The organism is Streptomyces sp. NPDC051452, from assembly GCF_044454765.1.
GTDB lineage: Bacteria > Actinomycetota > Actinomycetes > Streptomycetales > Streptomycetaceae > Streptomyces.
This window is the reverse complement of the sequence record NZ_JBITEB010000010.1, coordinates 1-56,267: the sequence shown is the minus strand read 5'-3', so window position 1 is coordinate 56,267 and position 56,267 is coordinate 1. Positions and strand designations below refer to the sequence as shown.

Below are 56,267 nucleotides of genomic sequence, written 5' to 3'. Positions count from 1 at the left end.
TCGTGAGCGAAAGCCTCGGCTTCGGCCACCTCGACACCGACGTGGCCCAGATGCTGCTCCTCTCCGCCCTGATCCTGCTGGCCGTCACGGTCCGGCACGTACGGACCCAGGCCCGGCGGGAGGTGACCGCCCAGCAGACGGTGACCGAGGTGGAGCGTTCCCGGCGCACGCTGCTGGAGGAGCGCACGACCATCGCCCGCGAGCTGCACGACGTGGTCGCCCACCACATGTCGGTGGTCGCCATCCAGGCGGAGGCCGCCCCCTACCGGGTGGAGAACCCGCCGCCGGAGCTGGAGAAGGCGTTCGCCACCATCCGGGAGAACGCGGTGGCGGCCCTGACCGAGCTGCGCCGGGTGCTCGGAGTCGTCCGCGCGGAGGACTACGAGGCGCCCGACGCCCCCCAGCCCACCCTGGCCGACCTGGACGGGCTGCTGGCCAATGTGCGGGAGGCCGGGCTGGAGGCGGAGAAGGCGGTGACCGGCGCGGTGCGCGAACTGCCGCAGGGGGTGGAGCTGTCGGCGTACCGGATCGTGCAGGAGGCGCTGAGCAACACGCTGCGGCACGCTCCCGGGGCGCGGGCGCGGGTGGAGATCGGGTACGTGCTCGGCGGCCTGGGCCTGCGCGTCGTCAACGGTCCGCCGCCGGCCCCGGCCCTGATCAAGCCGTCACCCGGCGCCGGGCACGGGATCACCGGGATGCGCGAGCGGGTCACGATGCTGAACGGCGAGATGACGGCGGGCCCGGCGCCCGACGGAGGCTACGAGGTGACGGTGTTCCTGCCGGTTCCGGCCCACACCGCGGTCGAGGACGCGGCATGACGATCCGGGTACTGATCGCGGACGACCAGATGATGGTCCGCGAGGGCTTCTCGGTCCTGCTGAACGCGATGCCGGACATCGAGGTCGTCGGCGAGGCGGTCAACGGCCGGGAGGCGGTCGACCGGGTCCGGGAGCTGGCTCCGGACGTGGTGCTGATGGACATCCGGATGCCGGAGCTGAACGGCATCGAGGCGACCCGGGAGATCGTCGCCGCCGACGCGGCGGCGAAGGTGCTGGTGCTGACGACGTTCGACCTGGACGAGTACGTCTACCAGGCGCTGCGGGCCGGAGCCTCCGGCTTCCTGCTCAAGGACGCCTCGGCCCGCCGGCTCGCCGACGGGGTGCGTGTGGTGGCGGCCGGCGAGGCCCTCCTCGCCCCCTCGGTGACCAAGCGGCTGATCACCGAGTTCTCCCGGCTGGCCGAGACGCCCCGCCTGACGCCGGCGGCCGCGCGGGCGGCGTACGGGGAACTGACCGAACGCGAGACGGAGGTGCTGGTCCTGATCGCGCAGGGCCTGTCCAACGCGGAGATCGCCGGGCGGCTGGTGGTGGCGGAGTCGACGATCAAGACCCACGTCAGCCGCATCCTGGTGAAGCTCGGCCTGCGGGACCGCACCCAGGCGGCGGTGTTCGCGTACGAGGCACGGCTGGTGACCCCCGGCTGACGGCACCGGCAGGCCGGCCGGCGGCGCCGCGGCGAAGTCGCGCACCCTGGTCAGACGCCGGTCCGGCACGCTAGCGTCCCGGCATGGCAGGCTCTGGCGACCTCGCTTTCGACCCCTGGGACCCGGCGTTCCTGGCGGACCCCTACCCGGCCTACGCCGAGCTGCGGGCGCGCGGCCGGGTGATCCGGTACGAGCCGACCGACCAGTGGCTGGTCCCGCACCACGCGGACGTGTCGGCCCTGTTGCGCGACCGGCGGCTGGGCCGGACGTACCGGCACCGGTTCTCACACGAGGACTTCGGCCGGAGCGCGCCCCCGCCGGAGCACGAGCCCTTCCACACCCTCAACGACCACGGGATGCTCGACCTGGAGCCGCCCGACCACACCCGGATCAGGCGCCTGGTGTCCAAGGCGTTCACCCCGCGCACGGTGGAGCGGCTGAAGCCGTATGTGCGCGATCTGGCCGACGAACTGGTGGCGAAGCTGGTCGGGGCGGGCGGCGGTGACCTGCTGACCGAGGTGGCGGAGCCGCTGCCGGTGGCGGTGATCGCGGAGATGCTGGGCATCCCGCAGGCGGACCGGGGCCGGCTGCGCCCCTGGTCGGCGGATATCTGCGGGATGTACGAGCTGAACCCGTCGCGGGAGACGGCGGCGCGGGCGGTGCGGGCGTCGCTGGAGTTCTCGGACTACCTGCGGGAGCTGATCGCGGCCCGCCGCGCGGAGCCGGGGGAGGACCTCGTCTCGGGGCTGATCGCGGCCCACGGCGAGGGGGACCGGCTGACGGAACAGGAGATGATCTCCACGATCGTCCTGCTGCTGAACGCCGGTCACGAGGCCACCGTCAACGCCACCGTGAACGGCTGGTGGGCCCTGTTCCGCGACCCTGCCCAGCTGGCGGCCCTGCGCGCCGACCACTCGCTGGTCCCCTCCGCGCTGGAGGAGCTGATGCGCTACGACACCCCGCTCCAGCTCTTCGAACGCTGGGTCCTCGACGACATCGAGATCGACGGCACCACCATCCCCCGGGGCGCGGAGGTCGCCCTGCTCTTCGGCTCCGCCAACCACGACCCGGCCGTCTTCGCCGACCCCGGCCGTCTGGACCTCACCCGCGCCGACAATCCGCACATCTCCTTCAGCGCGGGCATCCACTACTGCATCGGAGCCCCGCTGGCCCGCATCGAACTGGCCGCCTCGATGACGGCCCTGCTCCGGCAGGCGCCCACGCTGGCCCTGGTGGCCGAGCCGGCCCGCAAGCCCCAGTTCGTGATCCGGGGACTGAGCGGACTCGACGTCGAGGTGCGCTGACCCCTCCCGGGGCCCCGCTCAGCGTTCCTTCGTCTCCTCCAGCACCGTCCGGCCCAGCAGCGCGTAGCGCTCGGGGGAGCGCCGCTTGAGGTACTGGGCGCAGCCGACGCCGGTCGCCGCGACCAGCGCCACCAGCCACGGCGTCGCCTTCAGCACCAGCGAGCCGGACTCCGGGCCGGCCGCCGCCCCCATGTTGGACACCAGCAGCACGACCACCGCGAGCATCGCGACGCCGCCCAGCAGGGGCGCGGTGAAGGTGCGGAACCAGTGGCGGCTCTCGGGGTGGTGGGAGCGGAAGTACGCGAGGACCGCGAAGGAGCACACGGCCTGGACGACGAGGATCGCCATGGTGCCGAGGATGGCGAGCAGGACGTAGGTGCCGGTGTACGGGTCCTTGCCGGCGATCCAGAACCCGCCGACCAGCACCGCGCTCACCACGGTCTGCGCCAGGCCCGCGATGTGCGGGGAGCCGTGCCGGGCGTGGGTGCGGCCGACGGTGTTCTTCAGGGAGGTCAGCACGCCCTCCCGGCCCAGGGCGTACAGATAGCGGGCGGCGCAGTTGTGGAAGGCCATCCCGCAGGCCAGCGAGCCGGTGATCATCAGCCACTGCATGACGTCGACCGCCCAGTGACCGACGTAGCGCTCGGTGGGACCGAAGAACAGCGAGAGCGGGTCGGCGGACGAGGCGGCCTTGACGGCCTCCGCCTCGCCGTTGCCGGTGATGGCCATCCAGGAGACCAGGACGTAGAAGACGCCCACGCCGAGCACGCTGATCATCGTCGCCTTGGGGATGATCCGCTTCGGGTCGCGGGACTCCTCGCCGTACATGGCCGTCGACTCGAAGCCGACCCAGGACCAGAAGGCGAAGAACAGTCCGAGCCCGGCGGAGGTGCCCTTGAAGGCGTTGACGGGATCGACGGGCGCGAAGGTGAAGCCGTGCGGCCCGCCGCCGTGGAGGGCCACGGACACCGCCATGGCCGCCAGCACGGTGACCTCGGTCGCCAGCAGCACCACCAGCAGCTTCTCCGCGACGCTGACCCCGAACCAGGTGCCGGTGGCGTTGACGGCGAGCATCAGGGCCGCGAAGGCCCACCAGGGCACGTCCAGGCCCGTCTGGTCGCTCAGCGTGGTCGTCCCGAAGGTGGAGAAGATGCCGATCAACGCCGGCTCGAAGACCACGTAGGCGAAGGTGGCGAGCAGGCCGGAGGCCAGTCCCACGGTGCGTCCCAGGCCGTAGGAGATGAAGCCGTAGAAGGCGCCGGTGGACGTGATGTGCTTCGCCATCGAGGTGAAACCGACGGAAAAGATTGCCAGGACGACCATTGCCACGAGATAACTCGCCGGTGCCCCGACGCCGTTGCCGGAGGACACCATGAACGGCACGTTGCCGGTCATCGCCGTGATCGGCGCGGCGGTGGCGACCGCCATGAACACCACGCCGAGCAGGCCTACGGCGTTGGGTTTCAGTCGATGAACCGTTCCGTCGTCCGCGGTGCCCGTCGCCGGGGCGACGCCCTCGTCCACTGCCATCGGGTGGCCCCTTCCGTGTCCCGTCCGTGGGTCCTGATGGAGCAGGATGGTGGACGAAGTACCGGATCGGGAAGGGGTCGACGGTGTTAAATATTTGTCACCAGACCTTTAGGCGTGGACGTCGGGCAGGGTGAGCCCCCAGGCCTCCTCGCGCGCGGTCCACGTCCGCCTGCGCACGGGACCCGAGACCGCCGCGTCCGCCCGGTAGCGGAAGTCCGCGCCCGCGACCGTCACCGTGCGGCCGGAGACGAGCAGCGCGGTCGCCTCCGCGCCCACCGACAGGGGCCGCACCTCCACCGTGAACAACCCGCCCGAACCCGGGACGACCGAGATCGCCTCGACCGGCTGGTCCAGGTCCACGACCGTCTCGCCGTCGACCTCCACCCGCAGCCGGGCGGGGCCCGGCGAGGGGATGGCGGGCAGCCGGGCGGGGCGGGAGACGGCCAGGGTGCGCACCAGCGAGCGGTACGTCGTGCGCAGCCAGGGCCGCCCCGCGGAGACCCCCACCGGCTCGGCGGCGGCCACGGGCTCCCGCACCGGCGCCGGCGGGATGCCCAGCGCCCCCAGCACCACTCCGTCGCTGTCGTCGACCAGCAGGTCCAGGCGTCGCACGGCCCCGTCCAGCACCGCCCGCGCCGCGGCCACCGTGCCCGCCGGCACGCCGAGGGACTCGGCCAGCGCCGTCTCGCCCACCGGGACCACCGACAGCGCGCATCCGGCCAGCTCCCGCCGCCGGTGCAGCAAGGTCACCGCACGCACCAGAGCCCGGTCGTCGCCGATCAGCACCGGGCGCCTGGACCCCCTCCGGCCCAGTGCGCGGGCGAATTCCTCCGGCCCCTCGGGCAGACACAGCTTGGTCGCCGCACCCGCGCTGAGCACGTCTTTCGCGATCCTCACGGACTCCCCGTCCATCTGCCGGGCCGCCGAATCGATGATCACCAGCAGCTGATCGGACGTCGCGGAAGTCGCCACCTCGGTCCTGCCTCGCTTCCTCGGGTAGCATCTTTGTGCAAGAGCCCCTTGCGCTATTGCGCCAGGGGCTTCGTCTATTCCGGGGCATCCGGTCCGACGGTTGGTGCGACCGAAGACGGTCGCGGTGGTACGCGGCGGTGAACCTTACGCCGGGGCCCCCGACCTTGGACATGCCCCGCCCGGAAGGGGTGTACGCGCGTGCCCGCACTTGTGCTGCTCGGTGCTCAGTGGGGTGACGAAGGCAAGGGGAAGGCGACCGACCTACTCGGTGGCTCCGTGGACTATGTAGTGCGCTACCAGGGCGGCAACAATGCCGGCCACACGGTCGTCGTGGGCGACCAGAAGTACGCGCTCCACCTTCTCCCTTCCGGAATCCTCTCTCCCGGCTGTACGCCGGTCATCGGTAACGGTGTCGTCGTCGACCCGTCGGTCCTGCTCTCCGAGCTGAGCGGTCTGAACGAGCGTGGCGTCGACACGTCCAAGCTCCTGATCAGCGGTAACGCGCACATCATCACGCCGTACAACGTGACCGTCGACAAGGTGACGGAACGCTTCCTCGGCAAGCGCAAGATCGGCACGACCGGCCGCGGCATCGGCCCGACCTACGCGGACAAGATCAACCGCGTGGGCATCCGGGTCCAGGACCTCTACGACGAGTCGATCCTCACCCAGAAGGTGGAGGCGGCCCTCGACGTCAAGAACCAGATGCTGACCAAGCTCTACAACCGGCGCGCGATCGCCGTGGGCCAGGTCGTCGAGGAACTGCTGGGCTACGCCGAGCAGATCAAGACGTACGTCGCCGACACCGTCCTGGTCCTCAACCAGGCGCTGGAGGAGGACAAGGTCGTGCTGTTCGAGGGCGGCCAGGGCACGCTCCTCGACATCGACCACGGCACGTACCCCTTCGTCACCTCCTCCAACCCGACCGCGGGCGGCGCCTGCACCGGCGCCGGCGTGGGCCCGACGAAGATCAGCCGGGTGATCGGCATCCTCAAGGCCTACACGACCCGGGTGGGAGCCGGCCCGTTCCCCACGGAGCTGTTCGACGAGGACGGCGAGGCGCTGCGCCGCATCGGCGGCGAGCGGGGCGTGACCACCGGCCGCGACCGCCGCTGCGGCTGGTTCGACGCGGTCATCGCCCGTTACGCGACCCGCGTCAACGGCCTGACCGACTTCTTCCTCACCAAGCTGGACGTCCTGACCGGCTGGGAGCAGATCCCGGTCTGCGTGGCGTACGAGATCGACGGCAAGCGGGTCGAGGAGCTGCCGTACTCCCAGACCGACTTCCACCACGCGAAGCCGGTCTACGAGACCCTGCCGGGCTGGTCCGAGGACATCACCAAGGCGAAGTCCTTCTCCGACCTGCCGAAGAACGCCCAGAACTACGTCAAGGCGCTGGAGGAGATGTCCGGCGCCCCGATCTCCGCGATCGGCGTGGGCCCGGGCCGGGACGAGACGATCGAGATCAACTCGTTCATCTGAGCGTCCCTTCCCCGAGACCCGGGGATCCGATGGGACGGCCGGTGCGGTGAACCCGACCGGCCGTCCCCTCGTCCACCGCGCCGAACGGGACGGGAGTTCGTCGCGCCCGAGGGCGACGTGCTCCCTCATCAGACTCGGTGGACAATCGAGGTATGAGCGTCCACCGGGACCTGCGGTGCCGGGGGCCCTACGGCGGCGAGGGGGCCGATGCCGGGGGTACGGACTGCTCCGACCCCGCGGTCTTCGAGATCGCCCGGTACCGCCTGCCGCCGCTGCTCGTGTGCCCGGTCCACCTGGGGTCCTCGCTGCTGATGGCGAGCGGGGTGCTGTGGCCGCCGGAGATCCGGCTCATCGGGCGCCCCTGACGGCTCAGCTCACGCTCATCCCCCGCTCCGGCCATCGTGCCCGCTCGTCGTACACGGCATTGATCTTCCGGGATGCCTTGAGGAACGTGTAGTCGAGGTCGCCGTCGTCCGGCTGGGCAGTCCGGGTGTAGGTGTTCATCGTCAGCAGCCGCGTCATCGCCGCCGGGTCCTCACCGAAGGAGTAGCGGACGACCACGCCGTCCTCGGACTCCTTCTTGAAGTAGACGAGGGACGCCATCACCACTCACCTTCGAAGTCTTCTTCTCGTCGGCCGCTTGTGACACCTGCCGTTCGCCCGCTGTTCCCGACAACCGGCGACCTGACTCATCCTTGACCTGGACATGGCCATTTCCTGGTTCTCGGGGCTGGTGGGCGCGAGCAGCATCTACGCGGGTAGCCTCCGCACCGCACCGTACCGCCGCCGCTCACCGCCAACTCCAGCCGCAGGAGCCTTGAATGACCCTCAGTCCCATGAACCGCCGGGAGTTCGTGAAGAAGTCGGCCGTCACCGGTGCGGCGGTGGCCGCCGCCGGGAGCGTCGGCGCCGGCACCGCGCAGGCCGCCGAGGGCGGGCACCGCCGCGAAAAGGCGCCGCGCACCTGGTCGTTCTCCGTCCTCGGCACCACCGACCTGCACAGCCACGTCTTCGACTGGGACTACTACTCGGACAAGGCCTACAGCGACAAGGCCGGCAACTCCGTGGGCGTGGCCCGGGTCGCCACGCTCATCAAGCAGCAGCGCGCGGCCAAGGGCGAGCACCGGGTCCTGCTCGTCGACGCCGGCGACATCATCCAGGGCACCTCGCTCGCCTACTACTTCGCGCGCGTCGACCCGATCACCGGCACCGGCGGCAAGCACGGCCCCCGGCACCCGATGGCCGTCGCCATGAACCACATGCGCTACGACGCCGCCGCCCTCGGCAACCACGAGTTCAACTACGGCATCGAGGTGCTGCGCAAGTTCGAGGAGCAGTGCCACTTCCCGCTGCTCGGCGCGAACGCGCTGGACGCCAAGACGCTCCGGCCCGCCTTCCAGCCCTACACCGTCAAGCGGATCCGGGTGCCCGGCGCGCCCGACATCAAGGTCGGCATCCTCGGCCTGACCAACCCCGGCATCGCCCTGTGGGACAAGGACAACGTCAGCGGCAGGATGGTCTTCCCCGGCCTGGTGGAGCAGGCGAGGAAGTACGTGCCCCGGCTGCGCGCCCTCGGCTGCGATGTCGTCTTCCTGACCGACCACTCCGGCCTGGACGGCTCCTCCTCCTACGGCGACGAGCTGCCGTACGTGGAGAACGCCTCCAACCTCGTCGCCGAGCAGGTACCGGGGATCGACGCCATCCTGGTCGGCCACACCCACGTCGAGGTCCCCTCCTACACCGTGAAGAACGCCGAGACCGGCGAGGACGTCCTGCTCTCCGAGCCGTACTGCTGGGGCTACCGGCTGAGCGTCTTCGACTTCGACCTCGAACTCCACCACGGCCAGTGGAAGGTGACGGGCAAGAGGGCCCAGACCCTGAACCCGAACGGCGTGGCGGAGGACCCGGAGATCAAGGAGCTGTTGCGGGCCGACCACGACCTGGTCGTGAAGTACGTCAACACGGCCGTCGGCACCTGCACGGCCGACCTCTCGGCGGCGGAGTCCTGCTGGAAGGACGTGCCGATCATGGACTTCATCCACAAGGTCCAGGCGGACAGCGTGAAGTCGGGCCTGTCCGCGGCCGACGCGGCACTACCGCTGATCTCGGTCGCGGCGCCCTTCAGCCGCACGGCCGACATCCCCCAGGGCAGCGTCACCATCAAGGACATCGCCGGGCTCTACATCTACGACAACACCCTGTACGGCAAGAAGCTGACGGGCGCGCAGCTCAAGGACTACCTGGAGTACGCGGCGAAGTACTACCACCAGGTCCCGGCCGGCACGAAGGTGGACACCGCCACCCTCACGAACGCCAACAACTTCTGGGACTACATGTACGACACGGCGGCGGGTGTCTCGTACGACATCGACATCGCCCAGGCCGAGGGCTCCCGGATCAAGAACCTCACCTACGACGGGGCCCCGGTCGCCGACGACCAGGTCTTCGTCGTCGCCGTCAACAACTACCGGGCCAACGGTGGTTCGGGCTACCCGCACATCGCGGCGGCCGAGACCGCCTACAGCTCGACGAACGAGATCCGCCAGTTGATGATCGACTACGTCACCGCGAAGAAGTCCCTCGACCCGGCGGACTTCGCGGTCACGAACTGGAAGCTGACGCAGGACGGCACGCCGGTGTTCTGACGCCGGTGACGCGACGCACTAGGGCCGCCGGGGCGAACCCCGGCGGCCCTCGTGTCTCGCGGAGCAGGTGATCGGTTATCGACTGCGGGTCGATCCCGCGAGGGCCCGCGTGATGCTCGCGTGGTCGCCCGGGGGAGGGAGTGTTCAGCTGAACACGATCATCGAGCCCTGGGCCAGGGAGCGGGTGGCCGCCGCGTGCAGGCCCAGCCACACATGCCGTTCGCGGGCGAAGGGGCTCGGGTCGTAGGGCGCCGGCACGGCCGGTTCCTCCAGCTCGGTCGGCGCGGCGGGCGGCTCGGGGGGCGCCGGGGGGTTGGCCGGGTCGATGCCGATCGCCGGGGCGACGTACTGGAGCTCCCTGAGCAGCGTCTGTGCGGAGCCCAAGGGGCCGCCGCCCGCCAGGAGTTCGTCGTTCGACAGCGGATGCGGGAAGTCCACGGGGACATAGGCGCCCGCGTGGTCGTAGTGCCACACCAGGTGGGACTGCTGCGCCGTGGTCTCGAACATCTCCAGCAACTGCTCGTAGTCACCGCCCAGTTCGTCCACCGGGGTCACCGGAAGGCCGCAGACCTGGAGCAGATAGACCCGGCGCAGGAAGTGCAGGGCGTCGTAGTCGAAGCCGGCCACCGGCGCGACGTCGCCGGACAGCCCGGGCATGTACTGGTACACCGGCACCGGCGGGAGCCCGGCCTCGCCCAGCGCCTTGTTGTATTGCGCGAGTTCCTCGGCGAACGGGTTGTCCGGGGTATGGCACAACACGTCGACGAGCGGTACCAGCCACAGGTCACAGGCCAAAAGAGGACTCCTCGCATCGGCAGGCGTACGGTCACGCACGGCAGCAGGTGGTCAGGGAAGGGTAGTCGCTGTGGCCCCGGTGCCGCTCCCCCGCGGCCCCAGCCGACACCTACCCGTCGGCCAGCTGTTCCAGCATGGCCAGCGAGTGGGCGTTGGCGGCGGCCACGAGCCGCCGGGCCGTCTCGGCCTCGCGCCGGGCCAGCGCGTCGACCAGCTCGTTGTGTCCGGCCCACAGCCGGCCGCGCAGGTCGGGCAGGCGCAGCAGGTGCTGGACCGCGCAGACCCAGGACTGCACACGCAGCCGGTCCAGGAAGTCGGCGAGGTAGGGGTTGCCGAACAGGGCACTCAACTCACGCCAGAACCGCAGGTCGTAGCCGATGAGGATGGTGAGGTCACCGGCCGCCGCGGCACGCTGGGCCTCCTCGCCACGGCGGCGCACGGTGGCCAGCGCGGCGGCGGTGCGCGGGTCGTCCGGCGCGGTGCGGAAGGCGGGATGACCGCGGACGAGGGTCTGGAACATACCCTCGGTGACCAGGCCGCGGGCTTCGATCATGTTCCGGTAGTCGGCGACGGAGTACTCGGGCACGCGGAACCCGCGGTGCTGGTCGGCCTCCAGGATGCCCTGCGCGGACAGGTCGACCAGCGCCTCGCGGACGGGGGTGGCCGAGACGCCGAACTGGTCGGCGATCTCCTTGACGGTGAACGCCCGGCCCGGCCGCAGCCGCCCGGCCAGTACCTCGTCACGCAGCGCGTCCGCGATCTGCCGGCGCAGGGTGCTGCGCGTCACGGCGAAGTTGCCGGGCATCGTCCGGGCCTCTCCTCAGCGTCCGGGTGACGTACTCGCGGGTACTCGTACGTACTCGCTGATGACGCGAGTATGTATGTCTTACGAGCACGTCACCTTACGCGTTCGGATCGTCCCCTCGGCAGCCGAGCTACGCTCGCGGGGACGGCGGCGCGCGGCCGTGTACCGCTGGTTACACCGTGTACTCGTCGGCGACGCCGAGCGCGGCGTCGAGGGCGGCCAGGCCCTCCTTCAGCTCCGCCTCGTCGGCGTTGCACGGCGGCACCACATGGGTGCGGTTCATGTTCACGAACGGCCACAGCCCGTGCCGCTTGGCGGCGGCGGCGAAGGCGGCCATGGGGGCGTTCGCCTCGCCGGCCGCGTTGTAGGGCACCAGCGGCTCACGGGTCTCCCGGCTCTTCACCAGCTCCAGCGCCCAGAACATGCCGGTCCCGCGCACCTCGCCGACGCTCGGGTGGCGCGCCGCCAGGTCGGCGAGGCCGGGGCCGACGACCGTCTCGCCGAGCCGCTTGGCGTTCTCGACCACGCCCTCCTGCGCCATCACGTTGATCGTGGCGACGGCGGCGGCGCAGGCCAGCGGGTGGCCGGAGTAGGTCAGGCCGCCGGGGTAGGGGCGCTTGCCGAAGGTCTCGGCGATCTCGGCGGAGATCGCGACACCGCCGAGCGGCACATAGCCCGAGTTCACGCCCTTGGCGAAGGTCAGGAGGTCGGGGGTGACGTCGAACAGGTCGGCCGCGAACCACTCGCCGGTCCGGCCGAACCCGGCCATCACCTCGTCCAGCACGAAGACGATCCCGTACTTGTCGCACAGCTCGCGCACCCCGGCCAGATACCCGGGCGGCGGGACCATGATCCCGGCGGTGCCGGGGATGGTCTCCAGGATGATCGCGGCGATCGTCGCGGGGCCCTCGAAGGCGATCGTCGTCTCGAGGTGCTCCAGGGCTCGCGCGCTCTCCTGCTCCTCGGTCTCGGAGTAGAAGCGGGAGCGGTAGAGGAAGGGCGCCCAGAAGTGCACGACACCGGCGCTGCCGCTGTCGGAGGCCCAGCGGCGCGGGTCACCGGTGAGGTTGACGGCCTGCTGGGTGCCGCCGTGGTAGGAGCGGTAGGCGGAGAGCACCTTCGGGCGGCCCGTGTGCAGCCGGGCCATGCGCGTGGCGTGCTCGACGGCGTCGGCGCCGCCGTTGGTGAAGAAGATCTTGTCCAGGTCGCCGGGGGTCCGCTCGGCGATCAGCCTGGCCGCCTCCGAGCGCGCCTCGACGGCGAACGCGGGCGCGAAGGTCGTCATCGTCGCGGCCTGCTCCTGGATCGCCGCGACGACCTTGGGGTGCTGGTAGCCGATGTTGGTGTAGACGAGTCCGCTGGTGAAGTCCAGGTAGCGCGTGCCGTCGTAGTCCCAGAAGTACGACCCCTCGGCGCCGGCGACGGCGAGCGGGTCGATGAGGTCCTGGGCGGACCAGGAGTGGAAGACGTGCGCGCGGTCCGCGGCCTTCACTGCGGCGCCGGCGTCGGGGTGGGGCTGAGGGGTCATGCCCGCGAGCGTAAATGTCCGCCATGCGGAAGCGACATCGGCGTCTTGTTCCCTGGACAGGGGGTTTCCGCGACAGATTGTCGACGCCGCTCACCCCTCGGCGGCCGCCGGGCCCGTTTCGCGACCGTGGACACCGGCCCGCCCGTCCCGCTCGTACGGCCGCACTATTCTCGGGCCGTTGCACACCTACGGGGGGAAGGCGGCGCGGGATGGAGAAGCGGGGACCCGGGGATCAGGCGGGGTTCCTCCCGGGCGGAGCCGACGGCCGCGTCGGGGGCTACCGGCTGCTGGCGCGGCTGGGCGCGGGCGGCATGGGCAACGTCTATCTGGCCCGGTCGGACCGGGGACGCACCGCCGCCGTGAAGGTGGTCCGCGAGGAACTGGCCGCGCGCGAGGAGTTCCGGGCGCGGTTCCGCCAGGAGGTGCGGGCGGCGCGCCGGGTCGGCGGGTACTGGACCGCGCCCGTGCTGGACGCGGACACCGAGGCGCCGGTGCCGTGGGTGGCGACCGGGTACGTCGCCGGGCCGAGCCTGCAGCAGGTGGTGGGGCACGACCACGGGGCACTGCCCGAGCGGTCGGTGCGCATCCTGGCGGCGGGGCTCGCGCTCGCGCTCAAGGACATCCACGCGGCGGGGATCGTGCACCGGGATCTCAAGCCGTCGAACGTGCTGATCACCATCGACGGGCCGCGGGTGATCGACTTCGGGATCGCGCGGGCGCTGGAGGAGACGTCCCCGGGTGGCGAGGGCCTCACCCGGACCGGGTCGCTGGTCGGTTCGCCCGGGTTCATGGCGCCCGAGCAGGTGCGGGGGGACCGGATCACGCCGGCGTGCGACGTGTTCTGTCTGGGGTCCGTGCTGACCTATGCGGCGACCGGGTCGCTGCCCTTCGGGCCGGCCGACAGCGGTGTGCACGCGCTGATGTTCCGGATCGCCCAGGAGGAGCCGGATCTGTCGGGGGTGCCGGAGGGGATCGCCGACCTGGTGCGGGACTGCCTTCGCAAGGATCCCGGGGCCCGGCCCACGCTGGACGTGATCCTGGAGCGGACGGGGGCGGACGACACGGTGTCCGGGGGACGGTCCCGGGACCCGTGGCTGCCGGGGTCGCTGGTGGCGCAGCTGGGACGGCACGCGGTGCGGTTGCTGGAGGCGGAGGATCCGGAGGGCCCGGACGGTCCCGAGGGCTCCGAGGACTCCGAGAGCTCTGAGGGTCCTGCGGATCCGCGGGGTCCGGGTGCTTCGGCGGGGGGCGCTGCGGATCCGCTCGGGGACGGCGCGAGTGAGCACGGTGCCGTGGGCGACGGGGGGTTCCCGCCGTCCGTGCCGGCGAGCGCGTCGCCCGTCATGGCCGGGGCGTACGGGCATCCGCGCCAGCACCCCCGACAGGCCGGGTACGGCTGGGGCGTGGACGGGGCGCTCGGTGCCACTGCGCCGTACGGGCCGAAGGCCGGGGCGGGGGACGAGCCGGAGCGGCGCGACGGCCGGTCCACCGCGCTGCTCATCGTGATCGCGCTAGTCGTGGCGCTCGGCGCGGGCGGCACGGTGTACGCGCTGATGAAGAACGGCGTCACCGGCGACCAGGGCACCGGCCCGGCCGGCACCGCACCCGCCACCGCCCCCGCCTCCCCACCGCCGACCGGAGCCAAGTCGGGGGCACCCGGCCCGGTGGAGACGTCACCGTCCCCAGGCGCGGTGCCGGCGGCCTATCTGGGCAGCTGGCGGACCACGGTCGACGACGCCGGCTCCGACACCCGCGAGCTGACCATCCGGCAGGGCGAGGTCGGCGACCCCGTGCTCAAGCTGGTCGCGGACGGGCCGACCGGAGGTGGCGGGACGTACCACTGTGTCTTCGAGGCCGAACTCACCGAGCGGCCCGCCGCCGGTGGCCCGCTGGAGTTCGGGCCGTCCACCGTCACCGCCGGTGGGCCCGCCTCCGCCTGCTCTCCCGGCGCGGCCACCGAGGTCACGCTGCTGCCGGGCGGCCGGCTGAAACGGGCGAAGCGCGGCGGCGCGGAAAGCCTGACCTACGGCAGATGGTGACCGGTTGGCGGGGCCCTGGCGCACCCCGAGGCGGGCCCAGGCCCTAGCGGGGCTCCGGGGGGCGCTGTCGGGGCATGTTCGGGCGGGAGCCGTTCGCCGGGGGCAGGGGCAGCCGGCCGCCCGGCCCGCCGTGCTCCTGGCGCGGCACGGACGCCACCGCCGTCTGGATGCCGAGTGGGGCCGAGCCGGTGCGGAACTCCACCATCCAGTCGGTCGTCTCCGTCCGCACCAGCTCCGTGACCTCCTCGGAGAAGCGCCGCAGCACACTCAGGCACCGCTCCGCCGCCTCGCTCGCCGTGCCGTCCGCCGGCCCCAGAACCTCCCGCACGCTCTCCGAGGCCCAGTCGAACTGCAACGCCTGTAGCCGCCGCTGCACCGCCTGTGCGGTCGCCACGTCCCGCATCCAGCCGGAGGTGATCCCGAAGAAGCGGTCGACGCCGACGCAGGCGGCCCCGAGCAGCAGTGCCAGACAGCCCCAGGGCGCCACCCCCCGGACCGCCCCGGTGAGGTCCATCAGGGGCAGCGCGGCCCCGGCCACGGCGCCCGCCGCCGTGCCGGCCCGCAGTACCCGGGCGCCGCGCCGCTTCCACACCCGGTCGCGCAGGTACCAGGACGTCGTCTGCAGCGCCCCGCGCTCCACCCAGCGGTACAGCTCGTCGAGCCGCTCGGCCGGCTCCCCCCAGTCCCCGAGCGGGAAGGCCCGCCCGGGCAGATCGCCCGGCCGCAGCCCGGCCGCCCCCTCGCCCCGCCCGTCCTGAGGAGGACCCTCGGGCTGCATCTCCGGCTGACCCACCCGGCACTCCCTACTGATCACGACCGGTCGCGTTGCGTGACATTCCATGCCGACGCGCGGCCCCCTTCCTACCGCCCAATGGGTGGCCGAGAAGGAACTTTCCTGGCTTTTCCGCCCGTAAGAGGGCCTTGATCAGGTATAGGACTGCCATGGTTCTCACTCGAAAGAGTGGCGGGGCGATGGCCGCGTGGACCACGTAGGCTCGTGCACAGCGGAGAGAACAGCGGTGAAGACGGCAAGGAGCTGATCGTGATCCCCGGTGGTGGCCAGCCCAACATGCAGCAGCTGCTCCAGCAGGCCCAGAAGATGCAGCAGGACCTGCAGCGGGCGCAGGAGGAACTGGCGAACACGGAGGTCGACGGGCAGGCGGGCGGCGGCCTGGTGCGGGCCACCGTCACCGGTTCCGGTGAGCTGCGCGGGCTCAAGATCGACCCGAAGGCGGTGGACCCGGAGGACACCGAGACCCTCGCCGACCTGATCGTGGCGGCCGTACAGGCGGCCAACGAGAACGCGCAGGCGCTGCAGCAGCAGAAGCTGGGCCCCCTGGCCCAGGGGCTGGGCGGCGGCACCGGCATCCCGGGTCTGCCCTTCTGACCTCCTTCAGGCGCCGACCGTTTCGGTGTTCGCCATCGGCGGGACACCCCCGCCGCCTTCCTAGGGAAGGCGGCAGCCAACTACGGTACGTACCGAAAGGTCTCCAGGAAGGGCAATCCGTTGTACGAAGGCGTGGTCCAGGACCTCATCGACGAGTTGGGGCGGCTGCCCGGCGTCGGTCCCAAGAGCGCGCAGCGGATCGCCTTCCACGTCCTGCAGGCGGAGCCGACGGATGTGAAGCGGCTCGCGCAGGCGCTCCTGGAGGTCAAGGCGAAGGTCCGGTTCTGCGCGGTCTGCGGCAACGTGGCGCAGGAGGAGCTGTGCAACATCTGCCGGGACAGCCGCCGCGACCCGTCGGTGATCTGTGTGGTCGAGGAGCCCAAGGACGTCGTCGCCGTCGAGCGCACCCGTGAGTTCCGCGGCCGCTACCACGTCCTCGGCGGGGCGATCAGCCCCATCGAGGGTGTGGGCCCCGACGACCTGCGGATCAGAGAGCTCCTCGCGAGACTGGCCGACGGGACGGTCACGGAGCTGATCCTGGCCACCGACCCCAACCTGGAGGGCGAGGCCACGGCCACGTACCTCGCTCGCATGATCAAGCCCATGGGCCTGAAGGTCACCCGCCTGGCCAGCGGCCTCCCGGTGGGCGGCGACCTGGAATACGCGGACGAGGTCACCCTCGGCCGCGCCTTCGAGGGGAGACGACTCCTAGATGTCTGACGCCACGCTGCACGACACGACGCAGAACCCGGACGACTTCGTGGTCCAGATCGCGGACCAGGTCGAGAGCTTCCTGGTGGCCGTCACCGAGGTGGCGAAGGGCGACGAACCCGAATCGGCGGTCCCCTTCCTCCTTCTGGAGGTCTCCCAGCTCCTGCTGGCCGGAGGCCGGCTCGGCGCCCACGAGGACATCGTCCCCGACGACCGTTACGAGCCCGATCCGGGCCCGGAGCCGGACGTGGACGACCTTCGCGAGAACCTCGCCCGGCTGCTGGACCCCGTCGACGTCTACTCGGAGGTCTTCGACCCCTACGAGCCCCGCAAGGCCCCCGTGCCGGCCCGGATCTCGGACGACCTCGCCGACATCATCACCGAGCTGCGTCACGGCATGGTCCACTACCGCGCGGGCCGCACCACCGAGGCCCTGTGGTGGTGGCAGTTCTCCTACTTCTCCAACTGGGGACCCACCGCCTCCGCGGTCCTGCGCGCCCTGCAGTCCGTGCTGATCCACGTCCGCCTCAACCAGCCCCTGGAGGAGCTGGACGGCCTCGACACCGACCAGGCGGACCTCGGGGACGAGACCCTGGAGTTCGAGGCGGGCCGGGTGATGGCGCAGGAGATCGGCGACCCGTTGGGCATCCGGCAGGGCAAGTAGCGACTCGGCCGGCCCGTGCGGGCCCGGCTCCGGTCGGTGCGCGGCCCCGGGCACTGTGAGCCGGGGCACGTTCGGCGTGGGGCGGCTCTCGCGGGGCAGGTTCCGAATTCGAGCGGACGAGATCCCTCCGCCCCGTTCACCGCATGTCTCACCATGCGGGAGCAGGGTGGTGGAATTCGGACGCTCGATAGACTGAGCCGACACAAACGAACCGAGCGAGGAGCGCAAGTGGGCCTTGTCGTGCAGAAGTACGGAGGCTCCTCCGTAGCCGATGCCGAGGGCATCAAGCGCGTCGCCAAGCGGATCGTGGAAGCGAAGAAGAACGGCAACCAGGTTGTCGTCGTCGTTTCCGCGATGGGCGACACGACGGACGAGCTGATCGATCTCGCCGAGCAGGTGTCACCGATGCCTGCCGGCCGGGAGTTCGACATGCTGCTGACCGCCGGAGAGCGTATCTCCATGGCCCTGCTGGCGATGGCGATCAAGAACCTGGGCCACGAGGCGCAGTCGTTCACCGGCAGCCAGGCAGGCGTCATCACCGACTCGGTCCACAACAAAGCCCGGATCATCGACGTCACGCCGGGCCGGATCCGCGACTCCCTGGACAAGGGCAACATCGCCATCGTCGCCGGCTTCCAGGGCGTCAGCCAGGACAAGAAGGACATCACCACGCTGGGGCGCGGTGGGTCCGACACGACGGCCGTGGCGCTCGCCGCCGCCCTCGACGCCGAGGTCTGCGAGATCTACACCGACGTGGACGGCGTGTTCACCGCCGACCCGCGCGTGGTGAAGAAGGCGAAGAAGATCGACTGGATCTCCTTCGAGGACATGCTGGAGCTCGCGGCGTCCGGCTCCAAGGTGCTGCTCCACCGCTGTGTGGAGTACGCCCGCCGCTACAACATCCCGATCCACGTCCGGTCCAGCTTCAGCGGACTTCAGGGCACGTGGGTCAGCAGTGAGCCGATTGGGGACCAGAAGGTGGAGCAGGCCATCATCTCCGGTGTCGCACACGACACCTCCGAGGCCAAGATCACGGTCGTCGGCGTGCCGGACAAGCCGGGCGAGGCCGCCGCGATCTTCCGGACCATCGCCGACGCCCAGATCAACATCGACATGGTCGTGCAGAACGTGTCCGCCGCCTCCACGGGCCTGACGGACATCTCCTTCACGCTGCCGAAGACCGAGGGCCGCAAGGCCATCGACGCGCTGGAGCGCAACCGGCCCGGCATCGGCTTCGACTCGCTGCGCTACGACGACCAGATCGGCAAGATCTCCCTGGTCGGCGCCGGAATGAAGACCAACCCGGGTGTCACCGCCTCCTTCTTCGAGGCGCTGTCCGACGCGGGCGTGAACATCGAGCTGATCTCGACGTCCGAGATCCGCATCTCGGTCGTCACCCGCAAGGACGACGTGCCGGAGGCCGTCCGCGCCGTGCACAGCGCCTTCGGGCTCGACTCCGACACCGACGAGGCCGTCGTCTACGGAGGCACGGGCCGCTGATGGCACCGACCCGCAAGCCGACGCTCGCGGTCGTGGGAGCGACCGGGGCCGTCGGCGCGGTCATGCTCCAGATCCTGTCCCAGCGGGCGGACATCTGGGGCGAGATCCGTCTGATCGCCTCGCCCCGCTCGGTCGGCCGCAAGCTCGCCGTGCGCGGCGAGGAGGTCGAGGTGGTGGCCCTGACGCGGGAGGCGTTCGCCGGGGTGGACATCGCCCTGTTCGACGTCCCCGACGAGGTCGCCGCCGAGTGGGCGCCGCTCGCCGCCGAGAGCGGTGCCGTCGTCGTCGACAACTCGGCCGTCTTCCGGCTCGACCCCGAGGTGCCGCTCGTGGTGCCCGAGGTCAACGCGCACGCGGTACGGACCCGCCCGCGCGGGATCGTCGCCAATCCCGACTGCACGACCCTGACGATGATCGTCGCCCTGGGCGCGCTGCACGCCGAGTTCGGGCTGCGCGAGCTGGTGGTGTCGTCGTATCAGGCGGTGAGCGGGGCCGGGCGGGCCGGAGTGGAGACGCTCAGGTCCCAGCTGGCGCTGGTCGCCGGCACGGACCTGGGGACCAAGCCCGGCGATGTGCGGCGGGCCGTCGGCGACGACACCGGTCCCTTCCCCGAGCCGGTCGTACTGAACGTCGTCCCCTGGGCGGGATCGCTCCGGGAGGACGGCTGGTCGTCGGAGGAGATGAAGGTGCGGGACGAGTCCCGCAAGATCCTCGGACTGCCGGCGCTGCCGGTCGCCGTGACCTGTGTCCAGGTGCCGGTGGTCACCACGCATTCGCTGACCGTCCACGCCCGCTTCCAGGGCGACGTGACCGTCGACGGCGCCCGCGAGATCATCGCCACCGCGCCCGGCGTGGTGCTGTGCGACAACCCGGCCGCCGGCGAGTTCCCCACCCCGGCCGACGTGGTGGGCACCGACCCGACCTGGGTCGGCCGGGTGCGGCGGGCGCTGGACGACCCGACGGCGCTCGAACTCTTCGTGTGCGGCGACAACCTGCGCAAGGGGGCCGCCCTGAACACCGCGCAGATCGCGGAGCTGATCGCGGCGGAGTGGTCCTGACCGTGGTGGTCGGCCCCGACCGCACCGATCCACTATCCCGCCGTGGACCCGCTTTGTAGGATCTCCGTAAGAAATGTGTCCAGGAGCATGGTCCGGACCACTTGAACCGGGCCCTGTGACAGCAGAGGATTTCCTCCCCGCCCTGCGCAACCGCGCGCACGGCGGGGAGCGTCTTTGCGGTCACCCTTTACGGGACCTGGGGGACGTGATGATCCTGGCGTGGGGACGCCGTGATCAGGGCGTGGGGACGCCCGTTCAAAATGGGATATAGCGGAAGAGCGGGGCGCATGACGGCACTTGAGGCACCGTCGGTTGTCGCACTTGTGACGCCCGGCACGTACAACCCTGGCGGGGGGAAGCGTGTCCAACTGGCGTGGCAGAGGTTCTCGAACTCCCAACGGCCCGCGGCACGGCTCTGCGGCCGCCCCGCGCGGTGCTCCGGCCCCGCGCGTCCGGCGGCATGCCGGTGATCGCGCCCATGCCCGCAGCGCGGCCCGCCCGCATACCCAGTCAGCGTGACGGCGCCGAGGAGGCCGAGGCGGCGGCCGCCGGCACCACCGTCGACCACCTCACCGAGACCTACCGGGCGCACTACCGTTCGCTGCTGGGCCTCGCGGCGCTCCTCCTGGACGACACCGCCTCCTGCGAGGACGTCGTGCAGGAGGCGTTCATCCGCGTCCACTCGGCCCGCAAGCGCGTCCGCGACCCCGAGAAGACGCTGGCCTACCTCCGCCAGACGGTCGTCAACCTCTCCCGCTCCACGCTGCGCCGCCGCATCCTCGGCCTGAAGCTGCTCTCCAAGCCGATGCCGGACATGGCGAGCGCGGAGGAGGGCGCCTACGACCAGCTGGAGCGGCGCGACCTCATCCAGGCGATGAAGGGGCTGCAGCGCCGCCAGCGCGAGGTCCTCGTGCTGCGCTACTTCGCGGACATGACCGAGGCGCAGGTCGCCGAGAGCCTCGGCATCTCCCTGGGGTCGGTGAAGGCGTACGGCTCGCGGGGCATCGCCGCCCTGCGGGTCACCATGGCGGCTCTGGCATGAGCGGGCGCGCCGAGAGGGTGATTCCGACGCACGCCACCGCGATCGGAGCCACGAGGACCCCGGCCGGCACGCGCCGGCGAAGCCGCACGAGCAAGAGCACACGCAATCGCACGCTGGGAACGGAACTGTGAACCACGGCCCCGATGCCAAGGGCCCCGAGGGGCCCGGCCCCGACCTCGACGGGTTCGACTCGGACGAACAGGTCCTGCGGCGCATGCTGCACTCCGCGGTGGACGACATCGCGCCGAGCGGCGACACCCTCGACCGGCTGCGCCGGGCCGTCCCCGCCCGGCGGGCCCGCAAGCGGCAGGCCGCCGTCGGCATGGCCGCCGCGGCCCTGTTCATCGGTACGGCGATCCCGGCCCTCGTCCACGTCTCCGCCGGTGGCGGCACCGACCCCAACACCGCCATCGCCGGCCAGTCCTCCCAGGCACACGGCGGCGGCGGCCACGACAAGGCCACGGGCAGCCCGTCGGCCGGCCCGCGGGAGACCGGCAGCACGGACGTCCAGCCCGGCAAGGAGACCGGCAAGCCCGACGACAAGGGCACCAGGGGCGGCGGTCCCGGCTCCACCGGCGGCGCCGCCGACCCCACGTCGACCCTGGCCACGGGCGCTCCGCTGTGCACGGCCGCCCAGCTGGGCTCCGCCACCGGGACGGCCGACGCCCCCGACTCGGCGGGCATCGTCTACGGCACCTTCCGGGTCGCCAACGTCTCCGCCGACGCCTGTACCGTCAGCGGCGCGGGCACCATCGGCGCCACCGCGCAGGGCGCCGCCGACCCGGCCAAGATCACCCGGGTCCGGCACACGGCGGGGGACGCGGCGACCAACCTGCCCGATCCCTCCCTGGAGGTCTCGGCACTGGTCCTGCAGCCGGGTTCGGCCTACGAGGAGAAGTTCGCCTTCGTGCCCTCGGAGACCTGTCCCACCACCGGTGGCGGCAGCACCGGCGGCCCGGACCCCGGCGACCCGACCCCCGACCCGACGCCCACCGGGGACACCGGTGCCTCCGGCGCCACGGGCACCGGCGGCGCGACCTCCGGCACCGGCACCCAGCTGCTCACCGAGGACGGTACGGCCGACGGCGACGTCCTGATCACCCACGCGGCCCAGCCGGGCTCCCCGACGGCGTCCACGGTCGTACCCAAGGAGTGCGCGGGGACGGTGTACTACACGGGAGTACTCCCCGGCGCGTGACGTACCGCCGGCGCGAGGCCTGGTCCCGGCCGCGGGAACCGCGCGTGCGGCCCCCGCGGTCGGTCGGCCGCCGACGGCCGGTGCTGTCAGCCGCTGATGGCCGGTGCCCGCTCCGCCTCGTCCGGGACCAGGCCGAGCGCGGCGTCCCGCTGGAACTCCACCTCGCGCCGCAGCAGCCGGAACCACATGAAGACCACGAACCCGGCGAAGACGAACCACTCCCCGGTGTAACCGAGGTTCTGGAACGCCTTCAGGTCCAGCCCCGTCCCGTCCGGTGCGGTCGCGGGCACCGCCTTCATCCCCGAGTCGGCCCGGTCCAGGGTGATCCAGGCGTCGTACAGCTTGTACGGCACCAGGTTCACCAGCGACGCCGAGCTGATCGCCGACGTCTGCCCGGCGGCGAGTCCGCCCTGCGCGCCGACCCCGTTGTCCCCCGGGGTCTCGGAGGCCTGCAGCGCGCCGGTGACGGTGACCTCACCGGCGGGCGGCGCGGGGGCCTTGGCCGCGTCCGCCGTACCGGGCAGCCAGCCCCGGACCACGGGCAGGGCCTTGCCGGAGTCGGTGCGCAGCAGGGTGAGCACGTAGAAGCCGCGCCTGTCGTCCAGCTCCCGGCCCGGCACGAGCAGCTGCCTGCCGTAGTGGCCGCTCGCGGTGACCCGCCGCCCCGATGTGCTCTTGTCGACGGGCAGCATGCCGTCCAGCGGCCGCGCCCTCTCGTGTCCGTCGGAGGCGGCCTGCTCGGTCGCGGCGCGGTGTTCCTGCACCCGCCCCTCGAACCGGCTCAGCTGCCAGGACCCCATGAAGACGCAGAACGGGATGGCGAGCAGCACGAAGACGTTGATGCCCCACCAGCGGGGTGTCAGCAGAAACCGGTACACGCCCTCCACGGTACGGCGCCCGCGCCCCGGCCCGGCCCGCGGGGCGGTTGTCGGCCCCCTTCGGGGGACGGCGCCGAGGCCGGCCCCGGCGCCCGTGGCCGCGAAGTTATCCACAGGCTGCGCACACCCGTCCCCCGATTGTCGGCGCGGCCAGGCACTATGGGCGCATGACTGGGGCCATGAGTGAGAGCAGTACGCCGGACACACCGGACATGCCGGATTGGGAGAAGCGCTTCCGGGCGCCGCGGGTGTCACTGCCCGACTGGGCGGACGACGCACCGGACCGCTCCCTGTTCGTGTCGAACGCGACGGGCACGTACGAGCTGTACGCCTGGGACCGTGCCACCGGCGCCCAGCGCCAGGTGACGGACCGGCCGAACGGCACGACGGACGGGGTGCTCACCCCGGACGGCGCCTGGATCTGGTGGTTCGACGACAAGGACGGCGACGAGTTCGGTATCTGGCGCCGCCAGCCCTTCACCGGCGGTGCGGACGAACCGGCGGTGCCCGGCCTCGCTCCCTCCTACCCGGCCGGCCTGGCCCTGGCCCGCGACGGCCGCACGGCGGTCGTCGGCCGCTCCACGGACGAGGAGGGCTCGACCGTCCACCTCGCGCGCACGGGTGAGGACCCGGTCGAGATCTACCGGCACCGCGAGTCCGCGAACGTCGGCGACCTCTCCTACGACGGCTCCCTGATCGCCCTCGAACACACCGAGCACGGCGACGCCATGCACGCGGCGCTGCGCGTGCTGCGCCCGGACGGCTCGACGGTCGCCGAGCTGGACGACACCAAGGGCGGCAGCGAGGAGCTGGGCCTGGAGGTGCTCGGGTTCGCCCCCGTCGAGGGCGACACCCGTCTGCTCATCGGCCACCAGCGCCGGGGCCGCTGGGAGCCGCTGGTGTGGGACGTGGCAGCGGGCACGGAGACGGACCTCGCCCTGGACCTGCCCGGAGACGTCGGCGCCGAGTGGTACCCGGACGGCTCGGCCCTGCTCGTCGAGCACGGCTTCGAGGCCCGCAGCGAGCTCTTCCGCCTCGACCTGGCCACCCACCGGCTCACCCGCATCCCCACCCCGCCCGGCACGGTCTCCGGCGCGACGGCCCGCACCGACGGCAGCGTGGAGTACCTGTGGTCGTCGGCCGCCGAACCGCCGGCGGTGCGGTCGACGACCGGCGGAGTCGTCCTGTCCCCGCCCGGCCTGACCTGCCCGCCGTCGGTGGCGGTCGAGGACGTGTGGGTGGAGGGCCCCGGCGGCCGCATCCACGCCCTGGTCCAGAAGCCGGCCGGCGCCACCGGCCCCCTGCCCACGGTCTTCGATCTGCACGGCGGCCCGACCTGGCACGACAGCGACTCCTTCGCCGCCGGCCCGGCCGCCTGGGTCGACCACGGCTACGCGGTGATCCGCGTCAACTACCGCGGCTCCACCGGCTACGGCCGCGCCTGGACGGACGCCCTCAAGCACCGCGTCGGCCTGATCGAGCTGGAGGACGTGGCGGCGGTGCGCGAGTGGGCCGTCTCCAGCGGCCTCGCCGACCCCGAGCGGCTGGTCCTCACCGGCGCCTCCTGGGGCGGCTATCTCACCCTGCTCGGCCTCGGCACCCAGCCGGAGGCCTGGGCGGTGGGCATCGCGGTGGTGCCGGTCGCGGACTACGTCACGGCGTACCACGACGAGATGGAGGCCCTGAAGGCCATGGACCGCACCCTGCTGGGCGGCACCCCGGAGGAGGTCCCCGAACGCTTCGAGGCCTCCTCCCCGCTGACCTACGTCGACCAGGTCAAGGCCCCGGTCTACCTCTCGGCGGGCGTCAACGACCCGCGCTGCCCGATCCGTCAGGTCGACAACTACGTCAAGCGCCTCCAGACGCGCGGCGCGCCGCACGAGGTGTACCGGTACGACGCCGGGCACGGCTCGCTGGTGGTGGACGAGCGGATCAAGCAGGTGAGACTGGAGCTGGAGTTCGCCCGGCGGCACCTGCCCGCCTGAGGTCACCGCAGCTCGGCGAGCCCCCTGCGGGTGGCGGCGACGACGACGCGGTCCCCCCTCGTCAGCACATGACCGGGGGCCGTGTCGGTCCGTCCCTCCAGCGCCAGCACCCGCCAGGACCCGGCCCGGAACGCCTCCCGCACGGTGCGGCCCTCCAGCTGCGGATGCCCCGCCACGTCGACGGCGGCGAACAGCAGCACCCTGCGCTCCACGGCGATCGCCCCCATCACCTGCCGTCCGAGCATCGCACCGGCGAACGCCGGTGCGGCCAGGTGCGTCACGCTGCGGCTGCGGGTCAGCGCCAGCGGGTAGGCGGCCCTGAGCGTCCGGTACACGGCGGTGGCGAAGTCGTCGTCGTACAGCCGCAGCACCACGCGCAGGTCGGGCCGCACGGTCCGGGCGTACAGCGCCGCCTCCAGGTTGGTGGTGTCGGAGCTGGTCACCGCGAGCAGCGCGTGGGCCCGGTGGATCTTCGCGGACTCCAGCACACCCTCCTGGGTGACGTCTCCGAGGACCACCGGCACCCGCAGCCGGCGTGCGACCGCGAGGCCCCGCGCCTCCGGATCGGCTTCCACGCACACCACGGGAACGCCCAGTTCGCGCAGCCGGGTCAGCACCCGGGTGCCGATCTTCCCGAGTCCCAGCAGCACCACGTGTCCGCCGAGCCCGCGCGGTGGTCTGCGCAGGGCGGAGGCGGTCCGGAAGGTGCCGAGCGCCTCCAGGACGGCCGCCAGCAGGACGGGCAGCAGCAGCAACCCGACCAGCCCCGACAGCAGTTGCAGGATCTGCCGGCCCAGCGACTGCCCGATGGCCGGGTCGTCGATGGCGAACAGGTCCAGCAGCGTCAGATAGAAAGCCTTCAGTGGATGGGTGCCGGTGACCAGCCACAGCGCGACGGCGAGCGCGATCACACATCCCACGCTGCCCGCCAGCGACCAGCGCAGCCGCCGGGAGAACAGCGAGGCGAGGGGTACGCCTCCCACCCCGCGGGCGGGCGCCGCCGACTCGGGGCCGCCCGCCGACGACACCTGCTCCAGCACGATCGCCGCCCGCCCGCCGGCCCGCCGTACCTCCTCGTCGTCCGGGAGCAGCCGCGGTTCCTGCTCGCCGTTGCCGTCGGAGCCGTTGCCCGCGGGCCCGTCGCTCGCGGGGTCCGTCCCGGGCGCGGAGAGCAGCGCGAGGGTGCACAGCCCGGCGGGCGCCGCCGGCCCGCTCCCGGCCGGCGGCCGCTCCACGGCGCGCAGCAGCAGCCCCTCGGTCTGGACGACCTTGCTGGTGCCGGCGACCGCGGTGGCGGCCAGGGCGGGCGCGGCGGTGTCCGCGTCGGAGAGCACGGTGGTGGAGGCGTCCGCGCCGGCGCCGTCCCGGTCGGCCAGTGTGGCCACCTGGTCCAGGAGTTCCTCGATGTGCTGGCCCAGCCGCCGGTTGTAGAGCCGGAGCACCAGCCGTAGGCCGGGGTTGAGCCGGCGGGCGATCAGGGCGGCGCGGATGTTGGTCTCGTCGTCGTCGTAGACGAGGGCCAGCGCGGTCGCCCGCTCCACCCCGGCCTCGGCGAGCACGGCCTCGGTGGGCTCGGTGGCCTCCCACACCAGGTCCCCGTCCCGGCGCGGGTCCGCCGCGCCGCCCACGCCGGGGGTGGGCGCACCGCCCCCGCCGCGGCCGACGGAGCCGACCGCGGCGTTGACCACCCGGTCGAACAGCGCCGCCGACGCCGCCCGGGCCCGCCCCACCACGGGTGGTCTGGCCGTCCGTTCGTTCGGCGGCACCACGAGGGTCACCCGCTCGCCGTAGACCCCGCGCAACTCGGCGGCCAGCCGATGCGCGAGACCGTCCTCACCGCACACCACCATGTGCGCCGGAGGGGACCCCGGCCCCCCTTGATACGGAACGCTCGCCACGAGGGGAAAGACTGCACCAAGGAGAACGGTGGTTCCAGCGAAGCGATGAACACCCGTGCCCGGGCCCGCGTATCCAGGGGGAGGCAGAGAACCAGCCGGAGGTATCCGCTCGTGGCCATCACCGAAGACGCCCCGCCCGGCGTCCCGCCGCCCGCCCCGGCGCGCCCCAACGGCGAACGGCCCGATGGCGAACGGCCCAGCGGCGGCCGCGCGGACCGGGAGGGCCGTTCGGACCGGGAGGGCCGGCGGCTCAGCTCCCCATTGGTGCTGACCGCGACGCTGGTCCTGGTGGTGCTGGCCCAGTCGCCGATCCGGGGCGCCCTCGGCACCCCGCTGATGCAGAGCTGGACGACGGTGTTCGTCGCGGTCACCGTGCAGGCGCTGCCCTTCCTGGTCCTCGGGGTGCTGCTCTCCGCGGCGATCGCGGTGTTCGTCCCCCCGTCCTTCTTCGCCCGCGCCCTCCCGCGCCGCCCAGCCCTGGCCGTCCCCGTGGCCGGCGTCGCGGGCGCGGTGCTGCCGGGCTGCGAGTGCGCGTCCGTGCCGGTGGCGGGCGCCCTGGTCCGCCGGGGCGTGACCCCCGCCGCCGCCCTCGCCTTCCTGCTCTCGGCACCGGCGATCAACCCGATCGTGCTCACCGCCACCGCCGTCGCCTTCCCCCGGCACCCGGAGATGGTCCTGGCCCGGTTCCTCGCGAGCCTGCTGGTGGCGTGCGCGATGGGATGGCTGTGGCAGCGGCTGGGCCGCACGGACTGGCTGCGCCTGCCGGCACACGGCGCACACGAGGGCGCGACCAAGGGGGAGACGTTCTGGAACTCGGTCCGCCACGACATCATGCACGCCGGCGGCTTCCTGGTCGTCGGCGCGATGGCGGCGGCCACGCTGAAGGCGGTGGCTCCGGCGGCCTGGCTGCGCACGGCCGCCGACAACCCCTTGCTCTCCGTGCTCGCCCTCGCCGTGCTGGCCGTCCTGCTGTCGATCTGCTCGGAGGCGGACGCGTTCGTCGCGGCCTCCCTCACCCAGTTCTCCCCGACGGCCAAGCTGGTGTTCCTGGTGGTGGGCCCGATGATCGACCTGAAGCTGTTCGCGATGCAGGCCGGCACCTTCGGCCGTGCCTTCGCGCTCCGCTTCGCCCCCGCCACCTTCGCGCTGGCCGTCACCGGTGCAGTGCTGACCGGGGCGGTGCTGCTGTGAACCGCCAGGCCCAGGCGGCCGTCCTGTTCCTGCTCGGCGGCGCCCTGCTGCACGCGGGCAGCACCGACCTCTACCTGCGCTACGTGAAGTCGGGCCTGCGCCCCATGCTGCTGGCCTCCGGCGCGGTCCTGATCGTGGCGGCGCTGGCGACGGCCTGGTACGAACGCAAGCGCGCCAAGGCCGCCGGTGACCGCGCCCGACCGCACGCCGAGACGCCCGGATCGGCCCGCGACGGCGCCCCGCGGCACGACGGCACCACGGAGCAGGCCCACGCCCATCCCGAACCCCGCGTCTCCTGGCTGCTGTTGCTGCCGCTTCTCGCCCTCATCCTGATCGCCCCGCCGGCCCTCGGCTCCTACAGCGCCCTGCGCACCGGTACGGCGCTGCAGAAGCCGTACGCCTACGCCGCGCTGCCCGCCGGCGATCCGGTCCCGCTCTCCGTCGTCGACTACGCCTCCCGGGCGGCCTACGACCACGGTCGCTCCCTGCACGGCCGCCCCGTCCGCGTCACCGGCTTCCTCGCCCTGGACCACTCCGGCGCCCCCTATCTGGTCCGCATGGCCCTCAACTGCTGTGCCGCCGACGCCCAGCCGGTGAAGATCGCCCTGACCGGCGAGCTGCCCCCCGTCCTGCGCCCGGACGCCTGGCTGGAGGTGACGGGCACCTACACGCCCCGGCTAGCCCACGACCCCGTCAACAACGGCCCCGTCCCCTATCTGAGGGTCACCGCGGCGAGACCGGTCCCGGTGCCGCGCGACCCGTACGACGAGACCTGGAACACCTGAGCGCGCGTCACGACACGGCAGTGAGCGACCCTCCCGGACTGCCGGATCCCGCACAGGAAAGCGGACGCGGGCGGCGGCACAATCGCGCGCATGAACAACCCGGAAGTCGTCTGCCGTCCCCGCCGGCAGGCCGTGTTGTGGTGCCTGGTCGGGATCGGCGCGGCGGGTGCGCTGTCGGCCGGGGCCCGGGTCGTGTGTACGGGCCGCGTGGTGGACGGGTGGGTGATCGTCGGCCTGTTCGTGGCGGCACCGGGGGTCGGGGCGCTGTACCGGGTCAGGGGACTGGTGATCGCGGACGCGTCCGGGGTGCGCCGGCGGGCCCTGTGGCGTCTGCGTGGTGTGCCGTGGCGGGACATCGCCGAACTGCGCGTCCGTGAGCGGAACCTGGGCCGGGGCGGGCGGAGCCGCCGGGTCGTACTGGTGCTGCGGGACGGGCGCAGGCGGTCGTTGCCCCAGCCGGCGACCGGTTCGCGCGGTGACCGGGACTTCGCCGCGCGGCTGGCCGCGCTGCGCCGACTGCACCGCCGGTACGGCATCCCCGGCCCGGGCCGCGTCGGAGTCGTCACGGATGCCACCGTCGGCAGCGGTTGGTTGCGCTGGCTGGGGCTTGGTGTGCTGCTGCTCGTGGTGGGCGGGGTGACGGCGTCGTTCGTGCCGGACGCCACGGCGTACGAGCGGGCGTGGCGGGCGGCTCCCCCCTGCCCGGCCCGGGCGCCGGTGAACGCGTCCGAGGACTGCCGGTGGACCGCGCCGGCCGTCGTCGCGCGGACCGAGGCCCGTCCGCCGAGGCAGCGCAGCCGGTTGTACTTCACCGACGGCCGGCCGCTCGCGCGGCTGGACGTGTCGTCCGAGGCCGCCGAGGCGTTCGAGGCCGGCGACCCGGTCGAACTGACCGTCTGGCGCGGTGCGGTGATGAAGGTCGCCGGTGCGCACTACGTCTGGCACGAGCACGTGACCACCGGAGGCAGCGTGGCCGTGAGCGCGGCGCTGCCGGTCCTGGGCGCGGGCTACTGCGGGGCGCAGGTGCTGCTACGGCTGCGTGGGCGCCGGCGGCCCGCCGGCGAGGTCGTGCCGTCGGCGCTGCCGTACGCGCTCGCGTTCGCCGGCACCGGGGCATGGCTGCTGCCGCTCTGCTACCGCCACCCCGTGACGCCGTTCGGCTCCGCGCGGACCGTCCTGTGGTGGACCGCCGGCGCGCTGGTCTCCGCGGGGCTGTTCGTCCGGGCCTGGCGGGCGACCCGCGGCCGCCCGCCCGAGGACCCGGGGACGGCGCCCCCGCCCCCGGCAGCCGGCGGCGACGTGTTCGTGGCCGCCCGCTTCCTGGAGCACACCGACTACAACCCGTACGGCTTCGGCACCCACGTCGTCCTCGGGGACGGCGGCCCCGCGGTGACACCGCACCCCGGTCCGGGCCGGTTCGCGGCCCGGCGCATCCCGGTCGAGCGGCTCACCGTGACGAGCGTGCGGCCCGCCCGGGCCGGCGACGGCGACACCGTCCCGCGCGGCTGGCACGTCGCCGAGCTCGACGACGCCGGCACCCGGGTACGTCTGGCCGCCGCCCCGGACGACCTCGCGCGCGTCATTCGGGCGCTGGGACCCGCGAGGACGTGTCCGTGACCGGCCGGTCCCCGGCCCGCGCGCCGTCGAGGCCTTCGAAGTCGAACCGTTCGAGGTCGCGCAGCCAGGCGTTCGCGTTGCCGTCGGAGGGGGCCCGCCAGTCACCGCGCGGCGACAGCGAACCACCCGCCGACACCTTCGGCCCGTTCGGCATGGCCGAGCGCTTGAACTGGGAGAACGCGAAGAAGCGGCGGATGAACACCTCCAGCCACCGCCGGATCTCCGCCAGGTCGTAGGCGACCCGCTTCGCCTTCGGGAAGCCGGGCGGCCAGGCGCCGGCGTCCGGGTCGTGCCAGGCGTGCCAGGCCAGGAAGGCGATCTTCGACGGGCGGAAGCCGTAGCGCAGGACGTGGAAGAGGGTGAAGTCGTGCAGCGCGTACGGCCCGATACGGGACTCGGTGGACTGCATCTCCTCGCCCGGCACCAGCTCCGGGCTGATCTCGGTGTCCAGGATCGCGGTGAGGATCTCGCCGGTCTCCGCGTCGAACTGCTCGCTGCTGACGACCCACCGGATCAGGTGCTGGATCAGCGTCTTGGGCACGCCGGCGTTGACGTTGTAGTGGCTCATCTGGTCGCCGACGCCGTACGTCGACCAGCCGAGCGCCAGCTCCGAGAGGTCACCGGTGCCGAGCACGATGCCGCCGCGCTGGTTGGCAAGCCGGAACAGGTAGTCGGTGCGCAGGCCGGCCTGGACGTTCTCGAAGGTGATGTCGTAGACGGGCTCGCCGGAGGCGAACGGGTGGCCGATCTCCTTCAGCATCAGCCGTGCCGTCGGCGTGATGTCCAGCTCGGACGCGGTGACGCCGAGGGCGCGCATCAGCTTGTGGGCGTTGTCCTTGGTGTGGTCGCTGGTGGCGAAGCCGGGCAGCGTGAACGCCAGGATGTCGCTGCGCGGCCGGCCGGCCCGGTCCATCGCCCGGGCGGCGACGATCAGCGCGTGCGTGGAGTCCAGGCCGCCGGACACCCCGATGACCACCTTCGGGCCGCCGATCGCCGCGAGCCGCTGCTGCAACCCGGCGACCTGGATGTTGTAGGCCTCGTAGCAGTCCAGGGCGAGCCGCTCGGGGTCGGCGGGCACGAACGGGAACCGCTCGACGCGGCGGCGCAGCCCCAGGTCGGCGGTGGGCGGGCCGAGCTCGAACGGCACCGTGCGGAAGTCGCCGGTGCGGGCGGCGTGGGTACGGCGGTTCTCGCCGAACGTGCCCATCCGCTGGCGCTCCTGGCGCAGCAGGTCCAGGTCCACGTCGGCGACCGCGTACTGCTCGTCGAGCGGGAAGCGGTCGGTCTCGGCGAGCAGCAGCCCGTTCTCGTAGATCATGGTCTGGCCGTCCCAGGACAGGTCGGTCGTCGACTCGCCGAGCCCGGCCGCCGCGTAGACGTACGCGGCGAGACAGCGCGAGGACGCCGAGCGGCACAGCAGCCGCCGGTCCTCGGCGCGGCCGACGGTGATCGGGCTGCCCGAGAGGTTGAGCAGCACGGTCGCGCCCGCGAGGGCCGCCTCGGCGCTCGGCGGCACCGGCACCCACATGTCCTCGCAGACCTCGGCGTGCACCACCAGACCGGGGACGTCCGCCGCCTCGAACAGCAGGTCCACGCCGAAGGGCACGAGCTCGCCGCCGATCCGGATCGTGCCGCCGCGCTCGGCGTCGCCGCCGGTGATCTGCCGGCGCTCGTAGAACTCCCGGTAGTTCGGCGGGTACGACTTGGGGACGACACCGAGGACCCGGCCCCGGTGCACGATCACCGCGCAGTTGTAGAGCTGCTGGCGGTGCCGCAGCGGGGCACCGACCACCAGCACGGGCAGCAGGTCGGCGGAGCCGGCGACCACGTCGGCGAGCGCCGCCTCGACGTCGTCGAGCAGCGCGTCCTGCAGCAGCAGGTCGTCGATCGCGTAACCGGACAGGCCCAGCTCGGGGAAGACCGCCACGGCGACGCCCTCGTCCGCGCACCGGCGCGCGTGGCGCAGGACCGCCTCGGCGTTGGCCCGCGGGTCGGCAATGGCGGTGTGGCCCGTGCACGCGGCGACTCGCGCGAAGCCGTGCTGATAGATCGACCAGAAGTTCGACGGGACGTCCCTCATGACTCCACCATGGCTCCACGACTCCACAGACCGCACATACGCAGCGGATCTCGTACAGGACGAAGCCTAGATCCCCGCGGCCGCCGTCCGTCCGGGTACCCGGACGCGGCTGAGTACGCATGCTCTGTCCGGAACCGGCCCGCCCGGAAACGCTGGGGCACATGAACCAGGAACCGATGCGCCGTGGCCTGCTGACAAGTGCCCTGCGGCAGGTGCCGTCGATCCTCTTGCAGGCCGGGGTGGCGGTCGGGCTGTGGGCCGCCTGGCTGGGCGTGCGCTCCGACGGCTCGACGACCGGCCCCTACGCGGCGTGGCAGGTGGCCGGGCTGGTGGTGACGCTGGCGGTGCCGGTGTGCTGGGCGGCCTTCCGGCGGTGTTTCGCCGGTGCCGTGCTCGGGACCACGGCCGGGCTTTCCACGGCCGCCTGGGCCGACTGGTCGGACGACTCCACCGGCCTGTTCGCGATCGGGGTGGGGCTGGTCACGCTGGGCAGCCTGGCCGCGACCCTCCTCGTCAGCGCCCTGGTGCACGCGGTGGCCTGCCTCCGGGGACCGGACGCCTGAGGGCGGCGAACCGGATGCGCACCCCCGCTCCCGGGCGCTCGGCGCCGAAGCCGTAAGAGACCCGTCAAGGCGCCGGGAGCCGCCGTAAGAGAGGTGTCAACGGGCGACCGGATCCGGCCAGAGGGGCGTTTGCTCGACCTGTCCGTAGCAAACCGAACCTCACCTCCAGGAGTTCACGATGGCCGATCTGGCCTTCGTCGTCACCGTGCTCGCGGGTTTCGCGCTGGTGGCCCTTGTCGCCAAGGGGGTGACGAGGCTGTGACCGCCGAGAACATCGTCGGCCTGGTCGTGGCCGTCGCCCTGCTGGGCTATCTCGTCCTCGCCCTGATCTTCCCGGAGAGGTTCTGAGTCAGGAATGGGTCCCGAACTCGCCGGCACGCTCCAGCTGCTGGCCCTGATCGGCGCGCTGGCGCTCGTCCACGTACCGCTCGGCAACTACATGGCCCGGGTCTACTCCACCGACAAGCACCTGCGGGCGGAGAAGTGGATCTACAAGGCCATCGGCGCCGACCCCGACGCCGGGATGACGTGGCCCGCCTATCTGCGCGGTGTCCTCGCCTTCTCGGCGGTCAGCGTCCTCTTCCTCTACCTGCTCCAGCGCCTCCAGGGGGTGCTGCCCGGCTCGATGGGCTTCTCCTCGGTCGGCCCGGCACAGTCGTTCAACACGGCCGTCTCGTTCGTGACGAACACCAACTGGCAGTCGTACTACGGCGAGCAGACCATGGGGCACGTCGTGCAGACCGCGGGTCTGGCCGTGCAGAACTTCGTCTCGGCGGCCGTGGGCATCGCGGTGGCCATCGCGCTGGTGCGCGGGTTCGCGCGCTCGCGCACCGGTCAGCTGGGCAACTTCTGGTCCGACCTGGTCCGCGGCACCCTGCGGATCCTGGTGCCGGCCGCCGCCGTCGCCGCGGTGGTCCTGGTGGCCTGCGGGGCGATCCAGAACTTCTCCGGCATCCACGAGGTCGGCCAGTTCATGGGCGGCTCGCAGCAGTGGAACGGCGGCGCGGTCGCCTCTCAGGAAGCGATCAAGGAGCTGGGCACCAACGGCGGCGGCTACTTCAACGCCAACTCCGCGCACCCCTTCGAGAACCCCACGCCCTTCACCAACCTCTTCGAGATCTTCCTGATCCTGGTGATCCCGTTCTCCCTGACCCGCACCTTCGGCGTGCTGGTCGGCTCGGTGCGCCAGGGGTACGCGATCCTCGCCACGATGGCCACCATCTGGCTGGGCTTCACCGTCCTGATGATGTGGACCGAGTTCGCCCACCACGGTCCCGCCCTCCAGGCCGCGGGCGGCGCGATGGAGGGCAAGGAGGTCCGCTTCGGCGTCGGCGGCTCGTCGATCTTCGCGGTGGCGACCACGCTCACCTCGACCGGTGCCGTCGACTCCTTCCACTCCTCCTTCACCGGACTGGGCGGCGGCATCACCATGCTGGGCATGATGCTGGGCGAGATCGCGCCCGGCGGCACCGGCTCCGGCCTGTACGGCATGCTGATCCTCGCGGTCATCGCGGTGTTCATCGCCGGCCTGATGGTCGGCCGGACGCCCGAGTACCTGGGCCGGAAGATCGGCGGCCGGGAGATGAAGCTGGCCGCCTGCTACATCCTGATCACCCCGGCGCTGGTCCTGGTCTTCACGGCGGCCTCCATGGCCCTGCCGACCCCGCCCCATTCGATGCTGAACCCGGGCGCGCACGGCTTCTCCGAAGTGCTGTACGCCTTCACGTCCGCGGCGAACAACAACGGCTCTGCCTTCGCCGGGCTGAACGCGAACACCGACTGGTTCAACACCATGACCGCACTGGCGATGCTGCTGGGCCGGTTCCTGCCCATGGTCTTCGTCCTGGCGCTGGCCGGCTCGCTCGCCGGGCAGCAGCCCGTCCCGGTCACCGCGGGCACCCTGCGCACCGAGAAGCCGCTGTTCACCGGTCTGCTGGTGGGCACGGTCCTGATCATCACCGGTCTGACGTACTTCCCGGCCCTGGCGCTGGGCCCGCTGGCCGAGGGGCTGGCGTCATGACCATCGACACCCGGAAGCACGAGGACTCCATGTCCACTCCCACTCTCGCGCCCCATCCGGACGCGCCGACCGGACACAAGACCGCCGAGGGCCGGGTCGGCGCGGGCCTCTTCGATCCCGGGCAACTGGTCAGGTCGCTGCCGGACGCCGTCCGCAAGCTCGACCCGCGGGTCATGGTCAAGACGCCCGTGATGTTCGTGGTGTGGATCGGCTCGGTCCTGACCACCGTCTTCTCCTTCAAGGACCCGGGCGACTGGTTCGGCTGGGCCATCAGCGCCTGGCTGTGGCTGACCGTGGTCTTCGCCAACCTCGCGGAAGCGGTCGCCGAGGGCCGCGGCAAGGCGCAGGCCGACACCCTGCGCAAGGCCAAGACCGACACGGTCGCCCGTCGACTGATCGAGGATGGCTCCGAGGAGCAGGTCCCGGGCACCGCGCTGACCATCGGCGACCTGGTGGTCTGCGAGGCCGGGGACGTCATCCCCGGTGACGGTGATGTCGTCGATGGCGTCGCCTCGGTGGACGAGTCGGCCATCACGGGCGAGTCCGCCCCGGTCATCCGCGAGTCCGGCGGCGACCGCAGCGCCGTCACCGGCGGGACGAAGGTGCTCTCCGACCGGATCGTCGTCAGGATCACGACGAGGCCGGGGGAGACCTTCATCGACCGCATGATCAGCCTGGTCGAGGGCGCGGCCCGGCAGAAGACGCCGAACGAGATAGCCCTGAACATCCTGCTGGCCTCGCTGACGATCGTCTTCCTGCTGGCCTGCGCCACGCTGCCGCCCCTCGCCGACTACGCCGGCACCCGGCTGACGATGATCGTGCTGGTCGCCCTGCTGGTCTGTCTGATCCCGACCACGATCGGCGCCCTGCTCTCCGCGATCGGCATCGCGGGCATGGACCGGCTGGTGCAGCGCAACGTGCTGGCCATGTCGGGCCGCGCGGTCGAGGCCGCCGGTGACGTCTCCACCCTGCTGCTGGACAAGACCGGCACCATCACCCTCGGCAACCGCCGGGCCGCCGCTTTCGTGCCGGTCGGCGGCGTCCGCGAGGCGGACCTCGCCGACGCGGCCCAGTTGTCCTCACTGGCCGACGAGACCCCCGAGGGCCGTTCCGTCGTCGTCCTGGCGAAGGAGAGGTACGGGCTGCGCGAGCGCCACCAGGGTGAGCTGGTCGACGCCGAGTGGATCGCCTTCACCGCCCAGACCCGTATGTCGGGCGTCGACGTCGACGGCCGCAAGGTCCGCAAGGGCGCTTCGGCCTCGGTCATCGCGTGGGTGCGGGACCAGGGCGGCGAAGTCGCCCCGGAAGCGGCGGCGTTGACCGACCGGATCGCCGAGGCCGGCGGCACTCCGCTGCTCGTCGCGGTCGAGGACGCCGACGGTGCCCGCGTGCTGGGCGTCATCCACCTCAAGGACGTCGTCAAGGAGGGCATGCGCGAACGGTTCGAGGAACTGCGCCGCATGGGCATCAAGACGGTCATGATCACGGGTGACAACCCGCTGACCGCGAAGGCGATCGCCGAGGAGGCGGGCGTCGACGACTTCCTCGCCGAGGCCACTCCCGAGGACAAGATGGCCCTGATCAAGCGGGAACAGGCGGGCGGCAAGCTGGTCGCGATGACCGGCGACGGCACCAACGACGCGCCCGCGCTGGCCCAGGCGGACGTGGGCGTGGCGATGAACACCGGAACGTCGGCCGCCAAGGAGGCCGGCAACATGGTCGACCTCGACTCCGACCCGACCAAGCTGATCGAGATCGTCGAGATCGGCAAGCAACTGCTCATCACCCGGGGTGCGTTGACGACGTTCTCCATCGCCAACGACGTCGCGAAGTACTTCGCGATCATCCCGGCGCTGTTCGCGGCGGTCTACCCGGGCCTGGACAAGCTGAACATCATGCGCCTGTCCTCGCCGGACTCCGCGATCCTCTCCGCGGTCGTCTTCAACGCGCTGATCATCATCGCGCTGGTGCCGCTGTCCCTGCGAGGCGTGCGCTACCGGCCGATGAGCGCGGACAGGATGCTCCGCCGCAACCTCGGGATCTACGGCATCGGCGGCCTGATCGCGCCCTTCGTCGGCATCAAGCTCATCGACCTGCTCATCTCCCTCATCCCCGGGCTGTGACCTTTCAAAGGCGTGCTGATCACCATGAACAACTCCGTCATTAACACCGCCCGGTTGCTCGGAGCGGGCCTGCGCGCCCTCCTCGTGCTGACCCTGGTGACCGGCGTCCTCTACCCGCTCCTCGTGACCGGCGTCGCGCAGGGGTTGTTCGGCCACCAGGCGAACGGCTCCGAGGTCAGGGCGGACGGCAGGGTCGTCGGCTCGTCCCTGATCGGGCAGTCCTACAACCTGCCGCCGAAGAAGGGCCGGCAGACGCCGGACGCGGACCTGAGGTGGTTCCAGGGCCGCCCGTCGAACGGCCTCGGCTCCAACAGCGTCAACACGCGGTACAAGCTGATCCTGTCCGGCGCCACCAACCTGTCCGCCGACAACAAGGTGCTGGTCGAGCAGGTGCGGGACGCCAAGGCCGCCGTCGTCAGGGACAACTCCGTTCCCGGCTACACGGTCAAGCCGTCGCAGGTACCCGCGGACGCGGTGACCTCCTCCGGCTCCGGCCTGGACCCGGACATCTCCCCGGCCTACGCAGCCCTCCAGGTCCACCGCGTGGCCGCGAGGAACAACCTGCCGCTCGCACAGGTGGAAAAGCTGGTCGAGGACCACACCGAGGGCCGCACCCTCGGCTTCATGGGCGAGCCCCGGGTGAACGTCCTGGCCCTCGACATCGCGCTCAAGGGGCTCGTGGAGCGAACGAATTAATGATACCTTCCAGAACGAATTTTTTCGTGCCCGGTGCCGTACCGGGCATCCAGGGGGAGGTTGAGAGCATGACAGTGATGGCAGACGTGCGCGCCGAGGTTCCGGCCGGTGGCGGGCACCGACCCGCGTATCTGGTCTTCTGCGACGTCGACGAGACCCTGATCGACCGCAAGAGCATGTTCGAGTTCCTGCGCTTCCAGCTGGTCCGGCGGCACGGGGACGCGGGCGAGGAGCGCTACCGGTCCATCCAGGGTGACCTCAGGGGGCGGGCCGCCTCGGGCACACCCCGCGAGGTCGTCAACCGCCAGTACTACCGCTCGTACGCCGGTGAGAGCGCCGCCGAGATGACCGCTCTCGGCCGGGAGTGGTTCTCCCTCGCCCTCGCGACGGACCCCGGGTTCTTCATCGCGACCACCGTGGCCGAGCTGGACCGGCACCGTGCCGCCGGCGCCGAGATCGTGCTCGTCTCCGGCTCCTTCCCGCCCTGCCTGGAGCCCATCGCCGCGCACATCGGCGCCCGGCACATCCTGTGCACCACCCCGGACGTGGCCGACGGCCGCTACACCGGCGAGGTGCCCGAACCCGTGATCGGCGAGGGCAAGCGGGCGGCGGTGCTGCGGATGCTCGCCGAGCACCCCGGCGTCAACCCGCTCGACTGCTACGCCTACGGCGACCATCCCTCGGACTTCCCCATGCTCGACTGCGTCGGCCACCCCCGGCTCGTCGGCGACGACCCCGCCGTACGGGGGTATGTCGACCGGCGTGCGCGGCGGGCGGAGGCCGCCGTGTCCGGGTGTGCGCTCGCCTGCTGGTCCATGGGCCGCGACGAGCACTGCGAGGACTGCTCCGGGCAGTGCGCGCTGCCGTCGAGCTGAGTGCGGGGCGCCGTACACATGCGTCGGGGGACGGTCCGGGCTGTGGCCCGCCGTCCCCCGACGCCTGTGCGGGATCAGTCGATGCCCCGGCAGATGTGCGGCTCCAGCGCCGCGTCGTCGGCGTCGCCCGCCAGGCGCAGGACGGGTGCCGTCGCCTCCGGCGCGGTGTCGAGCAGGTACCAGCTGCCGTCGCGCCGGACGGAGGCGATGCCGCCACCGGCGAGGGCGTAGAGGCGGGGTCCGGGATAGGGGGCGCCGGGGGTGGTCCGCTGGGCGGTGGTCTCCATGGTGATCGTCACTGCGACTCCTGGGATCGGGTGCGGATGCGGGTGTGGGTGCTGGTGAGGATCGCGTTCTTCTCTCCGGTGCTTGGTTCTCCGGTACTTGGTCCTGTCCGGGGGTTGCTCGCGCGCGCTCGTCGCCGCGCCGTCCGGCCGGCCGGCGCCGGGCCCCGCTATCGCACCCCGGCCAGCGCGGGCACCCGCGCCGCTGTCGCCGGGACGAGCGTCTCGTCGCGGACCCGGGCCGGGCGGGCGTGCCGGGTCGGGGCCCAGCGCAGCAGCGCCGAACCCACCGACATGCCGCCGCCGAAGGCCGACAGGACGGTCACGTCGCCCTCGGCGAACAGCCCACGGCGGTGCGCCAGATCGAGGGTGATCGGGACCGAGGCCGCGCCGGTGTTGCCATGGTGGGCCAGGGCCAGATGCATCCGGGCCGTGTCCAGGCCGAGCGCGGGCCAGACCTCGGCCAGCATCACGCCGTTCGCCTGGTGCGGGACGAAGTGGCGCACCGCTCGGGCGGGCACCCCCGCCTTGTCCAGCAGGGTGTGGATCGCGCCCGGCAGGTTCTCGTGCACGAACCCGCGGACACCGCGCCCGTCCATGGTGAACCAGTGCGCGCCCTCCGCCAGCGTGTCCTGCGACGCCGGTCGCCTGCTCCCACCGGCCGGCACGCTGATCAGCCGGTGCTGGTCGCCGCGCGTGGCGAGGCTGGTGGTGATGCCGCCCGCGCCCGCCGGCACCGGGCCGAGCACCACGGCACCCGCGCCGTCACCGAACAGGATGGCCGTCTTGCGGTCGGCCGGGTCCAGGATGCGCGAGTAGACGTCCGCGCCGATCACCAGGGCGTACGGCCCCTGCCCGGGCGACTGTCCACCGGCCGCCGCGTCGGCCGCGTCGGAGCGCAGCATGCGGTCCGCGGCCGTCAGCGCGAACATGAAGCCGCTGCACACCGAGTTGACGTCGAAGGCCGCGGCCCGGCGGGCTCCGATGAGGTCCGTGACGATGGCCGCCGTGGCGGGCTGGGGGTGGTCGGGGGTGGAGGTCGCGACGACGACGTACGCGATCTCGTCGGGCGCCAGGCCCGCCTGTTCCAGGGCGTGGCGGGCCGCGTGGGCGGCGAGGTCCGAGGTGGCCTCGTGGGGGGCGGCGCGGTGCCGCCGTCGTATGCCGGTCTTGCGTTCGATCCATTCGGCGCTCACCCCGGCCGCCTCGCCGACCGTCGTGTTGTCGACGACCGTGGCGGGCAGGTAGGAGCCGGTGGCGATGATGCCGATCGCGGTGTTCATGGTCACTCCCGGATGTCGTGGCGGTGGTGGCGTCGACTGCCGTTCCTACGGCGTCAGGTGGCGAGCAGCGTCGTGAACTCGTCGAAGCCGTGGGCCGGTAGCTTCAGCTGCGCGTGGATGTCGCCGCCGAGACCGAAGTGGCCGATGGCGCCGCCGTAGTTCTGCTGGTAGCTCATCCACAGCACGACCACGTTGATCACCCGGTTCGCGCCCGGGGTGCCCGGGGCCGGGAAGGGGTTGGGCAGCGTCGCCCGGTAGTGGGCCATGCCGTTGCCGTCGCTGATGAACGCGTTGGGGACGCCGAGCGGGCCGGGGCGCGTCGGGCCCGCCGGGTCGAGGTCGTGCTCGCGCAGCGACATGACCGTGTAGAGGCTGTCCGGGATCAGGCCGGTGAAGGCGAACGAGAAGTCCGCGCCGCGCCGGTGCGCCGGCACATGCACCTCCAGCTGGCCGCGCGCCTTGATCCACTGGCCGAGCGTGATCGGCTCCCGCACCTTCGGGCCGTCCTCCTCGCGCAGGTCCGGGATGGGGGCGCCGTGCAGCGGATAGCTCGGGCGCCGCACGTCGTGCGCGTCGGCGCGCTGCTCCGGGGCGAAGAGCATCGGGTAGTTGTTGCAGGGAAGGGGGAGGGGCAGGGTGTAGAGCTGGACCTGGGCGTCCGGTCCGGTGGGGTCGGCGAGGTCCAGCTCGCGGACGACGTCGTAGGGGAGGTTCTGCCCGAGCGGCGGCAGCGGGCTGTCGGGGGAGACCACGGCGCCGCCCCACTCGGAGACGGTGGCGCCGTCGGCGCCGGCGCGGTTGACGCGGCCGATGACGACGAAGTCGCCGTTCTCGTCCACGATCTCGCTCGGCGGGTACAGCGGGCCCTGCGTGGTGACGCTCAGGTCGTAGGTCCGGGTCATCGGGGTCGCCGCGACGGGTGCCGGGGCCACGGGTGAGAGGGTCATGTCGGGTTCTCCTTCTGCTCCTTCTGCTCCTTCGCCGGTCGCAAGCCGGTGCGGGGGCGATGGGGGCGGGCGGGGCCGTACGTGAACGGCCGGCCGCGGGACGCCTTGCGCGGTGACAGGGGGTTCCGTGGCCGGCCGTGGGTGGGCGGCGCGGTCAGACGGCGGTGACGCGCTCGTAGATGCGGGTGTACAGGCCGTTGTCGCCTCCGGTGATGTAGGTGTCGCCGGCTTCGCGGACGATCTGCTGGTAGCGCGGGGAGGTGAAGGCCTCCATGTACTTCGCCGGGTCCGCGTCGAAGCCGGACACGAACATCACGCCGGGCTCGGTGCTGGCCAGCGAGTGGAACGCCTGGAAGCTCTTGACCTCCTCCGAGGTGCGCACGACGTCGAAGATGGTCTCGTCGCGCCAGGCGCGGTACTGCCGGTAGACGCGCGGCACCACCTCGACGTGCCGCATCTGCACGTACCGGGTGTCGGGCAGGGCGCCGGCCGCCGGCTTGGGGGCCTCGACGAACTGAAGGAACTGGCGGCGGAAGTCGCCCTCGCCGAGCGGGCCGACGGCCTCCCACAGCTTCCACCAGTCGGCGCGCAGCTCCTCCATCCGCTCGAAGCCCTCCAGCGGGGCCAGTTCCAGCACGGAGTTGCTCTCCAGGCCGCGGTAGAGGACGCGGCCCGCGAAGCCGGACGCGTCGTTGTGACGCTGCCAGGCCTCGGCGACGGCGTCGATCTGATCGGGCTTGGCGAACAGCTCGGTGGCGGTGATGAGGGCGGCGGAAGCGGAAGCGGACATGACTGTCTCCATCGGGTGTCTGAGGGTGTCTGAGTGCGGGATTGGCGTGTCGAAGCCGTGCGTCACGGCGAGGTGGGCGCGGGTGACGGCGGTGCGGGCCGCGAAAGGGCGCGTCACGGCCGGGTGCGGGCCTCGAAAGGGCGCGTCACGGCCGGGTGCGGGCGGCGAAGGGGCGCGTCACGGCCGCGGGCCGAAGCGGGGCGCCCGTGGTGCGGTGGAGGGGTGCCGTACGGCCTCGGGGGCTCAGGCGCCGACCAGCGCCGGCTGCCGGGCGGCGGCCGCGGCGGCCGCGGCGGGTGCGGGGGCCGCGGGCGATGCCGCGCGTACCGCGTGCTCGACGGCCGACCGGCCCCTGCGGTGCTCCTTGGCCTCGATGACCGGCGAGTCGAAGGCCGTGTAGGTCACGGTGGTGATCGAGGCGCGGCGGCCGGCCTGGTGGAGGGAGATCTCCGCCTCGAAGGAGAGCCGGTCCGGGTTGTCCAGCTCGGCGCGGACCGTGTGGTAGACGATCGTGGCGTCGAGCGGGAAGAGGAAGTTCTCGAAGCCGGTGTTGAGCGACTCGATGACGTAGTAGTACGACCGGTCCAGGTAGCGGGAGGCGTGGTAGCGCTCGCTGACCGCGAGGAACATCTGCCGGGCGGCCTCGACGGCGACCATGCCCTGGACGTGCTCGCCGGTCTGGTGGTCGATGAGCAGCTCGTTGTCGTTGTGGACCCGCAGCGTGGCGGAGAACAGGTCCTCGCCGTCCCGTCTGAGATCGGCTATGAGGGTGTTGCAGCTTCGGTGCTTGTGGGCCTCGCCGCGGCCGGCCAGGTCCGGCGCCCGGAAGTCGAAGTCGAGCCGCGTGGCGAGGCCGAGGAGCAGGGCCTCGCCGCGGACGAGTTCCCACTCGTCGGCGGTGACGCCCTGGGCGGCCCGCACCCGGATCGGCCGGGAGTCCCAGGAGTACACCCCGAGGCGCATCTCCTCGATGAACTTCGAGACGGTGAGGACGTCCTGCTGAACGGCGAATCCGGCAAAACGGTCACCGACGAGCAGCAGGGTCCGGGGAGTGGCTGTGGCTGACATGCGTTTCTCCTTGATGGGGCGGCGCGCCCGAAGGGGGCCGCTGAACGGGAGGAGCGTCCAACAGGAACAGCTGACGTACAGGGCCTGCCGCCTCATCCGCCTCGGTACTTCCGGGGGGCGGGGCCGATGTGAAGACCGTAGGGGACACCCTGGGCCGTGCGCAACCATCTAGTTGGTTTTTCTGAACTATCCAGTTGGTTTCCCTGTCGACTAGGCTCCTCCCATGGCTGAGACACCCAAGGGACAGCAGACCCGCGCCAAGCTCCTGGAGGCCGCCGAGGCGGAGTTCTCCGAACACGGTCTCGCGGGTGCGCGCGTGGACCGCATCGCGGAGCGCTCCGGCGTCAACAAGCAGCGGATCTACGCCTACTTCGGCAACAAGGAAGCCCTGTTCGCCGCCGTGATGGCCAAGGTGTACGCCCATATGTCCGCGGCCGTCCCCATCCCCACCACGGAGGAGGGGCTGCGCTCGTACGTCGGGGAGGTCTTCGACTACCACCGCCGTTCCGACCTGGTGCGGCTGCTGGCCTGGGAGGGGCTGCACTACCGGGACAAGCCGATCCCGGACGAGAAGGAGCGCGAGGCGTACTACGTCCACAAGACGGCCGCGCTCAGCCTCGCCCTCGGTGTCGACGACCCCACCGTGGCGGCCCGGGTCCTCCTCGCCCTCATCGGCATCGCGTCCTGGCCGTTCATCGTGCCGCAGCAGCGCCGGCTGATGCTGGGTCCTGACGGCGACACCGAGTCGGGCTGGGCATTGTTGCGGGCCAGCGTCGTGGCGCACGGGCACTCGATCATCGACAACGTGCTGCAGGGATCCGTCTGAGGGGTCGTCGTATCGCCGGATCGCCGCGCGCGCAAGGGAGTTCGGGTTCCTCCCGGGCTCCCTTTCGGCTTTTCCGGGCTCTCTAGCGGGCACCCATCCGAGCTCCCGGGCTCTCTCCCGGCTCCCTTCCGGGTGCCCATGCGGGCTCCCTTCCGGGCTCTCGTCTGGGCTCCTTTCCGGGCTTTCATCCGGGCTTCCTCGCGGTCGTCCGGGGGAGTGGTCGGCACTGTTCGGGGAGTCGCCGACGTTGAAAACCAACTAGATGGTTGCGCGCGCTCCCGAACCCCGCTACCTTCTTCATCGTCAGGCCGGACCGGCTCGGTCCCAGTCGCTCGACGTGACCTGACACCACGTCAACTTGGGGCGGAGCCCCGGGAATCGAGGCAGCCGTGGACACCGTCTCCCCCCTCACACCCGTCATCGTCGTCAGCGGTGCCACCGGCGGCATGGGTTCCGCCGTGGTGGAGGAGCTGGCCCGCTCCGACGCCACCGTCGCCCTGCTCGGCCGCGACGCCGCCCGGCTGGAGCGGACCCGCGCGGAGGTGGACGCCCGCACCGGCGGTTCCGGCCGGCTGGTCGCGTACGAGACGGACATCAACTCCACCGCCTCGGTGGACGCCACCGTCACCGCGCTGCTCGCGGAGCTGGGCCGGGTCGACGGGCTGGTGCACACGGCGGGCGACGGCCCGCTGGCCCCGCTCGACGAGACGACCGACGAGATGTGGCAGACCACCTTCGACGCCAAGCTGATGGGCGCGGTCCGGCTCACCCGGGCACTGTCCGGCCCGCTGGCCGAGGCCGGCGGCGGCTCGGTCGTGCTGGTCAGCGGGGTCTTCCGCAAGGACCCCGACCCACTCTTCCCGGTGAACAGCGCGGTCAACGCCGCCCTCGCCGCCTTCGCCAAGGCAGTCTCCAAGGACCTCGGCCGCCGCGGAGTCCGGGTCAACGTGCTCGACCCCGGTGCCGTGCGCACTCCGCTGTGGGACGAGATCGCCAAGGCGATCGGCGACCGCACCGGTGCCACCGCCGAGGAGGTCAGCGCCCAGGTCGCCGCCCAGACCCCGCTCGGCACCCTCGCGGCCCCGGCCGATGTCGCCCGGCTCGCCGCCTTCCTGCTCTCCCCCGCCGCCCGCCATGTCGCGGGCGCCGCGATCACCCTCGACGGCGGCGCCTCGGCCGGCCTGTAGGCCCCGGCCCGCCCCCTCGACCCACGCGCCGCACACCATCCCGGCGCGGACCCCGCCGCCCGTGCCGCCGCCCGTGCCGCCGTACGGCCCCGTACGCCCGCGCGGTCCCGCCCGCTCGTGACCCTCGTATCCACGCATCCCGTGCCCCGCGCGCCTCGCGCCCTCGCGCGCCCCGGACGCCCCCGCCCCAAGGAGCTTCGCCATGCCCATCCTCTCCATGACCACCTGGCCGAACCAGACCGACGAGAAGTGCCAGGAGCTGATCGAGGAACTGACCGCCACCGTGCACCGCGTCATCGGCGCACCCCTCGACAAGATCACCGTCTACATCCAGGAGATTCCGCAGAACCGCTGGGGCGAGGGCGGAGTGCTCGGCACGAACCCCGAGTTCGCCGAACTCAGCCGCCGCCGCGCCGCGCCGGCCGACGCCTGACCGCCCTCCGCACCCCGCCCGCCCCGGCTCGCACCCCGCTCCTCCCCCCACCAACTCGGCCGCTTCCAAGGAGAGTTCCCATGGCCATCCTGACCCGGTCCGCGCGGACCGACCGGCTCCCGGTCGTACCGGCCGGCGATCCGTCCGCCCCGCGAGGCAGTTCCCCCACCACCGTCCTCGCGGCGGCCCTGCTCGCCTTCTTCGTCATCTCCCTCGACGGCTCGGTCGTCAACGTGGCCCTGCCGGCCATCTCCCACAGCCTGGGCGGCTCGATGGCCGACCTGCAGTGGATCGTCGACGGCTACACCCTCATGTTCGCGGCCTTCATGCTGTCGGCCGGTACCTTCTCGGACCGGATCGGTGCCAGCCGGGCCTACGCCTGGGGCCTCGCGTCCTTCACCGTGGCCTCCCTGGCCTGCGGGATCGCGCCCAACCTGGGCACGCTGATCGGCGCCCGGATGGTGCAGGGCGGTGCCGCCGCGCTGATGGTGCCGGCCTCGCTCGCGCTGATCCGGCAGACCTACTCCGACCCGGGCAAGCGGGCGCGGGCCATCGCGATCTGGACGGCCGCCGGTTCCGTCGCGGTCGCCGTCGGCCCGGTGGTCGGCGGCATGCTCACCAGCGGACTGAGCTGGCGAGCGGTGTTCTACCTGAACCTCCCGGTGGGCGCGCTCGGTCTCGCCATGCTGACCCGGATCACCCCCTCGCCGCGCCGCGCGGCCCCGGTCGACCTCCTCGGACAGCTGTCGGTGGTGGCCACCCTGGCCGGTCTGACCTACGCGGTGATCGAGGGCGGCCGTCAGGGCTGGGGCAGTGCGGACGTGCTCGGCACGCTGGCCCTGGCGGTCGTGGCCGCGGCGGTGTTCGTGGTGACGCAGTCACGGCGCGAACGCCCGATGGTGCCGCTGAGCATCTTCAAGTCCCGCACGGTGCTGGTCTGCCTGGCGGCCGGCTTCACCATCAACGCGGTCTTCTACGGCGCCATCTTCCTGCTCGGCATGTACTTCCAGCAGGTGCGCGGGGCCTCCCCGGTCAGCACCGGCGCGATGTTCATCCCGATGTGCGCGCTGATCTCCATCGTGAACATGGCGGGCGTCAAGCTGGCCGCACGCAAGGGCGCGTGGGTGCCCATGACCATCGGCCAGCTGGTCATGACCGCAGGCTCGCTGCTGATGCTCACGGTCACCTCCCACACCTCGTACCTGATCCCGGTGCTGCTGCTGGTCCCGATCGGCCTGGGCGGCGGGCTCGCGGTGCCGTCGCTGACGGCGGCGATCCTGGAGAACATCGACGGCGAGCGGGCGGGCACGGCGGCCGCGGTCCTCAACACCAGTCGACAGGTCGGAAGTTGCATCGCGGTGGCGGCCTTCGGCGCGCTGATCGCGGACACCTCGCACTTCCAGCGGGGCTTCGACACCAGCTTCGTGATCAGCGTGGTGATGCTGCTGACGACGGCCGCGGTCACGGCCCTGCTGCTGCCCCGGCTCGCCAGGAAGGCCGGTGACAAGGCCCAGGGGTGAGAAGACTCAGGGGCGTCCGATACGCCCCTGTACGGCCGGGCGGTGCCAGTCCTCCCTCGCCGACCGCTCGGCCACCGTACGAAGGCCCCGGCCCGGGATCGTTCCCGGGACCGGGGCCTTCGCGCGCCCGCCCTCGGTGCCGGTGCCGGTTGCCGTTGCCCCGCACCGCTCAGGCAAAGTGAAATTAAAATACCTTCACGAAGGAATGTAAGTGCTCCATGATGGACGCATGACCGTCATGGAGGAACGCACCGTCCCGCACGCCCCACCCGAGCCGGAGACCGCCCGCTCCCGGCTCGCCGAACTGGAGCTGATCCGCGAGGTCGCGCACGAGGGCCCCGCACCCGGCGCGAGCGCCCAGCAGCACGCACGCGGCAAGCTGACCGCCCGTGAGCGCGTCGAACTCCTGCTGGACAGCGGCTCGTTCACCGAGATCGAGCCGCTGCGCCGGCACCGGGCCACCGGCTTTGGCCTGGAGGCCAGGCGGCCGTACACGGACGGCGTGGTGACCGGCTGGGGCACCGTCGACGGCCGTACCGTCTTCGTCTACGCCCACGACTTCCGCATCTTCGGCGGAGCCCTCGGCGAGGCGCACGCCGCCAAGATCCACAAGGTGATGGATCTGGCGCTGGCCGCCGGGGCGCCGCTGGTCAGCCTGAACGACGGGGCCGGCGCCCGCATCCAGGAGGGCGTCTCGGCGCTCGCCGGTTACGGCGGCATCTTCACCCGCAACGTGGCGGCCTCCGGCGTGTTGCCGCAGATCAGCGTGATGCTCGGCCCGTGCGCGGGCGGCGCCGCCTACTCGCCCGCCCTGACCGACTTCGTCTTCATGGTGCGCGGCATCTCGCAGATGTTCATCACCGGCCCGGACGTGGTCCAGGCGGTGACCGGCGAGCAGGTGGGCCACGACGGGCTCGGCGGCGCCGACGTACACGCCTCGGTCTCCGGAGTGGCCGCCGCGGCCTACGACGACGAGGCGAGCTGCCTGGCGGACGTACGCCATCTGCTGTCGCTGCTGCCGTCCAACAACCGCGAACTGCCGCCCTACGAGACGCCGTCGGACGATCCCGGGCGGCGCTGCGAGGCCCTGCTCGACCTGGTGCCGGCCGAGCCGAACCGGGCGTACGACATGCACCGGGTGCTCGGGGAGATCGTCGACGACGGGGAGTACTTCGAGGTGCAGCCCACCTGGGCGGCCAACCTGGTGTGCGCCCTGGGCCGCCTCGACGGCCATGTCGTCGGCGTGGTCGCCAACCAGCCCGCGACGACGGCCGGGGTGCTGGACATCGCCGCGTCCGAGAAGGGCGCGCGGTTCGTGCAGTTCTGCGACGCGTTCAACATCCCGCTGGTGACCCTCGTCGACGTGCCGGGCTTCCTGCCCGGCGTCGGCCAGGAACACGCCGGCATCATCCGGCACGGCGCCAAGCTGCTGTACGCGTACTGCAACGCGACCGTCCCCCGGATCTCCCTGGTGCTGCGCAAGGCCTACGGCGGCGCCTACATCGTGATGGACTCCCGCTCCATCGGGGCCGACCTGGCACTGGCCTGGCCCACCAACGAGATCGCCGTCATGGGTGCCGAAGGCGCGGCGAACGTCGTCTTCCGCCGGGAGATCGCCGCCGCCGAGGACCCCGAGGCGGTCCGGGCGCGGCGCATCGCGGAGTACCGGTCGGAGCTGATGCACCCCTACTACGCGGCCGAGCGCGGCCTCGTCGACGACGTCATCGACCCGCGCGAGACCCGGGCCGTGCTGATCCGCTCGCTGGCCATGCTCCGCGCCAAGCACCGCGATCTGCCGTCCCGCAAGCACGGGAACCAGCCGGTATGAGCGACGACACCGGCGGTCCCGTCCTGCGCGTGCTGCGCGGCGCCCCCACCCCGGAGGAATTGGCCGCGGCCACCGCCGTACTGATGGAACTGGCCCGGCGGACGCCTGCCGCGGAGGAGCCCGCGCCCGACCGGACCCGCACCACCTGGCACCGCCCCGCCCTGACCACGCACCGCGCCGCCACGTCCTGGCGCCACTGACACGGAGGTTCCACCATGGCCACGACCCGGGCCACGCACGACAACCGCCCCACCGCCTATGTCACCACCCACGCCGAGACCTACTCCCTGGAGGAGGTGGTCCGGATCAGCGGCCTCGACGCCCGGACACTGCGCTGGTACGAGGAGCAGGGGCTGATCGAGGGCGCCCAGGAGGACCCGTACGGCGGCCGCGCCTACAGCCCGGTCCACCTGCGCTGGCTCGAGTTCCTCAACCACCTGCGCAGCACCGGGATGTCCCCGGCCGACATGAACCACTACGTCGAGCTGTACCGGGCGGGCGACTCGACGATCGCCGCCCGCCGCGAACTCCTGGAGGCGCACCGCGAGGCGCTGCGCGCCCGGTCCGGGGAGTTCGACTCCACGCTGCGCTACCTCGACTGGAAGATCGGCTTCTACCGGGAGCGGGAGGCGGTGCTGGAGCGGGCCACGGCGTCGGCGTCGAGCACGGCCGAGGCGTAGGCGGCCGCCACCGGCTCCAGGCGCAGCACGGCGTGCGAGGCGACCGTGTGCACGTCGCGCCACAGCCGGTTCAGCTCGCCGCCGCCCTCGCGCACATGCGCGCCGCCGGTGCGGAAGAGCCGGTCCACCGCGTCGGTGAGCAGCTCGGCGGCCACGGCGGCGTCCCGCTGGTTGCCGGCGACCAGGGCCGGGGTGAGTGGGGCGGTGTCGGCGCGGTGGGCGGCCCGCTCCAGCAGCAGCCCGGCCGCGTCGATGTGCGCCGACGCCAGTGCGAACGTCTCGCGCACCGCCGCGCTGTCACGGTGCGGGCTCCCGCCGCCGGGTGTCTTCCCCGCCGCCCACCGGGACCACACGGCGAGCGCACGGCGGGCCGCGCCCAGCGCCGGGGCGCAGAACAGCGGGCCGCCGACCAGCTGGGCCGGGACGGTGTGGCAGCGGGCCAGGTCCGGTGCGTCGCCGCCGCGCATCAACTCCGCCTGGGCGAAGGAGCGGTGGTGCGGGACAAAGGCGTCCCGCACGACGGCGGTGTGGCTGCCGGTGCCGCGCAGCCCGGTGGCGTCCCAGGTGTCGGCCACCTCCACGGCCCCGGTGGGTACGGCGAACACGCGCACCCGACCACCGTCCTCGGGCGGCTCCGGCGCGGCCACCAGCACCCACTGGGCACTGTCGATCCCGCTGACGCACGCCCAGGACCCCGTCACCCGCCAGCCGCCGTCGGCCGGCCGGGCCGATCCGGCGGGCGGCATCAGCGCGGCCGAGATCCGCACGTCGGGCGAGCCGCCCCACAGCTCCCGCCGGCCCTCCTCGGGCAGCAGCGCCGCATAGCGCCCGTGCGTGGCCCAGAGCATCCCGACCCACGCGGCCGAGGCGCAGGCCTCGCCCACCGCCGCCACCTTTGCGAGCAGGGACGCGAAACCGCCCTCGGCGCCGCCCCACCGGCGCGGGACGAAGTACCGCGGCAGCCCGGCGGAGGTCAGTTCGGCCACGACCTCCCCGGCCAGACGGCGGTCTCGGTCGGCGGCCGCGGCGCGTTCGGCCACCGTGCCCAGGGCGCTGATGGAAGGCATGCTTTCTGCTCCTTGTCGGAATCACGTACCAAAAAAGTGCGTTCAAGAAGGTATTATTTGGGAGCCCCGGCCGCCCCCGCCCACCTCTCGCACGATCGAAGGGACGCACGATGGCGAAGCAGGCACGCTCGCTGCGCACCCATGAACTGGTCCTCGACGCCGCCGCGGTCGAGTTCGTCCGGCACGGTTACCCGCGCGCCAACCTCCAGCACGTGGCGGCCCGCACCGGACTGACCAAGGGTGCCCTGTACGGCCACTTCGCCTCCAAGGAGCACCTGGCCCGCGCGCTCACCGAACACCTCGACGAGGTGGTGGGCGAGATCCTCGCCCGGCACACGGCCACGGACCTCCCGGTGCGCGAGCGGCTGCGCGCGCTGTGCCGGGGCCTGGCCGAACGCGTCGAGTCCGACGTGCGGTTCAACGCGGCGTTGCGGCTGGTGCTGGAGGAGGCGCCCGCGGGGCCCGAGCCGCCCAAGATCCTGGCGGATCTGCGCGCGCTGGCCACCGAGATGGTGGAGGGCGCGGTGGACGGCGCGGAGGCGGGACAGGCGCTGGAGGGGGCGACGCCGGCCGCCGCCCTCGCCGACCTCGCCACGGTGATCCTGGTGGGCGCCTACTGCACGGCGCCCGACCTGGAGCGGCGCGGACTGGCCGAGCGTGTGCACGAGTTGTGGGACGCGGTGGGGGAGGGGCCTCAGGCGGTCCGGGGAACGGTGGCCCGGTGAGCGGCGGTCGCGTGAACGGCCGCCCGGCGAGCGGCGGTCGCGGCCTGGCCGGCGGCTCCCCAGCTCGACCGGCAGCTGGCGAGCCGGACGTCGCCCTGTACGGCGTCCAGGGTCAGGCGGGTCGTGCCGGAACCGGCGTCGACCTCGCGCTCGCGCACCACCAGGTCGATGGGGGCGTCCAGTTCGCCGAAGGCCAGGCAGTCGACGTCCATGCCGAGCAGGGTGTGTCCGGCGTCCCGGGGTGTGTCGCCGGGGTGCAGCAGCAGATGGCCGAGCTGGCGGAAACCCTCCAGGGTGACCATCAGCGGCACGTGGTCGCTGGGGTGGTCGAAGAAGATCGGGTGCTCCACGTCGATGAGCAACTGCCAGGGCCCGTCGGCGCGTTCGCGCACCAGCACGCAGTCCTTGGCGCGCAGCCGGCCCACCGCCGCCGGGTGCGCCCGCTGCAACGGGCGCGGCCGCGGATCGGTCGCGGCGACAGCACGCGGCTCGGCCCCCCGGCCGCGCAGCATCGAGTACCGCTTGTCGTCCACGGCGGCGACCTGCAGCGCACCGTGGCCGCAGGGCCGTCCGCCCACCGTGAGGACGACCTCCAGGCGCATGCCGTAACGGTGCGGCGGACGGTTGCCGACCCAGACCCACTGTGCTTCGAGGACCACCGGGACGGGTTCGCCGCCGATGTGCAGGGCGGCCGGGTCGGTTATCTCGAACTCGGAGCCGAAGCCGATGAAGCGGTGGCCGAGAGGCACGTCGTGGTAGGCGTGCGCGAGGTAGACCAGAGCCTGCCGGATCGTCTCCATGAACAGCAGCGGGTCGCTGGTCCCGTCGCTGCCCGGGGAGTAGAGGGCGTGGTCGCGGGGCCACTGCGCGGCGACCAGGAAGCTGTGCTCGCCGGTGCGGACGGTGTCGGTGAGGAAGACCTCGGCGATCGCCGCGCGGTGCACCATGTGCCGCGGGACGGCGTGGAGATAGCTGAGCTGCCGGTGACCGGGGAGCGCGGGAGCCGCCGGAGCCGGGGCTAGATGCCGGGGACGGCAGATCTCGACCCGGGCGGTGCCCGGGTCGACGGATCTGGTGACGGGTGTGGCGACAGGCTGATGCATGGTCTGAACCCCCAGTGAATGTACTCACGCAGACAGCAACACCGGCACGACGCTTGAGCTCATCGAGCCGCCCCTTACAATACATTCCCGAAGGTATATTTCAAGCGAAGATCAAGAGTCTCAGCAAGGGATGGACGCCCATGGCCGCGGAACGCAGCGCCCCGAGGTCCCGGCCCGAACGGGCCATCGCTCCCCGCCACCGGAACACGGGGCTGAAACAGGAACGCGCCGTGCGCACCCGCGCCCAGGTGCTCGACGCGGCGGCGGAGGCCTTCGCCACGAAGGGCTTCCCCGCGGTGACCGTGCAGGACGTGGCCGAACTGGCCGGCGTGACCAAGGGCGCGGTGTACTTCCACTTCGCCAACAAGGAGGCGCTCGCCCAGGCGGTGGCCGAGGAGTTCTACCACCTGCTCGGGGTCATCGGGCAGGAGGTGGAGGAGACCGGGCTGGCGCCGCTGGAGGCGGTGGCCGAACTGCTGGTGCGGACCGCCGTCGCCTTCCGCGACGACACCACGGTCCAGGCGGGCGCCCGGCTGCAGATCGAGCGCTCCCAGATCGGCATCGAGATGCCGATGCCGTACCTCGGCTACACCGAGTCCCTCACGGCATGGCTCCGCCAGGCCCAGCGACAGGGCCAGCTCCCCGCCCCCACCTCCCCCGAGTCCACCGCCCGCGTCCTCGTCTCGGCCTTCTTCGGCGCCCAGCACATCTCCTGGGTCCTCGACGACCGCAAGGACATCGCGGACCGGGTCCAGGAGATCCTGACGGCGGTGCTGCCGACACCACAAAAGAGCTGAGCCACTCCGGCCGGACGCCGGGGGTCCGACACCTGAGGGTCCTTGACACTTGGTCGAGGGCCCTTTGAACTGCCCCTCGGCGAGGGGGGGGCGACGAGCGGCGCCGCGCCGAGGAACGATGGGGTCGAGCGGCCGTGGTACGGGACTTGGAAGGCCCTCTACATCTACTACGGGACCTACTCGCCATGACGTACAACCTCCTCACCGTGGAGCCACTGCACCTGGGTACCGTCAGGGCCGCACTTGCGCAGTGCCTGCATCTGGACGTTCAGGAGGTGGACGTCGCCGACGAGGACACCGACCAGGACCTGCGCAACTGGGATGCCCTGGTGCTGTGCGAGAAGGTGACCGTCCTTGGTGACGTCTCCACGTCTCTGGACATCTACGCCCAAGAGTCCGTGCAGCCGCAGCCCAGTGAGCGCGAGTTGGCCTCCGCCTTCGCCCGGGCGGCAGGTGCCCTGGTCCTCTTCCCCGCCGAGGAGGCCCCGCCGAGCGCGTACTGGCTGACCACGGAGAGCGGGCTCGTCACACGAGCACGTCTGTACGAGTCCGACGACGACGAACCCCACTACACGATCGACAGGGTCGAGGCATCCGTCGACCGGCTCCCGCATGTCACGGTCGCCCGCATCCCCGAAGTGGTCCGTGAACTGAAGATCGCAACTCCGCTTGGTGACGGTTTCGCCGCGCATCTGCACCGCATGCACCCCGATGAGGCGCGCACCCCGGGGACGCCGTTCTGGACGGCGACAAGTTCTCTGGGGGCGTGGGAGAAACTCGTCCGTCAGATGGAAGCCGCCTGGGCCCCCTCCGGCTGGTATCCACCCGAGCTCTACGCCGAGCGCCTCGCGGCACGCGACAAGCTGGAGCGGGTGCGCGTCCAGCTGCCCCAGAACGTGGCCGTCCTGCTGCAGAACGCCCTCGAGCCCTTGGACGCCCTCTTCGCCGAGCTGACGGTCGACGACACCGGCGGCTTGCTCCGCAAGGAACTGCCGCCTGCGGAGGACGCGGCCTCGGCACACGGATGGTGGTGGCACCGTCGCCCTCAGCCCCTGCCGTGGTGATGTCGGTGACCGGCACCGGCGAAAACAGGTGAGGCACCGAGGAACGTTCCTGGGTGCCTCACCTGCTGTTAGGGCTGTCGAGGTGGCGGGATTTGAACCCGCGACCTCTTCGTCCCGAATTAGGCCCTGGAAGATCGTCTACCTGTACTTCGGGTCAAATATGCAGGTCAGGGTGTTGGGGAGCGTCGGTCTCCGTTGGCACCTCGGGGGCCCTGATGCAAGATCATCTCCAGGATGTCTCCAAGGTAGCGCCCGCCTCGCCTCGAAGTGCCTCGGACCTCGAAGGCTAGGCCCTTCTGCGCTGGCTCGGGACGGCGGTGTAGAGCTGCCGGAGTCCGTGCAGAGCCGCATGGAACGCAGCCGCGATTTCGCGCGCTTTCGCCTCGCTCTCGATCGCCCGCATGGAGATGTAGTCAGGCGCGATGTTGCCCTGCGTCACCATGCCAGCGACCACCAGTGCTTCAATCGCGGACTGCAGGACTGCCACTGCCTGGTCCGGGATGGTGGGCCCGCTGCCGGCCATGGCGTCAAGCTCCACCTGCCAGCGCTGGCCTTGGCGAGCGATGCACACAAAGATCGCGTCGTTGGTCTTGGCGCTTCTGTAGGCCGCTTGGTGGGCTTCCGGTTTGGTGCAGTCGGGGATGAGCGCAGCTGGGAGAGGCGTTCCAGGCTTCGGCATACTCACATCGTCGCAGGAGGGCACACCGTTAATCAGGCGAACACTCATCATCACGGGCGACCCAACGCAGCCTGTCCAGAGAACGACGGTGTTGACCTCTGGGTGGTGATTGGGCAGCGGGTTGTTCTGACCAACGAGCCCGGCGAGCGGATCTTCTACCGATGGCGTAGGCACGGCGGCTAACGCACGGAGGGCCGGGTGACGGTCCGCACAGCGACGAGAGTCCCGTGACCTGCGTGCGTAGCTCACGGGGCTCTCGGCTCCGTGTGGCGGCGCCAGGATTCGAACCTGCGAAGGCTGAGCCGGCAGATTTACAGACGGCGCGGCACTCAGGCGCTCATCTGCGCCTTCACACCTGGCGTTGTTGCACTGCCCCACAGGTGCCCCATACGAGCGTGCCGGAGCCCGCCTGGCTCTGTCGCGATCGTTGGTCAAGCATCCTGCGGCACACCAATGTAGGGAGCGTTACCTTTAAGTCGCGCTAAGTAGCAGAGTCGGGAGTCTCATCAGCCTCCACGGGTGGACCTGAGACGATGAACGTGTGTAGCTCCCGCCCCTCAGGCCAGCGGGCAAGTATCTGATCGACGTATGCATCGCGCACGGGAAGAGCTTCAGAGCGTAGGAAGGCACCGAGGCAGGCAATACTGTCCGCACACAGAGCCATCCCGTGCCCGCGACGCTCGACGTCGCCACGGGAATCGCCGACCGGCCCGACCTGCGTGTAAAGAGCGTTGACAGTGAGTCGGGACCTGAGTTCGGCATCGGGCAGCCACTGCGAGTGCAACTGGATCGTTGCATGGTGATGCTGCAAGGTCCTCCGGTAGGCGCGTCGCTCCTCTTCGGCGGCCCCGTATGCGCCCAGTCGCAGGCTGTGTTGCATAGCCAACAACTCAGACAGAATCTTTTCTGCTGCAGCAGCAGCTTCGCCCCGCAGCCGCGCGGCCCTTGCCTCCCGGGTGCCATGTCGTTGCTGATACACGACACCGCCAAAGGTGGCGCCGGCACCAGCTCCTACACCAATCAGCCCTACCAGCGCACTTAGACCGTGTCCTACGTGGTGAGGCGGACTAGTCGTTTGTAGCAGCACAGGGCGGCGGCAAGCCCGAGAAATGCCAGGTAGTTACGGGGATCG

52 protein-coding genes (1 of these 52 running past the window's edge) are annotated in these 56,267 nt (G+C 71.9%); 34 read left to right on the top strand and 18 right to left on the bottom strand.

Going from position 1 to position 56,267, the window contains the following annotated elements:
* The 3 genes from ACIBA9_RS22960 to ACIBA9_RS22950 all read left to right on the top strand — a co-directional run.
* Positions 1 to 818: the 3' portion of a sensor histidine kinase gene (locus tag ACIBA9_RS22960; protein WP_399365686.1), read on the top strand. 532 nt of this gene lie to the left of the window's left edge; the window shows 818 of its 1,350 coding nt (coding positions 533–1,350); its start codon lies off the left edge, out of view; it ends in the stop codon at positions 816 to 818.
* Complete coding sequence (locus tag ACIBA9_RS22955; protein WP_362150020.1) at positions 815 to 1,483, top strand: response regulator transcription factor; 669 nt, start codon at positions 815 to 817, stop codon at positions 1,481 to 1,483. The genes ACIBA9_RS22960 and ACIBA9_RS22955 overlap by 4 nt, the downstream gene beginning before the upstream one ends.
* Before the next feature lie 83 nt (positions 1,484 to 1,566).
* On the top strand, positions 1,567 to 2,787 hold the full coding sequence (locus tag ACIBA9_RS22950; RefSeq protein ID WP_399365684.1) for a cytochrome P450: 1,221 nt from the start codon (positions 1,567 to 1,569) through the stop codon (positions 2,785 to 2,787).
* An 18-nt stretch (positions 2,788 to 2,805) separates the two neighbouring features.
* Here the strand turns inward: ACIBA9_RS22950 and ACIBA9_RS22945 are convergent, their stop codons facing one another.
* Together ACIBA9_RS22945 and ACIBA9_RS22940 are read right to left on the bottom strand one after the other, a co-directional pair.
* Entirely contained in the window at positions 2,806 to 4,317 is a 1,512-nt protein-coding gene (locus ACIBA9_RS22945; RefSeq protein ID WP_399365682.1) for an APC family permease, read from the bottom strand.
* A 108-nt stretch (positions 4,318 to 4,425) separates the two neighbouring features.
* Entirely contained in the window at positions 4,426 to 5,289 is an 864-nt protein-coding gene (locus ACIBA9_RS22940) for a diacylglycerol kinase (RefSeq protein ID WP_399365680.1), read from the bottom strand.
* Between the two features lie 198 nt (positions 5,290 to 5,487).
* Between ACIBA9_RS22940 and ACIBA9_RS22935 the strand changes: the two genes are divergently transcribed.
* A complete protein-coding gene (locus ACIBA9_RS22935; protein ID WP_399365678.1) occupies positions 5,488 to 6,771 on the top strand; it encodes an adenylosuccinate synthase in 1,284 nt (427 codons plus the stop codon).
* 152 nt (positions 6,772 to 6,923) lie between these two features.
* Positions 6,924 to 7,136: a hypothetical protein gene (locus ACIBA9_RS22930; RefSeq protein WP_393901966.1), complete on the top strand. Its 213-nt coding sequence runs from the start codon at positions 6,924 to 6,926 to the stop codon at positions 7,134 to 7,136.
* A 4-nt stretch (positions 7,137 to 7,140) separates the two neighbouring features.
* Here ACIBA9_RS22930 and ACIBA9_RS22925 read toward each other — a convergent pair whose 3' ends face one another.
* Positions 7,141 to 7,374: a hypothetical protein gene (locus ACIBA9_RS22925; protein WP_399365676.1), complete on the bottom strand. Its 234-nt coding sequence runs from the start codon at positions 7,372 to 7,374 to the stop codon at positions 7,141 to 7,143.
* Positions 7,375 to 7,592: 218 nt separating this feature from the next.
* Between ACIBA9_RS22925 and ACIBA9_RS22920 the strand changes: the two genes are divergently transcribed.
* Positions 7,593 to 9,416: a bifunctional metallophosphatase/5'-nucleotidase gene (locus tag ACIBA9_RS22920; RefSeq protein WP_399365674.1), complete on the top strand. Its 1,824-nt coding sequence runs from the start codon at positions 7,593 to 7,595 to the stop codon at positions 9,414 to 9,416.
* Between the two features lie 144 nt (positions 9,417 to 9,560).
* On the opposite strand, the gene ACIBA9_RS22915 is transcribed toward ACIBA9_RS22920, so the two are convergent.
* The 3 genes from ACIBA9_RS22915 to ACIBA9_RS22905 all read right to left on the bottom strand — a co-directional run bounded on the left by ACIBA9_RS22915 (position 9,561) and on the right by ACIBA9_RS22905 (position 12,544).
* Positions 9,561 to 10,211 (bottom strand): hypothetical protein, encoded by a 651-nt coding sequence (locus ACIBA9_RS22915; protein ID WP_399365672.1) that lies wholly within the window; start codon positions 10,209 to 10,211, stop codon positions 9,561 to 9,563.
* 109 nt (positions 10,212 to 10,320) lie between these two features.
* On the bottom strand, positions 10,321 to 11,016 hold the full coding sequence (locus ACIBA9_RS22910) for a GntR family transcriptional regulator (RefSeq protein WP_399365670.1): 696 nt from the start codon (positions 11,014 to 11,016) through the stop codon (positions 10,321 to 10,323).
* 172 nt (positions 11,017 to 11,188) lie between these two features.
* Positions 11,189 to 12,544: an aspartate aminotransferase family protein gene (locus ACIBA9_RS22905; RefSeq protein ID WP_399365668.1), complete on the bottom strand. Its 1,356-nt coding sequence runs from the start codon at positions 12,542 to 12,544 to the stop codon at positions 11,189 to 11,191.
* Positions 12,545 to 12,753: 209 nt separating this feature from the next.
* Here ACIBA9_RS22905 and ACIBA9_RS22900 point away from each other — a divergent pair, with 209 nt between their 5' ends.
* Positions 12,754 to 14,583, top strand: a complete 1,830-nt coding sequence (locus ACIBA9_RS22900; protein ID WP_399365666.1) for a serine/threonine-protein kinase — start codon at positions 12,754 to 12,756, stop codon at positions 14,581 to 14,583.
* Positions 14,584 to 14,626: 43 nt separating this feature from the next.
* Here ACIBA9_RS22900 and ACIBA9_RS22895 read toward each other — a convergent pair whose 3' ends face one another.
* The gene (locus ACIBA9_RS22895) at positions 14,627 to 15,376 is read right to left on the bottom strand and encodes an SLATT domain-containing protein (RefSeq protein ID WP_399365664.1); all 750 of its coding nucleotides are present in this window, start codon (positions 15,374 to 15,376) and stop codon (positions 14,627 to 14,629) included.
* A 249-nt stretch (positions 15,377 to 15,625) separates the two neighbouring features.
* On the opposite strand from ACIBA9_RS22895, the gene ACIBA9_RS22890 reads away from it, so the two are divergent.
* The 7 genes from ACIBA9_RS22890 to ACIBA9_RS22860 all read left to right on the top strand — a co-directional run bounded on the left by ACIBA9_RS22890 (position 15,626) and on the right by ACIBA9_RS22860 (position 22,143).
* On the top strand, positions 15,626 to 15,970 hold the full coding sequence (locus ACIBA9_RS22890) for a YbaB/EbfC family nucleoid-associated protein (RefSeq protein WP_362150468.1): 345 nt from the start codon (positions 15,626 to 15,628) through the stop codon (positions 15,968 to 15,970).
* 120 nt (positions 15,971 to 16,090) lie between these two features.
* Complete coding sequence (gene recR, locus ACIBA9_RS22885; protein WP_362150035.1) at positions 16,091 to 16,690, top strand: recombination mediator RecR; 600 nt, start codon at positions 16,091 to 16,093, stop codon at positions 16,688 to 16,690.
* Positions 16,683 to 17,345, top strand: coding sequence for a DUF5063 domain-containing protein (locus tag ACIBA9_RS22880; protein ID WP_399365662.1), 663 nt, complete (start codon positions 16,683 to 16,685; stop codon positions 17,343 to 17,345). The genes recR and ACIBA9_RS22880 overlap by 8 nt, the downstream gene beginning before the upstream one ends.
* Positions 17,346 to 17,573: 228 nt before the next feature.
* Positions 17,574 to 18,845: an aspartate kinase gene (locus tag ACIBA9_RS22875; RefSeq protein ID WP_362150037.1), complete on the top strand. Its 1,272-nt coding sequence runs from the start codon at positions 17,574 to 17,576 to the stop codon at positions 18,843 to 18,845.
* Positions 18,845 to 19,903, top strand: a complete 1,059-nt coding sequence (locus tag ACIBA9_RS22870; protein ID WP_399365660.1) for an aspartate-semialdehyde dehydrogenase — start codon at positions 18,845 to 18,847, stop codon at positions 19,901 to 19,903. The genes ACIBA9_RS22875 and ACIBA9_RS22870 overlap by 1 nt, the downstream gene beginning before the upstream one ends.
* 373 nt (positions 19,904 to 20,276) lie before the next feature.
* A complete protein-coding gene (locus tag ACIBA9_RS22865) occupies positions 20,277 to 20,945 on the top strand; it encodes a SigE family RNA polymerase sigma factor (RefSeq protein ID WP_399365658.1) in 669 nt (222 codons plus the stop codon).
* A gap of 127 nt (positions 20,946 to 21,072) precedes the next feature.
* Positions 21,073 to 22,143: a hypothetical protein gene (locus tag ACIBA9_RS22860; protein ID WP_399365656.1), complete on the top strand. Its 1,071-nt coding sequence runs from the start codon at positions 21,073 to 21,075 to the stop codon at positions 22,141 to 22,143.
* A gap of 86 nt (positions 22,144 to 22,229) precedes the next feature.
* Here ACIBA9_RS22860 and ACIBA9_RS22855 read toward each other — a convergent pair whose 3' ends face one another.
* Complete coding sequence (locus ACIBA9_RS22855; RefSeq protein WP_399365654.1) at positions 22,230 to 23,021, bottom strand: SURF1 family protein; 792 nt, start codon at positions 23,019 to 23,021, stop codon at positions 22,230 to 22,232.
* A gap of 179 nt (positions 23,022 to 23,200) precedes the next feature.
* Between ACIBA9_RS22855 and ACIBA9_RS22850 the strand changes: the two genes are divergently transcribed.
* Positions 23,201 to 25,006, top strand: coding sequence for a S9 family peptidase (locus ACIBA9_RS22850; protein WP_399365652.1), 1,806 nt, complete (start codon positions 23,201 to 23,203; stop codon positions 25,004 to 25,006).
* 2 nt (positions 25,007 to 25,008) lie between these two features.
* Here ACIBA9_RS22850 and ACIBA9_RS22845 read toward each other — a convergent pair whose 3' ends face one another.
* Complete coding sequence (locus ACIBA9_RS22845) at positions 25,009 to 26,856, bottom strand: NAD-binding protein (RefSeq protein WP_399365650.1); 1,848 nt, start codon at positions 26,854 to 26,856, stop codon at positions 25,009 to 25,011.
* Between the two features lie 159 nt (positions 26,857 to 27,015).
* On the opposite strand from ACIBA9_RS22845, the gene ACIBA9_RS22840 reads away from it, so the two are divergent.
* The 3 genes from ACIBA9_RS22840 to ACIBA9_RS22830 all read left to right on the top strand — a co-directional run bounded on the left by ACIBA9_RS22840 (position 27,016) and on the right by ACIBA9_RS22830 (position 30,497).
* Positions 27,016 to 28,095 carry a permease gene (locus ACIBA9_RS22840; RefSeq protein ID WP_399365648.1) on the top strand — a complete coding sequence of 360 codons (1,080 nt, stop codon included), beginning with the start codon at positions 27,016 to 27,018 and terminating at the stop codon, positions 28,093 to 28,095.
* On the top strand, positions 28,092 to 28,880 hold the full coding sequence (locus ACIBA9_RS22835; protein ID WP_399365646.1) for a TIGR03943 family putative permease subunit: 789 nt from the start codon (positions 28,092 to 28,094) through the stop codon (positions 28,878 to 28,880). Before ACIBA9_RS22840 ends, ACIBA9_RS22835 begins: the two co-directional genes overlap by 4 nt.
* Before the next feature lie 90 nt (positions 28,881 to 28,970).
* Entirely contained in the window at positions 28,971 to 30,497 is a 1,527-nt protein-coding gene (locus tag ACIBA9_RS22830; protein WP_399365644.1) for a PH domain-containing protein, read from the top strand.
* Here ACIBA9_RS22830 and ACIBA9_RS22825 read toward each other — a convergent pair.
* Entirely contained in the window at positions 30,460 to 32,577 is a 2,118-nt protein-coding gene (locus ACIBA9_RS22825) for an NAD(+) synthase (protein ID WP_399365642.1), read from the bottom strand. The two genes, ACIBA9_RS22830 and ACIBA9_RS22825, sit on opposite strands and share 38 nt — an antisense overlap.
* A gap of 161 nt (positions 32,578 to 32,738) precedes the next feature.
* Here ACIBA9_RS22825 and ACIBA9_RS22820 point away from each other — a divergent pair, with 161 nt between their 5' ends.
* From ACIBA9_RS22820 to ACIBA9_RS22795, 6 genes are all read left to right on the top strand, one after another.
* Positions 32,739 to 33,140 (top strand): hypothetical protein, encoded by a 402-nt coding sequence (locus ACIBA9_RS22820; protein WP_399365640.1) that lies wholly within the window; start codon positions 32,739 to 32,741, stop codon positions 33,138 to 33,140.
* A gap of 258 nt (positions 33,141 to 33,398) precedes the next feature.
* Positions 33,399 to 33,488, top strand: coding sequence for a K(+)-transporting ATPase subunit F (gene kdpF / locus ACIBA9_RS22815; RefSeq protein ID WP_016434100.1), 90 nt, complete (start codon positions 33,399 to 33,401; stop codon positions 33,486 to 33,488).
* A gap of 7 nt (positions 33,489 to 33,495) precedes the next feature.
* Positions 33,496 to 35,160 carry a potassium-transporting ATPase subunit KdpA gene (gene kdpA, locus ACIBA9_RS22810; protein WP_399365638.1) on the top strand — a complete coding sequence of 555 codons (1,665 nt, stop codon included), beginning with the start codon at positions 33,496 to 33,498 and terminating at the stop codon, positions 35,158 to 35,160.
* A complete protein-coding gene (gene kdpB / locus ACIBA9_RS22805) occupies positions 35,157 to 37,283 on the top strand; it encodes a potassium-transporting ATPase subunit KdpB (RefSeq protein WP_399365635.1) in 2,127 nt (708 codons plus the stop codon). Before kdpA ends, kdpB begins: the two co-directional genes overlap by 4 nt.
* A gap of 24 nt (positions 37,284 to 37,307) precedes the next feature.
* Positions 37,308 to 37,979, top strand: a complete 672-nt coding sequence (locus ACIBA9_RS22800; protein ID WP_399366015.1) for a potassium-transporting ATPase subunit C — start codon at positions 37,308 to 37,310, stop codon at positions 37,977 to 37,979.
* 68 nt (positions 37,980 to 38,047) lie between these two features.
* Entirely contained in the window at positions 38,048 to 38,854 is an 807-nt protein-coding gene (locus ACIBA9_RS22795; RefSeq protein ID WP_399365633.1) for an HAD family hydrolase, read from the top strand.
* A 74-nt stretch (positions 38,855 to 38,928) separates the two neighbouring features.
* On the opposite strand, the gene ACIBA9_RS22790 is transcribed toward ACIBA9_RS22795, so the two are convergent.
* The 5 genes from ACIBA9_RS22790 to ACIBA9_RS22770 all read right to left on the bottom strand — a co-directional run bounded on the left by ACIBA9_RS22790 (position 38,929) and on the right by ACIBA9_RS22770 (position 43,226).
* The gene (locus tag ACIBA9_RS22790) at positions 38,929 to 39,153 is read right to left on the bottom strand and encodes a hypothetical protein (protein WP_399365631.1); all 225 of its coding nucleotides are present in this window, start codon (positions 39,151 to 39,153) and stop codon (positions 38,929 to 38,931) included.
* A 155-nt stretch (positions 39,154 to 39,308) separates the two neighbouring features.
* Positions 39,309 to 40,421 carry a 3-oxoacyl-ACP synthase III family protein gene (locus tag ACIBA9_RS22785; RefSeq protein WP_399365629.1) on the bottom strand — a complete coding sequence of 371 codons (1,113 nt, stop codon included), beginning with the start codon at positions 40,419 to 40,421 and terminating at the stop codon, positions 39,309 to 39,311.
* Between the two features lie 53 nt (positions 40,422 to 40,474).
* Positions 40,475 to 41,368 carry a hypothetical protein gene (locus ACIBA9_RS22780; protein ID WP_399365626.1) on the bottom strand — a complete coding sequence of 298 codons (894 nt, stop codon included), beginning with the start codon at positions 41,366 to 41,368 and terminating at the stop codon, positions 40,475 to 40,477.
* Positions 41,369 to 41,522: 154 nt separating this feature from the next.
* Entirely contained in the window at positions 41,523 to 42,158 is a 636-nt protein-coding gene (locus tag ACIBA9_RS22775) for a hypothetical protein (protein WP_399365624.1), read from the bottom strand.
* 243 nt (positions 42,159 to 42,401) lie between these two features.
* Entirely contained in the window at positions 42,402 to 43,226 is an 825-nt protein-coding gene (locus ACIBA9_RS22770; RefSeq protein WP_399365621.1) for an AfsA-related hotdog domain-containing protein, read from the bottom strand.
* 223 nt (positions 43,227 to 43,449) lie between these two features.
* Here ACIBA9_RS22770 and ACIBA9_RS22765 point away from each other — a divergent pair, with 223 nt between their 5' ends.
* From ACIBA9_RS22765 to ACIBA9_RS22735, 7 genes are all read left to right on the top strand, one after another.
* A complete protein-coding gene (locus ACIBA9_RS22765) occupies positions 43,450 to 44,052 on the top strand; it encodes a TetR/AcrR family transcriptional regulator (RefSeq protein ID WP_399365619.1) in 603 nt (200 codons plus the stop codon).
* Positions 44,053 to 44,441: 389 nt separating this feature from the next.
* Complete coding sequence (locus tag ACIBA9_RS22760) at positions 44,442 to 45,239, top strand: SDR family NAD(P)-dependent oxidoreductase (RefSeq protein WP_399365617.1); 798 nt, start codon at positions 44,442 to 44,444, stop codon at positions 45,237 to 45,239.
* A 202-nt stretch (positions 45,240 to 45,441) separates the two neighbouring features.
* Positions 45,442 to 45,672: a tautomerase family protein gene (locus tag ACIBA9_RS22755; protein WP_361250961.1), complete on the top strand. Its 231-nt coding sequence runs from the start codon at positions 45,442 to 45,444 to the stop codon at positions 45,670 to 45,672.
* Between the two features lie 80 nt (positions 45,673 to 45,752).
* Positions 45,753 to 47,192, top strand: coding sequence for an MFS transporter (locus ACIBA9_RS22750; RefSeq protein ID WP_399365615.1), 1,440 nt, complete (start codon positions 45,753 to 45,755; stop codon positions 47,190 to 47,192).
* Between the two features lie 229 nt (positions 47,193 to 47,421).
* The gene (locus ACIBA9_RS22745) at positions 47,422 to 49,020 is read left to right on the top strand and encodes an acyl-CoA carboxylase subunit beta (RefSeq protein WP_399365614.1); all 1,599 of its coding nucleotides are present in this window, start codon (positions 47,422 to 47,424) and stop codon (positions 49,018 to 49,020) included.
* Positions 49,017 to 49,220: an acyl-CoA carboxylase subunit epsilon gene (locus ACIBA9_RS22740; protein ID WP_362150073.1), complete on the top strand. Its 204-nt coding sequence runs from the start codon at positions 49,017 to 49,019 to the stop codon at positions 49,218 to 49,220. The genes ACIBA9_RS22745 and ACIBA9_RS22740 overlap by 4 nt, the downstream gene beginning before the upstream one ends.
* Before the next feature lie 15 nt (positions 49,221 to 49,235).
* Entirely contained in the window at positions 49,236 to 49,700 is a 465-nt protein-coding gene (locus tag ACIBA9_RS22735) for a MerR family transcriptional regulator (protein ID WP_399365613.1), read from the top strand.
* Here the strand turns inward: ACIBA9_RS22735 and ACIBA9_RS22730 are convergent.
* Entirely contained in the window at positions 49,634 to 50,767 is a 1,134-nt protein-coding gene (locus tag ACIBA9_RS22730; protein WP_399365612.1) for an acyl-CoA dehydrogenase family protein, read from the bottom strand. The two genes, ACIBA9_RS22735 and ACIBA9_RS22730, sit on opposite strands and share 67 nt — an antisense overlap.
* 110 nt (positions 50,768 to 50,877) lie before the next feature.
* On the opposite strand from ACIBA9_RS22730, the gene ACIBA9_RS22725 reads away from it, so the two are divergent.
* A complete protein-coding gene (locus tag ACIBA9_RS22725) occupies positions 50,878 to 51,492 on the top strand; it encodes a TetR family transcriptional regulator (protein ID WP_399365610.1) in 615 nt (204 codons plus the stop codon).
* Here the strand turns inward: ACIBA9_RS22725 and ACIBA9_RS22720 are convergent.
* Positions 51,462 to 52,595 (bottom strand): ScbA/BarX family gamma-butyrolactone biosynthesis protein, encoded by a 1,134-nt coding sequence (locus tag ACIBA9_RS22720; protein WP_399365608.1) that lies wholly within the window; start codon positions 52,593 to 52,595, stop codon positions 51,462 to 51,464. The genes ACIBA9_RS22725 and ACIBA9_RS22720 overlap by 31 nt on opposite strands.
* 140 nt (positions 52,596 to 52,735) lie before the next feature.
* Between ACIBA9_RS22720 and ACIBA9_RS22715 the strand changes: the two genes are divergently transcribed.
* Together ACIBA9_RS22715 and ACIBA9_RS22710 are read left to right on the top strand one after the other, a co-directional pair.
* A complete protein-coding gene (locus tag ACIBA9_RS22715; protein ID WP_399365606.1) occupies positions 52,736 to 53,392 on the top strand; it encodes a ScbR family autoregulator-binding transcription factor in 657 nt (218 codons plus the stop codon).
* Positions 53,393 to 53,577: 185 nt separating this feature from the next.
* Positions 53,578 to 54,456: a hypothetical protein gene (locus ACIBA9_RS22710; protein ID WP_399365604.1), complete on the top strand. Its 879-nt coding sequence runs from the start codon at positions 53,578 to 53,580 to the stop codon at positions 54,454 to 54,456.
* A 286-nt stretch (positions 54,457 to 54,742) separates the two neighbouring features.
* Here ACIBA9_RS22710 and ACIBA9_RS22705 read toward each other — a convergent pair whose 3' ends face one another.
* On the bottom strand, positions 54,743 to 55,309 hold the full coding sequence (locus ACIBA9_RS22705; RefSeq protein WP_399365602.1) for a hypothetical protein: 567 nt from the start codon (positions 55,307 to 55,309) through the stop codon (positions 54,743 to 54,745).
* Positions 55,310 to 56,267 lie beyond the last annotated feature (958 nt).

Bases quoted from the DNA above. Each gene is read 5' to 3' on its own strand.
- ACIBA9_RS22800 (WP_399366015.1), top strand. From the start codon at position 37,308: ATGAACAACTCCGTCATTAACACCGCCCGGTTGCTCGGAGCGGGCCTG.
- ACIBA9_RS22950 (WP_399365684.1), top strand. From the start codon at position 1,567: ATGGCAGGCTCTGGCGACCTCGCTTTCGACCCCTGGGACCCGGCGTTC.
- ACIBA9_RS22750 (WP_399365615.1), top strand. From the start codon at position 45,753: ATGGCCATCCTGACCCGGTCCGCGCGGACCGACCGGCTCCCGGTCGTA.
- ACIBA9_RS22770 (WP_399365621.1), bottom strand. From the start codon at position 43,226: ATGTCAGCCACAGCCACTCCCCGGACCCTGCTGCTCGTCGGTGACCGT.
- ACIBA9_RS22925 (WP_399365676.1), bottom strand. From the start codon at position 7,374: ATGGCGTCCCTCGTCTACTTCAAGAAGGAGTCCGAGGACGGCGTGGTC.
- ACIBA9_RS22845 (WP_399365650.1), bottom strand. From the start codon at position 26,856: ATGGTGGTGTGCGGTGAGGACGGTCTCGCGCATCGGCTGGCCGCCGAG.
- ACIBA9_RS22715 (WP_399365606.1), top strand. From the start codon at position 52,736: ATGGCCGCGGAACGCAGCGCCCCGAGGTCCCGGCCCGAACGGGCCATC.
- ACIBA9_RS22730 (WP_399365612.1), bottom strand. From the start codon at position 50,767: ATGCCTTCCATCAGCGCCCTGGGCACGGTGGCCGAACGCGCCGCGGCC.
- ACIBA9_RS22780 (WP_399365626.1), bottom strand. From the start codon at position 41,368: ATGACCCTCTCACCCGTGGCCCCGGCACCCGTCGCGGCGACCCCGATG.
- ACIBA9_RS22775 (WP_399365624.1), bottom strand. From the start codon at position 42,158: ATGTCCGCTTCCGCTTCCGCCGCCCTCATCACCGCCACCGAGCTGTTC.
- ACIBA9_RS22880 (WP_399365662.1), top strand. From the start codon at position 16,683: ATGTCTGACGCCACGCTGCACGACACGACGCAGAACCCGGACGACTTC.
- ACIBA9_RS22710 (WP_399365604.1), top strand. From the start codon at position 53,578: ATGACGTACAACCTCCTCACCGTGGAGCCACTGCACCTGGGTACCGTC.
- ACIBA9_RS22900 (WP_399365666.1), top strand. From the start codon at position 12,754: ATGGAGAAGCGGGGACCCGGGGATCAGGCGGGGTTCCTCCCGGGCGGA.
- ACIBA9_RS22920 (WP_399365674.1), top strand. From the start codon at position 7,593: ATGACCCTCAGTCCCATGAACCGCCGGGAGTTCGTGAAGAAGTCGGCC.
- kdpB (WP_399365635.1), top strand. From the start codon at position 35,157: ATGACCATCGACACCCGGAAGCACGAGGACTCCATGTCCACTCCCACT.
- ACIBA9_RS22755 (WP_361250961.1), top strand. From the start codon at position 45,442: ATGCCCATCCTCTCCATGACCACCTGGCCGAACCAGACCGACGAGAAG.
- ACIBA9_RS22955 (WP_362150020.1), top strand. From the start codon at position 815: ATGACGATCCGGGTACTGATCGCGGACGACCAGATGATGGTCCGCGAG.
- ACIBA9_RS22735 (WP_399365613.1), top strand. From the start codon at position 49,236: ATGGCCACGACCCGGGCCACGCACGACAACCGCCCCACCGCCTATGTC.
- ACIBA9_RS22870 (WP_399365660.1), top strand. From the start codon at position 18,845: ATGGCACCGACCCGCAAGCCGACGCTCGCGGTCGTGGGAGCGACCGGG.
- ACIBA9_RS22825 (WP_399365642.1), bottom strand. From the start codon at position 32,577: ATGAGGGACGTCCCGTCGAACTTCTGGTCGATCTATCAGCACGGCTTC.
- ACIBA9_RS22910 (WP_399365670.1), bottom strand. From the start codon at position 11,016: ATGCCCGGCAACTTCGCCGTGACGCGCAGCACCCTGCGCCGGCAGATC.
- ACIBA9_RS22725 (WP_399365610.1), top strand. From the start codon at position 50,878: ATGGCGAAGCAGGCACGCTCGCTGCGCACCCATGAACTGGTCCTCGAC.
- ACIBA9_RS22820 (WP_399365640.1), top strand. From the start codon at position 32,739: ATGAACCAGGAACCGATGCGCCGTGGCCTGCTGACAAGTGCCCTGCGG.
- ACIBA9_RS22740 (WP_362150073.1), top strand. From the start codon at position 49,017: ATGAGCGACGACACCGGCGGTCCCGTCCTGCGCGTGCTGCGCGGCGCC.
- ACIBA9_RS22945 (WP_399365682.1), bottom strand. From the start codon at position 4,317: ATGGCAGTGGACGAGGGCGTCGCCCCGGCGACGGGCACCGCGGACGAC.
- ACIBA9_RS22745 (WP_399365614.1), top strand. From the start codon at position 47,422: ATGACCGTCATGGAGGAACGCACCGTCCCGCACGCCCCACCCGAGCCG.
- ACIBA9_RS22720 (WP_399365608.1), bottom strand. From the start codon at position 52,595: ATGCATCAGCCTGTCGCCACACCCGTCACCAGATCCGTCGACCCGGGC.
- ACIBA9_RS22785 (WP_399365629.1), bottom strand. From the start codon at position 40,421: ATGAACACCGCGATCGGCATCATCGCCACCGGCTCCTACCTGCCCGCC.
- ACIBA9_RS22905 (WP_399365668.1), bottom strand. From the start codon at position 12,544: ATGACCCCTCAGCCCCACCCCGACGCCGGCGCCGCAGTGAAGGCCGCG.
- ACIBA9_RS22930 (WP_393901966.1), top strand. From the start codon at position 6,924: ATGAGCGTCCACCGGGACCTGCGGTGCCGGGGGCCCTACGGCGGCGAG.
- kdpA (WP_399365638.1), top strand. From the start codon at position 33,496: ATGGGTCCCGAACTCGCCGGCACGCTCCAGCTGCTGGCCCTGATCGGC.
- ACIBA9_RS22850 (WP_399365652.1), top strand. From the start codon at position 23,201: ATGAGTGAGAGCAGTACGCCGGACACACCGGACATGCCGGATTGGGAG.
- ACIBA9_RS22795 (WP_399365633.1), top strand. From the start codon at position 38,048: ATGACAGTGATGGCAGACGTGCGCGCCGAGGTTCCGGCCGGTGGCGGG.
- ACIBA9_RS22765 (WP_399365619.1), top strand. From the start codon at position 43,450: ATGGCTGAGACACCCAAGGGACAGCAGACCCGCGCCAAGCTCCTGGAG.
- ACIBA9_RS22830 (WP_399365644.1), top strand. From the start codon at position 28,971: ATGAACAACCCGGAAGTCGTCTGCCGTCCCCGCCGGCAGGCCGTGTTG.